Raw genomic sequence first — 53,628 nt, 5'->3', positions numbered from 1 at the left:
CAAACGATGCGCGCCACACGCCCACGCAGGACAATTGGCATTAACTATCAAGCACACTGTTGAGTTCTCAAGCAACCGACACGCACCGACTCCAACCCGTTTCCAGGCCTTCACTCGGGGCAACTTCTCTAACCTACCAGACCGGCCTCTTCGTTTCAAACCCGGCAAACCGGGTCACACGTGGAGGTCGATCCCCGACGTCAGGCCCTGGAGGCGCGAGGCATCCAGTTCAAGATGTCGGATTTCAGTCCGGGGCAACGGCCACTTCGCGGCGGCTCCGAGGAGCTTCGCAGTGGTGTCCGTCTCTCCCTGCCGGGCTGACTTCGAGAACATTACGGGGAGGTGAACGGTCCGGTCAACCCGGTCCCGCGTGACCCCCGTCACCGAGCCCGGTCACCTCCCCGTCACCCCCGCGCCGTCGGTCCCGCGTCACCGCCAGCACCACCGCCAGCACCACCGCCCGCGTCACCGACGGCCCCCCGGTACCGCTCGCCCATCTCGCGGACCGCGGCCCGCAGCTCGGCCGGCCCGACGACCTCGAACGGGACGTCGAACATGCCGACCCACGCGGCCAACCCACGCCACGACCACGACCCGGCGACGAGCCGCGACCGGTCCGGCCCCAGGGCCTCGACGAGTCCCTGGTCCCCCACCCACGGCGCGAGGTCGTCCGCCCGGGCGTGCAGGACGAACTCGCCCTCGGCGGGCCACCGCGGACGGGAGAGCTGGTGCGCGACGTACGCGGCGACGTCGGGCACGGTGCCCTGCCCGCGGGTGCGCCGCGCCCTCCCCGCAGCCCCCTCTCGCCCGGCAGCAGCGCCCCCGGCCGGTTGGGCACCCGGTGCCACGTCCCCACGCGACCGGGCTACGGCCCCCCGGGCAGCCGGGACCTCGGGCAGGTCGCGCGGCGCGAACCGCGGCCCCGTGGGCATCCGCGGTGTCATCCGGTCGACGCGGAACGTGCGCCAGTCCTGACGCTCGAGGTCCCACGCGACGAGGTACCAGCGCCCGCCCCACGTCACGAGGTGGTGCGGCTCGGCGCGGCGCGGCGGCCGGAACGCCGCGTCGCCCGAGCCGAGCAGCGCTGAGGACCCGCCGTCGTAGTCGAAGCGCAGCACCTCGCGCGCCCGCACGGCGCTGCCCACGGCGACCAGCACGGCCGGGTCGACGTCGGGCCGCGCGGCCTGCGCGGACGACCGCACCACGGTCACCTCGAGCGCGTCGATCCGCCCGCGCAGCCGCGCGGGCATGACCTGACGGATCGTCGCGAGCGCCCGCTGCGCCGGTTCCTCCAGTCCGCCCACCGGCGAGGTCTGGAGGGCGACCGCGACCGCGACGGCCTGCTCGTCGTCGAACAGCAGGGGCGGGAGGTCGGCACCGGCGTCGAGGCGGTACCCGCCGTCGGGCCCCTTGGTCGCGCGCACGGGGTAGCCGAGCTCGCGCAGGCGGTCGACGTCGCGACGCACCGTGCGCGGGCTGACGCGCAGGCGCTCCGCGAGCGCCTCCCCCGGCCAGTCGCGGCGGGCCTGGAGCAGGGAGAGCAGGGCGAGGAGCCGGGCCGAGGTCTCGAGCATGCCCCCAGCGTCGCACGAGGTAGCGGACAGAACCTGACCTCTACCTCCGCCAGGGTGGAACCACACCCACTCCTGGAGGACACCGTGATCCACACCCGCTCCCTCACGAAGGACTTCGTCGTGAGCCGCCACGAGACCGTGCACGCCGTGCGCGGCATCTCGCTCGACATCGCGCCGGGCGAGCTCGTCGCCGTCCTGGGCCCCAACGGGGCCGGCAAGACCACGACCCTGCGCATGCTCACGACGCTCATCGCGCCCACCTCGGGCAGCGCGACCGTCGCGGGGTACGACGTCGTCGCGCACCCCGCGCAGGTCCGGCACCACATCGGGTACGTCGGGCAGGGCAACGCCGCGGGCCACAACCAGCGGGCCGTCGACGAGCTCGTGACGCAGGGCGTCGTGTACGGCCTCGACCGCCGGGCCGCGCGCCGTCGGGCCGACGAGCTGTTCGAGGCGCTCGACCTGACCGCGCTGCGCACGCGCAAGGTCGCGGACCTCTCGGGCGGGCAGCGTCGCCGCCTCGACGTCGCGATGGGCCTCGTCCACTCGCCGTCGCTGCTGTTCCTCGACGAGCCCTCGACCGGCCTCGACCCGCACAACCGCGCCAACCTGTGGGAGCACGTCCTGCGCATGCGGGCCGACGCGCTCGCCACCACGTGCGACCCCATGACGATCGTCCTGACCACGCACTACCTCGACGAGGCCGACACCATGGCCGAGCGCGTCGTCGTCGTCGACCACGGCGAGGTCATCGCGGACGACACCGCGGAGGCGCTCAAGACGAACCTCGCCGGGGACCGCGTGGTCCTCGACGCGACGACGCCCGACGACGGCGCCCGCCTCGCGCGGCTCGTCTCCCGCGCCGACGGGGTCCGGGAGGTCGAGACGGCCGGCACCCAGGTCACGGCCCGCGCCGCGGACGGACCCGCGCTCCTCCCGACGCTCCTGCGCGCGGCCGACCACGGGGGCGTCCCCGTCGCTGCGGCCCAGGTCCACCGCCCCACGCTCGACGACGTGTTCCTCGCGCTGACCGGGCGCAGCCTGCGCGAGACCGCGACGCCGGACGACCCCACCACCTCGACCTCCGCACCGACCACCGAGAGCACGACGCTCTCCGGGAAGGACGCAGCATGAGCACCGTCGACACCACGACCACGGGCCACGGCCCTGCTCCCGCCCGCACGCAGCGCGGCTCCAGGCCGACGGCAGGACGCCCCGGCACCCGCCCCCGCGGGCGGCTCGCGCACCTCTCGCGCGACACCTCGATCGTCCTGGTCCGCGAGCTGCGCCCGCTGCTCCACGACCCGTTCTCGGTCGTGTTCGGCCTGGTCCAGCCGCTCGTGTTCCTCGCGCTGTTCGGGCCCCTGCTCGTCGGCACGCTCAGCGGGCAGGACGGCGGCGCGGCCGGGACGCTCGGAGGCAGCGTCTGGCAGTGGTTCGTGCCGTCGATCCTCGTCATGACGACGCTGTTCGGCACCTCGACCACGGGCGCGAACCTTCAGCAGGAGCTCAACACCGGGGCCCACGAACGCATGCTCGTCTCGCCCCTGTCCCGGCCGTCGCTGCTCGTGGGGCGCGCGCTCAAGGAGATGGTGCCGATCGCGGCGCAGTCCGTCGTGGTCGTGCTCGTGATGCTGCCGTTCGGGTTCGACCTCTACCCCGTCGGTGCGGTGCTCGGGCTGCTCATGCTCGCCCTCTTCGGCGTCGGCGTCGGGTCGCTCAGCTACGCCCTGGCCCTCGCGGTCCGCAAGCAGGAATGGATGTTCTGGCTGGTCCAGCAGACGCTGCTCTTCCCGCTCATGATCCTGTCCGGCATGCTCCTGCCCCTCGAGACCGGCCCCGCATGGATGCAGACCGCAGCCCGCCTCAACCCCCTGACCTACCTGGTCGACGCCGAGCGATCCCTCTTCGCGGGCGACCTGACCTCGTCGGCCGCCGCCTGGGGCTGGGTCGCCGCGCTGGTGACCGCCGCCGTCGGGCTGGCCGTGGGGATCCGGACCATGGTGCGCAGCACGGACTGACGCCACGCGCACGACGCGGGGGCGGCACGCCACCCCCGCGTCGTGCGCGCCGGCGACGGTGCGGTCAGGCGTACTGCTCGCGGAACGCGTCCGTGAGCGTCGGCCCGCCGTCGCCCAGGCGCCACACGCTCCACCCGTCGGCCGTCGCCGTGCCCGACGCCGCGATCGCCGCCGCGTCCGGGTGACGGAAGCGCGCGCCGTCGGTCAGCTCGATGAAACCGTCCGGGTACAGGACCGCCTCGAAACGCTGACCGCGACGCGGACGCGACCACACGAGCGACACAGGCGTACCGAACGAGCGGGCGAGCGCGTGCAGGTCCGGGTCGTCGTCGGGATCGTCGTCCAGCACGGAAGCGGGCGGGGCAGGCGGCGCCGGCACGAGGTCCTGCCCCAAGGGGTCGATCGTGCTCAAGGCGTCGACCACCGGGACGTTCACGGGCGGCTGGTACGACAACGGGTCGTACGCGGGCACCTCGGCCTCGTACGACTCACGCGTCAGCACCGACTCGCGCGTTCGGATGGACTCACGGGTCCGGATCGACTCACGCGTCAGGATCGAGGCACGGCTCGGCATGCGCGACGACAGGGCATCCTCCGCCGCCTGCGTCGACGAGGACCGACCGAACTCCGCCGCCCCGTCCGCGGGCGGCGACGCGAGCAGGGGCACGGGCGGCACCGGCGGCCCCTGCGGGACAGGCGGCACCGAGAGCTCGGCGGACAGGCCCCGGTCCGCGCCGAGCAGCGGCTCGTGGACCGGTTCGAGCGGCCCCGTCACGTCCGCCGAACCCGCAGCGCTGCCGTAGACCGTCGCGGCGGCCTCGAGCTCCGAGCCCCGACGACGGTCGGCCCGCGAACGCTGCGTCACGATCGGCAGCTTGCCCGTGAGCGCGCGCCCCACCGCGACGCCCTCGGCGAAGTCCGCGGTGCGCTGCGCCGACCGCGTGGGCTCGACCGCCGCCCGGGGCGGAGCAGCCGGGACCGCCGGACGCGCCGACCGCTCCGGCACCAGGGGCGAGACGTCGACGAACCGGCGACCGTCCGCCCCGTGCATCACACCGAGCTTGAGGACCGACACCGACGAACCGGGCTGGCGCAGGAAGTCGAGCGCGTCGACGATGCCGTCCTCCGCGCTCGAGCAGATGACGATCAGGCGGGCCCCCGTGGCCCGCGACGTCGCCTGCGAACGCGTGAGCGGCACGTTGTCGTAGAAGGTCGTGACGTCCTGCTGGAACCGTGCCGCGCCCCCGGCGTAGCGGCTCGCGAGCTCGGCCCGCGTGAGCTGCCCCGCACGGCCGGCGTGGTTCATGGCCCGCGTCAAGGTCTCCTCGGTCAGCTCCGAGACGACCTCGATCACGACGGGCAACCCCGCGGCGTCGAGCGCCAGCAGGTGCGGCTCGTCCGTCGACGCCCCCTGCCGGACGGGGAAGATCTGCTCGCCGAGCAGGCCGTCCAGGTGGCCGTCGACCACGCGCTGCGCGACCGTGCCGAAGCCCCCACCCGCCGGCTGCGACGGGCGGACGAGAACTGGACGCTCGGCGTCCACCTCGAAGAGGGGCATGGGGTCTCCTGCGGCTCGGGTAGCGACCTCGAACGCCACCCGGGACGGCGGCGTTGCCGCATAGCCTACGACGCCCGTGCGAGCGACTCGAACGAGTCCGTTTCACCCGCTGGGACGAGGCCGCCCCGGCCGGTCTCAGTCCTGGGCCAGGCGCTCCTCGACACGCTCGACCTTGCCGGTCAGCTCCCCCGTCCGACCTGGGCGGATGTCCGCCTTGAGCACGAGAGAGACGCGGTGCCCACCGGCCCCCACCGCCTCGGTCGCGCGCTTGACGACGTCCATGACCTCGTCCCACTCCCCCTCGATCTCGGTGAACATCGACGTGGTCCGGTTCGGCAGCCCCGAGGCGCGGACGATGCGGACGGCCTCGGCGACGGCGTCCGTGACGGACTCGCCGGCACCGAGCGGGGCGACGGAGAATGCGAAGATGGCCATGAGGCCATCATGCCGCCCCCCGTGCCGCCACGTCGGGCTGGCCGTAGCGTGGGCGCATGGTCACCAGGCGCAGCACCCAGACCGTCGGCGACGACGCGGTCGTGGCCGCGACAGGCCAGCCCCGGGCCGCGTGGTTCGAGCTCCTCGACGCCCACGGCGCGACAGGGTGGGACCACACCCGCATCGCGTCGTGGCTCGTCGAGAACCAGGGCGTCGACGGGTGGTGGGCCCAGTCCCTCACCGTGGCGTACGAGCAGGAGCGCGGCCTGCGCCTGCCGGGCCAGCGCGCCGACGGCACGTTCGACGTCTCCGTCACCAAGACCGTCGCGGCGACGCCCGCCGCGGTCTACGCCGTCGTGTCCGACGACGAGGCTCGCTCCGCATGGCTGGGTCCGGCGCTCGCGGAGGTCGGGGTCACGGGCGACCTGGACGTCGTCGGGCAGACGATCGACCGGTCCGTGCGGCTGCGCTGGCCCACCGACGCCGTGGGCGGGGCCGCGGGGCGGGCACGCCGCGTGCTCCTGGCGTTCGACGCCGCGCCGTCGGGCGTGGCCGACGGTCACCGGACCCGGGTCGCGGTGAGCTACTCCGGGGTGCCGACGGCCGAGGAGGTCGCACCGCTCAAGACCTTCTGGAAGGGGCGGCTCGACGCCCTGGCGACGCTGCTCTGACGGTCTCGTTCGCATCCCCCGCCAAGCCGGGCGTCCCCCGCGGCACGTAGCGTGGGCCTCATGCGTATCGGAGCACACGTCGACCAGGCCGACGCCGTCAACCAGGCACGAGCGATCGGTGCCGACCAGGCCCAGGTCTTCCTGGGCGACCCCCAGGGCTGGAAGGGCGCCGAGTTCACGTACCCCGGCGGGGCCGAGGCCCTGCGCGCGGACGCGGCGGCCGCCGACCTCGACCTGTACGTGCACGCGCCGTACGTCATCAACGTCGCGAGCACCAACAACCGCATCCGGATCCCGAGCCGCAAGGCGCTCCAGAAGATCGTCGACGGCGCGGCCGAGATCGGTGCCAAGGGTGTGATCGTGCACGGCGGCCACGTGACCGCGACCGACGACGTCGCGGTCGGCTACGACAACTGGCGCAAGGCGATCGACGCGCTCGACGCCAAGGTCCCCGTGCTGATCGAGAACACCGCGGGCGGCGCGAAGTCGATGGCCCGCACGATCGAGAGCATCGGGCGGCTGTGGGACGCGATCGGGGCCGCGGAGGGCGGCGACCGGGTCGGCTTCACGCTCGACACGTGCCACGCCTGGGCGGGCGGGATCGACCTGAGCACCGCCGCTGACCAGGTCCGCGCCGTGACGGGCCGCATCGACCTGGTGCACGCGAACGACAGCCGGGACACGTTCGGCTCGGGCGCGGACCGGCACGCGCACTTCGGCGACGGGCTCGTCCCGCCCGACGAGCTGGTCGCGGTCATCGCCTCGGCCGGGGCGCCCGTGATCTGCGAGACGCACGGCGACATGGGCCCGGACATCGCCTGGTTGCGCGCACGCCTGGGCTGAGCGGCCCGACGGCGCCGCTCGCCCGGGGTGGGCGGGTGCGGGTCGGTCGGCGCGATCGTCGGGGGGCACGGTGGCCGGACCGGACCGGACCGGACCGGACTGGACCGGACTGGACCGGACTGGACCGGATCCTCGCCGAACATGCGGTTGGCGTGGATCGAACATGCGGTTGGCGTCGCATTCGGAGGAGAAAGGGACGCCAACCGCATGTTCGGCACCGGGCGGATCAGCCCGTGTTCTGCAGGCCCGCCGCGACGCCGTTGACCGTGAGCAGCAGCAGGTGCTGCAGGCCGTCCTTGTACTCGCCCTCGGCGCCAGAGCGCAGACCGCGCAGCGCACGGAGCTGGAGCAGCGACAGCGCGTCGACGTACGGGCTGCGGAGCTGGACCGCACGCCCCAGGACCCGGCGACCGGCGAGCGGCCACTCGTTCCCGGAGATCTTCAGGACCCATTCGCGCGTCAGGCGCAGCTCGTCGAGGATCTTGGCCGCGAGGTCGTCACGGTCGCCGAGCGCGAGGTAGCGCTCCGCGATCCGCTCGTCGGCCTTGGCGAGCGACATCTCGACGTTGTCGATGAGCGTCGCGAACAGCGGCCAGTCACGGTGAGCCTCGCGCAACCGCTCGAGGTCGCCGAACTCCTTGAGCGAGGTGCCCAGGCCGTACCAGCCGGCGAGGTTGATGCGGGCCTGCGACCACGAGAACACCCACGGGATGGCACGCAGGTCCTCGAGCGACTCGACCGACAGGCCGCGGCGGGCCGGGCGTGACCCGATCGGGAGCAGCCCGACCTCCTCGAGAGGCGTGACCTCGGAGAACCACTGCGGGAAGCCCTCGCTGCGGACCAGCGCGTGGAAGTGCTCGCGCGACGTCGAGTCCAGGGCCGCGGCCACGTCGGCGAAGCGAGCGGTCGCCTCGGCGTTGCGACGCTCGACCGACGGCGCGGAGGCCAGCAGCGTCGCCGCGGCCACCTGCTCGATGTGGCGGGCCGCGATCGTCGCGTCACCGTAGCGGGCCGTGATGACCTCGCCCTGCTCGGTCAGCTTGAACCGGCCGTCGACCGAGCCCGGGGGCTGGGCGAGGACCGCGCGGTTCGCAGGGCCACCGCCGCGACCCAGGGCGCCGCCGCGGCCGTGGAACAGCGTCAGGTTGATGTCGTGCCGCTGCGCCCACTGCGCGATCCGGCTCTGCGCCGAGTGCAGCGCGAGGGTCGCGGAGACCGGTCCGACGTCCTTGGACGAGTCCGAGTAGCCGAGCATGACCTCGACCTTGCGGCCGTTCTCCGCGAGGCGGCGCTGGACCTGCGGCAGCTCGAGCGCGGCCTCGAGGATCTCGACGCTCGCCTCCAGGTCCGCGAACGTCTCGAACAGGGGGATCGCGTCGATCACGGGTGCGTCCTCTGCGCCCTCGAACGCGAGCTCGGCGAGCTGGTAGACCGCGGCCAGGTGCTCGGGCTTCTGCGTGAACGACACGATGTAGCGGCGGGCGGCGCGCACGCCGTACCGCTGCTGGATCGAGCCGATCGCGCGGTACGTGTCGAGGACCTCGCGCGTGCGGTCGGACAGCACACCGTGCACGCCGTGCTCCGCGATCTCCGCGAGGGCGGCCTCGTGGACCTGCGAGTGCTGGCGCACCTCGAGCTCTGCCAGGTGGAACCCGAAGGTCTGCACCTGCCACACGAGCTGCTGCAGGTCGCCGTACGCGGCGCGGGGCGCGCCCGCCGCGATGAGCGAGTCCTGGACGACCTTGAGGTCGGCCTCGAGCTGCTCGGGCGCCGTGTACGCGAGGTCCGCGTCGCGCAGCCTGGTCGCGGCGATGCGACGGGCCACGACGAGCATGACCGCGCGGTGCGGCTCGGCCGGGGACTCCGCTGCGGCCTCGGCCGTGATGGCCTCGGAGAGCTGGCGCTGCTTCTGCCACAGCGAGCGCAGCCCGTCGGACGCGGGCGTGCCCTGCTCGTCGAGCGTCAGCGTGCGACCGATGCGCTGCGCCGCCCGCTCGAGGGCCTGGAGCGCGTGGTCGGCCGCGATGGCCGCGGCCTGGCGCGTGGTCTCCGCGGTGACGTTCGGGTTGCCGTCGCGGTCGCCGCCGATCCAGGTGCCGAGGCGCACGAACGGTGCCGCCTGCGGGCGGTCGTGGCCTGCCTTGTCCGCGAGCAGCCAGTCGTCGAGGCGACGGTAGACCGTCGGGAACACCGTGAAGAGGGTCGCGTCGAACACGCTCATCGCGGTACGGACCTCGTCGAGCGGCGAGGGCTTCGCGGCGCGGATCGGGGACGTGCGCCACATCCCGTCGATCTCGGCGAGGAGCTTGCGCTCGTTCTCCGCGAGCGACGCGCCGCCGGCCGGCAGGGCGTCACGCTCGGTGAGCAGCGCGGACAGGCGACGGATCGAGGCCGAGATCGCCCGACGGCGGGCCTCGGTCGGGTGCGCGGTGAGGACCGGGCGGAACTCGAGCCGCTGGAGGCGGGCGAGCGCCTCCTCGTGCCCCACCTCGTCCGCGAGCTGCGTGAACGCCTCGGGCAACGTGTCGTCGACGACCGACGGCGCGAGCTCGGCCTCACGGTCGTGCAGGACGCGCACACGGTGGTGCTCCTCGGCGAGGTTCGCCAGGTGGAAGTACACGGTGAACGCACGTGCCACCTGCTCGGCGCGCTCGTGGCTGAAGCCCTCGACGAGACGCTCCGCCTCCTCGAGCGCGGCGTCCGCGTGCTCGCCGTACGCGCGGATCGAGAGCTCGCGCAGGTGCTCGACGTCGTCGAGCAGCGCGGGATCCCCCGACTCCGTCAGGACCGTGCCGAGCAGGCGGCCGAGGAGCCGGACGTCGTCGCGCAGCGGCGCCGGGACCTCGTGCCGGGCGCCCGTGCGGCCGTTGCCGTCGGTGGATGCGGGGGGAAGGTTGTCTGTCACGGGTCCGTAGCCTAGGCGCTCGGCGGCTCGGCTTGTCGAGTGCGTCTGCCTGGTGGTCGGTCAGTCGGACCGGACGGCGAGCGCCGGGCTGATCCTCGCGGCACGCGATGCCGGGTACATCGACGCGGCGAGCCCGACGCCGGCTCCGACGACCGGCCCGAGGACGACCAGCCACGGGCTCAGCAGCACCGACCACCCGTTGGCCAGGCAGATCAGCACCACGCTGCCGGCGGCGAAAGCGCTCCCGACGAGACCGCCGAGGAGGCCGATCAGGCTGCCTTCGGCGAGGAACACCTGGGCGACGCGTCCACGGGAGAAGCCCAACGCTCGACGGAGCCCGATCTCGGCGGTCCTCGCGGTGACCGCGACCACCATCGAGTTCGCGATGAGGAGGATCGTCAGCGCGGTCAGCACGGTCCCCATCCAGGCCGCGAGGCGGTCGAGCTGGGTCGCGACCCCCGTCCGCAGGGTGTCGACCGATGCGACGCGGGAGATGTCCAGCCGCTCCGGGGCGTCCGGGCGGAGGGTCACGGCGAGCACGTCGGCGACCGGGGCACCGGCCCCTGGCAGCGTACGGACCAGGACCGCCGCCTCGCGGTCGTTGCCGACGAGCTCGAGCCCACGCCGGTACGGGAGGAGGACAGCATCTTCGAGGCCGCCCGTTCCCCCGGACACCAGGCCGACGACGTCCTGCGGTTCGCCGTTGAGCCAGACCTGGACCCCGGTGAGGTTCCCCGTGAGCGGGACGTCGAGGGCCCGGGCGGCACCCCGGCCGAGCAGCACGACGTCCTCGTCGGTGTCGAGCAGCCACTGCATGTCCGTCGACACCTGCGCACGCGCCGCATCGAGATACCCCGCGCTGACGCCCACCACCGGGGTGACGGCGGCTCTCGCACCGGCCGTGGCCGGGTCTGGGCGGACCGCGGTACGCGTCACCTCGGCCGTCGCCGACCCTGACACGTCGAGGCGCCGCCCTGCCGCATCGACGAGGTCGTGGCGGGCGACCCTCTCGTCCGTGTCCTCGGGCAGGATCGTCACGATCCGGCCAGGTCCGGTGTCGTCGGCCACCACGGCGGCCGCTGCTGTCGTCGGGGGAACCACCTGTGCCGTGACGACGTCGAGGGTCGACGCCGCGATGTCCGCCTCGATCTGCTGGCCGGCCGACATGGAGATGCCCACCGAGGCCAGGAGCGAGCCGCTGCTGAGCCCGACCGCTACGACCATCAGCAGTGCCCGTGCCGTTCGCGAGCCGAGCTCGACGACGACGTCGTCGACCAGGTCGAACAACCGGTCACGCCCGAGCGCGGGGTGTCTCCTGCTCACGAAGAACCTGCGGGCGCTGCGCGCCGGAACGTCTCGCCCGCTCGGCAGGCGCCAGGGGTGATGCGTCCGTCGACCAGGTGCAGTACGCGGTCCGCCCACGCCGCGGTCCGAGGGTCGTGCGTGATCACGACGACGGCAACACCGGTTCGCGCCTGCTCGTCGAAGAGCCCCAGGACGATCTCGGCGTTGTCGTCGTCGAGGTTCCCGGTCGGCTCGTCGGCGAGCAGTATCCGGGGCGTGGTCACGACCGCCCGGGCCACGGCCAGCCGCTGCTTCTCACCACCCGAGAGCAGCCGGCCGGGCGCGTCGATCCGGTGCGCCAGCCCGACGCTCGTCAGCACCTCCTCGACGAGCACTGCCCGGTCGGGCCGTCGCACCCCGCTGGCCGCTAGCTTCAACCAGACGTTCTGCCGTGCGCTGCGGTTGCCCAGGACGTGGCTCTCCTGGAAGACGAAGCCGAGCATCTGCGCACGCAGCGCGTCGCGAGCGGAACCGTCGTACCCGGCGGTGTCCTTGCCGAGGAGCCGATACGTGCCGCCGGTGGGTTCGTCGAGGAGTCCCAGGACGTTGAGCAGCGTCGACTTTCCCGACCCGGACCGCCCGAGGATCGCGACCCTCGATCCGGCCTCGACCTCGAGATCGACGCCGCGAAGGGCTTCGACCGGTGGGTCGGTCGGGTAGGTGCGCGTCACGCGGGCGAGCTCGAGGAGCGTCACGAGCGCTGCCCGGCCAGATGATCCGGCTCGCCCGAGACGATCACCCGATCCCCCTCGGCAAGCCCATCAGCTGCGACGACGGCAAGTCCGTCGCCGGTCCCGACGATCTCCACCGCGATCACGGCTCCGTCCTGCGAGGTCACGTACGTCCCGTCCGGTCCTTCCCTGATCGCGAGGATCGGGACGGCCAGTCCCTCGGCGACCGGTGCTGGATCCGACCCGCTGACCACCGTCACGGTCGTCGCGTCGGTGAATGCGAGATCTGCGTCTGCGAACGTCACCGTGACGTCGTACCCCGGAAGGGCCGTGGTGCCGTCGGGCGGACGGAAGTCGCTCACGGCGGTGACGACCGCCTCGGCCGACACCTGCGCATCCGTCACCGACGTCACCATGACCGACGTGCCCGTCGTGAAGGCGGACACCTGCGAGGCGCCGACCCGGGTCAGGACGGTCGGGACTCCTGTCCTGAGTCGGGCCACGACGACGCCCTCGTCTCCCAGGTCGGCCCCGACGGGAGCGGTGGCGACGATCGTCGTCTCGGCCTGCGGGAGCGCGACGACATCCGTCGCGGGCAAGGGGGTCATGGCCGCAGCCTTCGCGTCCGCGAGGGCCTGTGCTGATCTCTTGCGAGCGTCGGGTGCCGCTGGTTCCGGCGAGCCGCTGGTGCCCTCGGCGTTCTCGGTCTCGGGGCGCCCGACGCCCTCGGTGGTTCCTCCGCCCGAGACGGCCTCACGCGCGGCCTCGACGGCCTCGAGCAGCTCGGGGGCCGCCACCGGGGACGGGAAGCCCGCCCCGGCGTACAGCGCCTCGACCGCTGCGGCGGTCGCGGCGCCGTACGTGCCGTCGCTCGCCCCGGTGTACATACCGAGTTCGCGCAGGGCGTCCTGGACGGCCCGGACGTCCGACCCGGTGCTCCCTGGCAGGATGTCCCGGTACAGCTCGAACGGCAGGGTCAGCGCGATGACGGGGCGCCCCGAGACCTCCGCCAACGCCTCGCCGGAGCGCAGGACGTCACCAGCCTGCTTGAGCTGCCTGGTGACGATGCGCTTGTCCTGCTCCGGCAGGGTGACGTCGACGGTCGCCCCCGCGGAGAACGTCCCTTGGGCCGGGGCGGCCTCGGGAAGGAGAATCCGTCGCTCGACCTCGGCCGTGACGACCGGGCGCCGCTGCGAGTTGTCCACCGCCTCCTCCCAGGGAGAGCGGACCAGAGTGCCTGCCGCGAAGGACAGCATGATCACGAGGGCCGAGCCGCCTGCCACGGCCCAGACCCACCGCGTTCCCGCGGGTAGGCGTGACCTGCTCATGCAGGGGGCTCGAACACTTCGGGGTGCTCGGCGAGGTAGGTCGTGGCCTCCGCGACGGCCGAGTCGATCGCGGCGCGCTGGGCGACCAGCTCCGAGGCGTACCTGCGCAGGATCGGCGCCTGCTCCTCGGCCCATGCGTCGGCGAGCTTCTGGGTGCTCCCGAGCTCGTTCTTGCACTGGACGGTCTTGACCGCCAGGGTGATCTGCTGCTCGTCGATCACTCCTGCGTCCGCCCCGGCCGGCCAACCCGGCACCTCGTCGTGAGCCCCCATCCCCGATCGGCGGTAGCAGGTAGCCAGCTCCTCGAGCACCGCTCCGATCTCCTCGTCCTCCAGGATGCTCATCTGGACGGAGTCGATGTCGTCGACCCAGGGCCCTGACGTGGACGGTGAGAACTTCTGGGCCTGTTCACTGCGGGAGCACTCGTCCATGACCCGGAAGTCGGCTTCGGAGAGCTCGGCGTTGCCCGCCTGCTGCGCCGCGTTGAGTTTCGAGGGCTCGCCGTAGCCCTCGGGGACCAGACCGTTGGCGCGAAGGTCGGCGTCCGGCAGCGGCGTGACGAACCCGTACTTCTCCGCCTCCCACAGGGTCCACGGACCGAAGAACGTCTCCGCCAGGTAGATCGGTTGCTCGACGTAGGTCGGGGCGACGAAGGCCACGCCCTTCTCCCGCGCACAGACCGTCGCGGCCACGGACCGTGCCGTCGTCAGCAGGGACTCCTCGACAGGATCGAGCGTGAACTGCTCGTACGGCAGGATCACCGCACCGGTCTTCTCATCGAGGACGGCGTCGACCTTCAGTCCTTCGGCAGCGGGGTCGATCGTCTCCCCACATCCCGAGAGGACGAGGACGGCAACCGTTCCCACTGCCCATGACAGGTTCTTCTTCATCAGCTTCTCATCCCCACGGACGGGTCCGGAACACGCAGGAGGCGCCCCTCGCTGCGACGTCGACGTTGCGAGTCGCCCTAGCCGCACTCGACGAATCGCCAGCCCTCGACGGTGTCGTTCCAGCCGTTACCCCCGGGCCCCGAGGGCCATCCACCGATTCCTGCGCCGTTCTTCAGATCGGGGTCCTGATAGTTGTATCCCAGACGCTGCTGGCTGTAGAGCTGGAAGTACCAAGGGCGGGTGACGTCCTCGCCCGCGTTGACGTCCTCGTAGAAACGAGTCTTCTTGCACCCCGCGCCATTGGCGGCGGCTGATGACGCGGCATTGAGCATGACGGTGTTGTAGTAGCTGCCCCAGTTCGCGGAGACCGAGTACTTAGTGCCGCCGTAGCCACTGTGCTGCCACAAACAGGCGGTTCCTGAGTAGCAGGGCGTCGCTGCCTGCGCGGCAGCGACGCCGCCAAGTCCGAAGACTGCCGCAAGCAGCACTGCAGCGAGGGATCGGAGTTTCATCGTGTTTCCCTCTTCGTCGAGGGGAGCAACAGCCCCCTGGCTCACGCCCGGGAGCATTCATCCACCCCCAGGACGGATGTAGCAAAGCAGAGATAACACGCTCTGACAAATCGCCCGAAATACCTACCACGCAGCCTGGATTCTAGAGCGCGTGACGTCGTCGGGGCGGGGCACGGCGGCCCTGCCGCGACTCCCCTCCCGCCTGCCGGGTCAGTGCGTGAAGGCGCCCTGCCACACCGTGTCGAACGGTGCGTTCGAGCTCACGCGCGCCTCGATGGCCTCGGTGACCATCTGCTTCGCGACACCCACGGCGCGCTCGACGTCGTTGCCCTTGGCGAGCTCGGCCGTGATCGCCGCCGCGAACGTGCAGCCCGCTCCGCTCACGCGCTCCTCGCCGACCTTGGGCACGGAGAAGACCGTGATCTCCTGGCCGTCGAACAGGACGTCGACCGCGTCCGGGCCGGGCAGCTCGACGCCGCCCTTGACGACCACGAAGTCCGGGCCCAGGGCGTGGATGCGCTCGGCGGCCTCGACCAGGTCGTCGACCGACTCGATCCTCTCCATGCCGGACAGGATCTTGGCCTCGAACACGTTGGGGGTGATGACGGTCGCGAACGGCAGGATCTTCTCGCGCAGCGCGGTGTCGGTGTCGAGGGCCGCGCCCGGCTCCTGGCCCTTGCAGATCAGGACCGGGTCGAGGACCACGTGGTGCCAGCGCTTGCTCGCGAGGGACTGGGCGACCACGTCGATCGTCGCGGGCGTGCCCAGCATGCCGATCTTCACGACGTCGAGGTCGTACGTGGCGTTCGCGGCCTCGAACTGGTCCGCGACGACCTGCGGCTCGACCGGGACGAACCGGTGGCCCCAGTCGTTCCTCGGGTCGAACGACACGATGCACGTCAGGGTCCCGACGCCGTAGACGCCCAGCTCCTGGAACGTCTTGAGGTCGGCCTGGATGCCGGCTCCCCCGGTGGCTTCCGATCCGGCGATGACGTACGCGAGGTTGACCATGGTGCTGCCTGTGTCCTTCGAGGAAGAGTGGTGGGACCGGGCCTGGCCCCCGGGAAAGCGTACGCCGCGCCGCCGGTGCGGCGGTGGGCGGTCGCCGTCGCGGCCCCGGTCGGCGGTGGGCGGTGGGCGCGTCACCGTCACCGCCCCGGCCGCACCAGCTCCGCCTCGTACGCGAGGATCACGAGCTGGACGCGGTTCGTGAGCCCCACCTTCGTCAGGAGGGAGCGGACGTGGCTCTTGACGGTCGCCTCCGAGAGGAACAGCTCGTCGCCGATCTCCTTGTTGGACAGGCCGCGCGCGACGGCGAGCAGCACCTCGCGCTCGCGCGGCGTCGCGAGCTCGAGCCCGGCCCCTGCACGAGGGGCGGCCGCGACGCCCGAGCCCGCGTGCCAGTCCGAGAGCTCGACGTACCGCTCGATGATCCGTCGCGTGACGCCGGGGTCGAGCAGGCTGTCGCCCGCCCGGACGCGGTGGACCGCGGTGACGAGGGCCTCGGGGTCGGCGTCCTTGAGCAGGAACCCCGCGGCTCCTGCCCGCAGGGCGCCGTAGACGTACTCGTCGTCGTCGAACGTCGTCAGGACGAGCGTGCGCACGCCTGCGAGCGCCGGGTCCCCGGAGATCTGTGCGGCGGCGTCGATCCCGTTGAGGTGGGGCATGCGCACGTCCATGAGGACGACGTCGGGTCGCAGGGCGTGGGCCATGCGGACGCCCTGGGCGCCGTCGGCGGCCTCACCGACGACCGTGATGTCGGGCTCGTTGTCGAGGATCATGCGCAGGCCCAGGCGGATCGTCGCCTGGTCGTCGACCACGACGACGCGCACGGGCTCGCTGAAGGCTCGGCTCTCGGCGACGACGTGGCCGAGGACGGTCCCGGGCCGGGTACCGGGTTCCGGAGGGGGAGGCGGGACGGGGGCGTGGGTCATGAGGCCTCTCGGGGCAGGACGGCCTGGACGCGCCAGCCGCCGTTCTGGTCGGGTCCGGCGGACAGGGTGCCGCCGCACGACAGGGCGCGTTCGCGCATGTTCAGGAGCCCGTTGCCGCCGTGCAGGTCGGGGTTGTCGGGCAGGGGCGGGCCGGGGTCGCGCACGGCGACACGCACGTACCCGGGCGTCGCGACGACCTCGAGGCTCAGGCGCGGGGCGAGCGAGTGCAGCAGCACGTTGGTCAGGCCTTCCTGGGCGATGCGCACGACGGCGAGGCTCACCTCGGGGCGCAGGTCGCCCAGGTCGTCGGGCAGGTCGAGCTCGACGACCCGCCCGGACTCGGTCAGGCGCGCGGCGGCGGCCCGGACGTCGACGAGCGCGGGGGCGGGCGCGAGCTCGGGCGTGTCCCCGGTCTCGCGACGCAGGACGTGCACGACCGAGCGCATCGAGGTCAGCGCCTTCTTGCCCTCCTCCGCGATCCACGTGACCGCCTCGGCCGGGGCCTGGGGCTGGTTGGGTGCGACGCGGTCCGCGGCCTGCGCCCGGACGACGATCGCGGACATGTGGTGCGCGACGACGTCGTGCAGCTCGCGGGCGATGCGTGTGCGTTCCGCGAGGACCGCCTGCTGCGCCAGCACCCCTTGCAGCGCCGTGAGCTCCTCGTTGCGCGCGCGCAGCTCCTCGCCCGTCACGGCGATGCGCCGGACCATCCACCCGAGCGCGACGGCCGCGAGCGCCAGGGCGACGGTCGTCAGGACGGCCGAGGGCGACGACCACGGGACGACCTCCCAGCGGTCGCCCCATCTGACGAGCCTCATGTGCAGCGCCCACCCGGAGAGCGTGCCGGCGAGCACCGCGAGCGGCGGCGGCACCGCTCCCTCCCGGGTCGCCCCGAAGCCCGCGACGAGGAGCGGTGCGAGGTGGAACTGGCTCGTGTACGCCCCCTGCTGGCACAGGGGGTAGAACAGGACGGCGACCCAGAAGGTCCATGCGGGCGCGACCCGCCGCAGGGCGAGCACCCCCACGAGCCACGCGCCCGTCCACCAGTACGGCTCGATGAAGTGCGGCATCCAGTAGTCGCCCCGGTACATGTACCCGACGAACCCGAACCACACCGCACCGACCGCGAGGGCCACGGGGAGGTCCTGCGCCCAGACGGGCGCGCGGCGGAGGGCGGGGTGCACGGGCCCACCGTAGCGAGGCGGGCTCCGCTGCGGCACCGCCCTGGGGCGGGGGCCCGACGGCGTCGCGTCAGTCCTGGGAGGGAGGTCGCCCGGGCGGGTCGGCCGGGGACGGACGGCTCTGCGCACCGCCGGGCTCGCGCCGCGGCACGACCTGGTCGGTCACCTCGGGTGCCACGAGCATCTCCGGGGCACCCCGCACGAGGAGCCACGCGGGCAGGATCGCGAGGCACAGCACGGGCAGGACCCCGACGTCCCCGACGACCGCGACCGCGACGAACAGCGCGATCCACCCGTCGCGTCCCACGGCCAGGACCACGCCCAGGACTCCGCTCGCGACCGCGAGGCCGAGCGGCGCCCCCGGGAAGGCCGCGTTGACGGTGACCCCGACCGCGACCCCGATGAACGCTGCGGGGAAGATGCGCCCGCCCCGGAACCCTGCCGCGGCGGCGATCACGAGCGCCACGAGCTTGACCGCGACGATGAGGACCAGGTTCCACGTCGAGAGGTCGCCGCGCTGCTGGACGAGCTCGAACGACTGCTGCGATCCCTTGAAGAGCGTGAGCGGTCCCCCGATCGCGCCCAGGACGCCCAGGACCATGCCGCCGAGCGTCACGTACAGGACCGGGTTGTGCATGCGGTGGAAGAACCGGTGCACGTGCGGGAACGCGAGCACGCCCAGCAGGGCGGCACCTGCGGCGAGCGTCGCGACCGCGAGCGAGATCCCGACGTCGCCGATGTCCGGCACCCCGAGGTCGGGCAGGTCCATCGACGCGAACGGCCGACCGAACGCGTCCATCGTCATGGCCCCCGTACCGGCCGCGACGAGCGGGAGGAACAGCCGGTCGAACAGCGGGCCACCGCGGGCGAAGCCCGCGACGACGCCGGTGAACACGAGCGCGGCCGCGACGGGCGTGCCGAACAGCGCGCCGATCGTCGCGGCCGCAGCGAGCATCACGACGAGGTTCGTGGGCACCTGGGGCCACAGCCGGGCGACCAGCGCCACGAGCAGCGCCGTGTTGATCGCGATGATCGGGTTCTCGGGTCCCAGGCTCACTCCCCCGGCGAGGCCCAGGACCGTGACGACCGCGAGGCTCGGCAGCACGCGCAACGGCAGCGGGGGCGCGATGAGCTCGGTCGTCGCGGAGTCACGGCCCCCGTGCCCCGGGACGAGCCGCACCACGAGCCCCACGAGCAGGCCCGCACCGGTCAGCGTCGCGAAGATCCACCAGCGCGAGTCCGGGTCCACGCCCAACGACCCCGGCAGGTCCGTCCACAGGAGGTCCTCGGCCTCCGCGGACAGCCAGTCGAGCGCGCGCAGGACGAGCGCCGAGACGATCCCGACGAGCACCGCCGGGACGCATAGCTTCAGCAGCGTGCGCAGCGCAGGGGCGTCCAGCGGGCCCGACACGGCGGGCACCGGGTCGGGGGTCGCGTCGTCGTCCCGCGCGGGCATGCGCCCAGCGTGGCACGCACGAGGTCCGTGCGCGCCCCGGGACCGGCGCCGGACGCCCGACGGCGCCGCATCAGCCCCAGGGCTGAGCCCACCCCGCGGGGTCCGCACCCTGAGGCGAGGGTGCGTGCCGCCGTCGGGCCGATGTTCCCTGCACGAAGCCTTGGGAGGGTCGACGGGTGACCCCCCGCAACGACGCCCGCACCGAGCGCGGCCGCCGCCCCGCCTGGGCCGCGCCCTGGCCCGACGCCGCCACCCGCGCCGCGCAGACGACACGCCACGACCTGCGCCGAGCCCGCGTCGTGACCTACGGGCTCGTGCTCACGCTGCTGGTGACAGCGGCCGTCGAGGCCGAGGTCTGGCCGCTCACCGCGTACCGGCTCTTCAGCACCGTGCGGACCGGCACGACCGTGAGCCTCGAGCTCGTGGCCGAGACCGACGACGGCGACGTCCTCGTCCGCCCGGCCGACCACGCCGAGCCCCTCGCGACGACGACCCGCCAGTACCCGGACCTCGTCGCGGCCACGCCCGAGCGGCGCCGCGAGATGGTGACCGCGTGGCTCGCCCTGGCCCGGATCGACCCTGCGGCCGTGACCACGGTCCGGCTCGAACGCTCGGTGCGGACGCTGCCCGACGGGACCAGCACCTGGGTCGAGCGGTCGCGCGAGACGGTCCTGGAGGTCGTGCCGTGAGCGGGCCCGCCGGGTCGTCGCTGCGCCGGGCGGCGCGCGCCGTCGACCGTGCCCTCGTGGCCCCCGGGCCCGCCCACCGGCTGCTCGAGGTGCGCACGCTCCTCGCGCTCGTGATCGGGCTACGCCTGGCCACCCGCGACTGGACCGCGATCGCCGACCGGCCACCCGCGCTCACCGACCACGGCAACGTCATGGGCTGGCTGCTCCTCACCCCGCCCACGTGGCTGCTGGTCGCGGTGCAGTGCGCCGGGCTCGTCGGCGTGGTGCTCGCCGTGACGCGCCGCTCCGGCCGCGCGGGGTTCGTGCTCGCCTGGTGCACGTACACCGCGCTCGCCGCCCTGTGGGGCAGCTCGGGCAAGGTCCTGCACCCCGACGTCCTGACCGTCACGGTCGGGTTCGTGCTGCTCCTGGCCGCCGACCCACCGCGAGCGCTGCCCGCCACGGACCGGAGCCCGCGCTGGGGGTGGCCACCGCGCGCCGCGCTCGCTGTGCTCGCCACGGTGTACTTCCTCACCGGCGCGCAGAAGCTGCGGCACAGCGGCACCGGGTGGGTCCTCAGCGACAACATGGCGTGGGTCCTGCGGCAGGGTGCGAGCGGGTCCCCGTTCGGGGACGCCTGGGTCCACGCCGTCGCCGACCAGACGTGGCTCACGCAGGCGCTCGCGGGTGGGGCGCTCGCGCTCGAGCTGACCGCGCCGGTGTGGCTCGCGATCCGGGTCACGCGCATCCCGTTCGTGCTCGCGGTCGCAGCGATGCACGGCAGCATCTGGGCGTTCCTGGGGCTGGACTACTCGGCGTGGGTCCTGACGGCCGTGGCCGTCGCGGTGCCGATGGGGCGGTGGCCCGGTGCGCGCCCCGCTGCGGGAGTCGTCGTCGAGATGCGGCGAAGTGGGGCCACGGTCCGCCCATGACCCCACTTCGCCGCAACTCGCGTCGCGCTCAGGCCGTGCGGCGCAGCCGGGCGCCCAGCGCGTAGGCCCCGACGACGGTCGCCGCAGCGACCAGCACCACGTCCTTGAGGACGTACTGCCCGAGCAGCGTCATGCCCGAGCCGAACAGCTCGTCGAAGAACAGCACGGTCGGGGCGAGGATCCCGACGAACGCACCGGCCATGACCACGAGCCCCGCCCGCAGCCAGTACCCGCTGACGAGTGTGAGGCCGATGAAGCACTCGACGACCGCGGTCACGACCACGGCGACCGTGCCGTGCACCAGCCCCAGGGTCAGGGTGTCGATCGTGCGCTCGGCGACGACCTCGGCCGGGCTGGCGCCGGGGAAGAACTTCAGGACCCCGAACCCGAGGAAGACGAGGCCGAGCGCGACCCGCAGGGCCGGGACGGACCAGCGGGTCAGGAAGCGTGCGAGGGCGTCGACGGCGTCGCTCACGTGGGTCGAGACGGAGCCTCGGCGGGAGATCGCCGGACCGCTGACGGAGAGGGTGGACATGGACGTGCCTTTCGGGAGGTGGTGGGTTGTCGGCGCCGCGTCGTCGGGCGCACATCCAGAAGGAGCCCTCCCGGGCGAGAGGTGATGCGGGTCACCCGACGATTCACCCGTCCGACCGTCCCCGCCGCACAGCCCCCTACGAGCCGAACATCTGCGCGAACGACGGCACACCGTCGAACATGCCCGTCGGCGTGCGCGGCTCGCGCGCCGCGACCGTGGTCGCGAGCTCCTTGGCCGCACGGCGGATGCGGGCCGGGAGCGGGCCCGCGTCGTGCGTGCTGTCGCCCTCGGCCGCCCAGTCGTCGGTGGCCGCGAAGACCGACGTCGTCGCGACGTCGGCGTGCAGGTACGTGAACAGCGGGCGCATCGAGTACTCGACGGCCAACGAGTGGCGCGACGTGCCGCCCGTCGCACCCAGCAGCACGGGCACGCCCTGGAGCGAGTCCTTGTCGAGGATGTCGACGAACGACTTGAAGAGCCCCGAGTACGTGGTCGTGAACAGCGGGGTGACCAGGACGAGCGCGTCGGCGCCCGTGACCTTCTCGATCACCTCGGCGAGGTCGCCGCTCGCGAAGCCCGTGAGCATCGCGTCGGTGATGGCGTGGGCGACGTCGCGCAGCTCGACCGTCGTGACCTCGGCGGCGACGCCCAGGTCGCCGAGCTCGGCCACGGTGGCGGCGGAGAGACGGTCGGCGAGGAGGCGGGTCGAGGACGGCTGGCCGAGGCCGGCGGAGATCGCGACGATCTTGCGAGCGGTCATGAGGTGGTGCTCCTGGTTCGTGAGGGTTCTTCGAGCGTGCTGCGTGGCGGGCGTGCCGTACGGGGGCGCCCGGCGTGGAGGACGCCCCCGGGCGGACGGCCGGTCAGAGACCGAACGCGGAGCCCTTGCGGGCGGTGGTCGCGGCGGCCTCGGCCGCCTCGGCCGCCTCGGCCGCCTGGACGTCGTCTTCTGCGGTCCTGCCCGTCCAGTGGTCGGCGGCCGCGACGACCTGCTCCGCGATCCTGCCCTCGGCGCGGGCCTTGGCGACGCGCTGGGCGTGGCTCGGCGGGTCGGACGGGACGTGGGCGGGACGCTTGGCCTCCATCTCCTTGCGGAGCACGGGGACGACCTCCCCGGCCAGCAGGTCGATCTGCTCGAGGACCGTCTTGAGCGGCAGGCCCGCGTGGTCCATGAGGAAGAGCTGACGCTGGTAGTCGCCGACGTGCTCGCGCATGGCGCCGTAGCGGTCGATGACCTCCTGCGGGCTGCCCACGGTCAGCGGGGTCTGCGCGGAGAAGTCCTCGAGCGACGGGCCGTGCCCGTACACGGGCGCGTTGTCGAAGTAGGGCCGGAACTCGCGCACGGCGTCCTGGGAGTTCTTGCGCATGAAGACCTGGCCGCCGAGCCCGACGATCGCCTGGTCGGCCTGGCCGTGGCCGTAGTGCTCGAAGCGCTGGCGGTAGTACCGGACCATCTGCTGGGTGTGGCTCATGGGCCAGAAGATGTTGTTGTGGAAGAAGCCGTCACCGTAGTACGCGGCCTGCTCGGCGATCTCCGGGGTGCGGATGGAGCCGTGCCAGACGAAGGGCGCGACGCCGTCGAGCGGGCGCGGTGTGGCCGTGAAGCCCTGGAGCGGCGTGCGGTACTTGCCCTGCCAGTCCACGACCTCCTCCTCCCAGAGGCGGCGCAGCAGCGCGTAGTTCTCGATCGCGAGGTTGACGCCCTCGCGGATGTCCTTGCCGAACCACGGGTAGACGGGACCGGTGTTGCCGCGGCCCATCATGAGGTCCATGCGACCGTCCGAGATGACCTGGAGCATCGCGTAGTCCTCGGCGATCTTCACCGGGTCGTTCGTGGTGATGAGCGTCGTGGAGGTCGACAGGATGATGTTCTTCGTCTGTCCGGCGAGGTAGCCGAGCATCGTCGTGGGGGACGACGGGACGAACGGGGGGTTGTGGTGCTCACCCGTGGCGAAGACGTCGAGGCCTGCCTCGTCCGCGTGCTTCGCGATGGTGAGCATGGACCGCACGCGCTCGGTGTCATCGGGCGTGCGACCGGTGACGGGGTCGGTGGTGACGTCGCCGACGGTGAAGATGCCGAACTGCATGGGGGTTGCTCCCTCGTCCTACAAGTTGATGCATTTGCATGTACTTGGAGGAGAACCGGGAGGGCCCCGGGGTTATTCCCCGGACCTGGGGGTGGCGTGGGTCACGCCACACCTCCCCGCACCTCCGACCAGGGGCGCCGCGCGAACGTGTGCATGCCGTCCTCGTCCTCGGGATCCGGCTCGGCCGTGTGCTCCCAGCCCAGGGCCGAGAAGAACGCGAACGCGGCGAGATTCTCCCGGTCGACGAACGCGACCCAGCCGTCGGGGGCCTCGCGCTCGACGTGAGCCACGACCTGGTCCACCGCCGTACGCCCGAGGCCCGACCCGCGGCGCGCCGGGTCGACGGCGATGTCGGTGACGGCGTGCGCCGTGTTCTCCCCGTTCGCCCACACGATCCCGACCACCGCGACGGGCGCACCGTCGGCGAGGACGACGAGCTGCTCCCCCGTCTCGTCCGCGAGGACGTACGCGAGCCACTCGTCGTCGAGCGGGCCGAGCTCCTCGTCGAGGACCGGGTCCTCGTACCAGACCTGCAGCCAGGAGTAGTCCTCGGCCGCGAAGGGGCGGACGGCGAGCGCGCCCGCCTCGCCCCCGTCGGCGCCGGTGGAACCGTCGGCGCTGGTGGACGAAGGACGCGCGGTGCTCGTGGTCATGGCCGACATCCTGTCGAAGGACGACCTGGACGTCGAGGACATTTCGCTCACTGCGGACGCGGGGCGTACATGATGACCGCGACGCCCACGAGGCACAGCAGCGCGCCGAGCACGTCCCAACGGTCCGGCCGGAAGCCGTCGACGGCCATGCCCCACACGAGCGAGCCCGCGACGAACACTCCCCCGTACGCCGCCAGGATCCGCCCGAAGCTCGCGTCGGGCTGGAGCGTCGCGAAGAAGCCGTACAGCCCGAGCGCCACGACCCCCGCCCCGATCCACACCCACCCCTTGTGCTCGCGCACCCCCTGCCAGATCAGCCACGCACCACCGATCTCGAAGAGGGCCGCGGCCCCGAAGAGCAGGATCGAGCGCAGGACGGTCACGGTGGTCTCCTCGGGACGGTGCACGGACCGGCCCATCCTCGCGCACGGCCCCCTCGCCGGCGCACGGGCGAGACCTGGGACCGCAGCCCTGAAGGATCGCCGGCCCGCTGTCGCAAATCCTCCCCAGCGGGCACAGTCGTGGGTATGACGGACGGGACGCGGTTGCTGGTGCTGGGCGGGACGGAGTTCGTGGGTCGGGCGGTCGTCGACGACGCCCTGGCCCGTGGCTGGGACGTCACCATCTTCCACCGGGGCACGCGCGAGGCCCCGCACGGGGTGCGCGTCCGGCACGGCGACCGCACCGCCGTCGGGGGTCTGGACGCCCTCGCGGACGGCGAGTGGGACGTCGCGGTCGACACGTGGTCGGGGGCCCCGAGCGCGGTGCGCGACGCCACGCGCCTGCTCGACGACCGAGTGGGCCGGTACGTGTACGTGTCGAGCCGGTCGGTGTACACCTACCCGACCGAGGCGGGCGCGGGCGCGGGCGCTCCCCTCGTGGAGGCGTCGCCCGACGACGGCGCCGACGTCGACTACGCGCGCGCCAAGCGCGGCGGCGAGCTGGCCGTCGAGGACGCTTTCGGGCACCGCGCGATCCTCGCCCGGGCGGGACTGATCCTGGGGCCGCGGGAGAACGTCGGGCGCCTGCCCTGGTGGTTGCGGCGGATCGCCCGCGGCGGCACCGTCCTCGCCCCGGGGCCGCGCGAGCTGCCCCTGCAGTACGTCGACGCGCGCGACCTCGCCGCGTTCGTGCTCGACGCGACCGAGCAGGGCCTGAGCGGGCCGTTCAACGTCGTCAGCCCGAGCGGCCACGCGACCATGGGCGAGCTGCTCGACGCGTGCGTGGCCGCGACCGGCTCCGACGCCGAGCTGCGCTGGACCGCGCCCGACGTGATCGAGGCCGCGGGCATCGCGCCATGGACCGAGCTGCCCGTGTGGCTCCCCCCGGGCGAGCTGCACGACACCCTGCACCGCGGCGACGTGTCGCGCGCGGTCGAGGCGGGCCTGCGCAACCGGCCCGTCGAGGAGACGGTCGCGGACACGTGGGCCTGGCTGGGCACCCTGCCCGACGGCGCCGCTCCCCAGCGCGACGACCGCCCCCGGGTGGGTCTCGACCCGGCCAAGGAGGCGCGGGCGCTCGCGGGGTGAGTCTCGCTCGGCCCGGGCCGGTTGTCAGAACGAGCGTGACCTGGAGACCACGCTCGTTCTGACAACCCGGTGGGCGGGCTCGCTCACGGCCGCAGGTAGTCGAAGATCAGCGTCGTGCTCGTGCCCGCGACCTCGGGGCGGACGCTGAGCGTGCTCGCGACCAGGTCCCGCAGCACGGTCGAGTCGCGCACCGCGACGTGCACCATGAAGTCCCGGTCGCCCGTCACGAAGTAGATGCCCTCGACGTTGGGCAGCCCCGCGAGGTAGTCGCGGAACGCCGTGAGGCCCGACCGGGCGTGCGAGTGCAGCCGGACCGCGATGAGCGCCTGGAGGCTGCGCCCCATGGCCGCCGGGTCGATCTCGGTGCGGAAGCCTTGGATGACTCCGCGTTCCTGGAGCGAGCGGATGCGCGTGTGGCACGTCGAGGGTGCGATCCCGACGGCGTCCGCGACGGCCTTGTTGGTGGCCCGCGCGTCCGCGTCGAGGACGGCGAGGATGCGGCGGTCGGTCTCGTCGAGCACGGCCACCTGGACCTGCGTCGAACCGGCCCGAAGATCGTTCGGCATGGTCCCCCACTCTCATCACCCGGAAGAAGATCGTTCGGTCAGGCACGCATCCACCGAAGAACCGGCCAGCCTGCTTGAACCCTACCGAAGATCCCTCCACCATTGTGCTGAGGCGCAACCCGTCTCCCACGACCCGGCCTCAGCATCCTCGAGGCCGGGTCGACAACGTCTCAGGGCAAAGGAGCCCCCGATGACCACCCCGTCACGCACCACCCCTGGTTCCCCCGCCCCCCGCACGGCGGTCGTCGTCGGCGCAGGAATGGTGGGTCTCGCGACCGCCTGGCACCTGCAGCGCCGCGGCGTCGAGGTCACGGTCCTCGACCGCGAGGGCGTCGCCGCAGGATCCTCGTGGGGCAACGCCGGCTGGCTCACGCCCGGCATGGCCATGCCCCTCGCCGACCCCACGCTCTGGACCTACGCCCCCAAAGCGCTGCTCGACCCGGCCGCGCCCCTGCACGTCCCCGCGCGGCTCGACCCGCGCCTGTGGTCCTTCCTCGCCCGGTTCGCGACGCACGCGACCCGGCGTGCGTGGGACCGCGCCATGGCGGCGCTCACCCCGATCGACCGGCTCGCGCACGACGCGTTCGACGAGCTCGCCGCGCACGGCGTCGCTGCCCGCTCGACCCCCGGCCCGTTCGTCATCGGCTTCGAGGACGAGAAGCAGGCGGCCCCGTTCCTCCACGAGATCGCCCAGGTCGAGGCCGCGGGGCAGGTGGTCCCGCTGCACCGCATCGACCGGCCCGACGGCGCCGCTCACCCCTCTGCCTCGTCGCACCCGGGCGCGGGCATGGCTCCCGCACCGCGCGACACCGTCGGGCGGCCTCCCCAGCTCACCGACCGCGTGCGCGCCGTCTACGCGCTCGAGGGCCAACGGTTCATCGAGCCGGGACCGTTCGTCGGCGCGCTCGGCGACGCGGTCCGTGCGCGCGGCGGGAGCATCGTGACCGGCGCGACCGTCACGGGCCTGCGCGCACAGGAAGGACGCGGCGTGCAGGTGCTCGTCGCCGGGCAGGCCCCCGTGGTCGCCGACGTCGCGGTCCTCGCGACCGGCGCGTGGCTCCCCGGGCTGGCCAGGCCGCTCGGCGTGCGCACCCTCGTCCAGGCCGGGCGCGGCTACTCGTTCACCGTGAAGACCGACCTGCCCGTCGAGCAGCCGATCTACCTGCCCTCGCGCCGCGTCGCGTGCACGCCCTACCAAGGACGGTTCCGCATCGCGGGGACCATGGAGTTCCGCGGCCCCGACGAGCCGTTCCAGCCGCGGCGCATCGAGGCGATCCTCGCGTCGGTGCGCGACCTGTTCCAGGGCGTCGACCTCGACGACCGGCACGACGAGTGGGTCGGTTCCCGGCCCGTGACCCCCGACGGGCTGCCGCTCGTCGGGGCGACCCGGGCACCCGGCGTCTACGTCGCGGGCGGGCACGGGATGTGGGGCATCGTGCTCGGCCCCGCGACCGGGCGGCTGCTCGCCGAGCAGATCGTGACCGGGACGGTGCCGCCGGAGATCCGGGGGTTCGACCCGCTGCGGTGACCGCCACCGAGCAGCAGCCGCAGAATTCACCCGCTCGTGCGCCGCCGTGCTGCCACGTCCACCACCTGGCCGACCTCTCTCCGTGCAGGGGCAGGTTCAGCAGGTCCGCCGGGCGACGGCGCGGCGCAACCACGACGAGGTGGCCGACATGCGTGCTCGATCAGCTCTCCCGCTCCTCGGCGCCCTTGCCCTGGGCGCCATGCTCCCGCTCGCCGCGAGCGCCCAGGCGACCGTCGACGAGCCACCGCCCTCGTGCGAGGACGTGATCGAGCTCGCTGTCTCCCACCGCCCGAGCGCAGCACTGGTCGCCGCGGCCCAGGTCGAGGCCGCGGGTGAGGCCCCGTGCGACGCCACCGTCCTGGGTGAAGCCGAGGAATCGGTGGCCGAGGCTGCGGTGCACCTGCGTCGGGCGCAGGGCCTGGATGCCGAGGCGGCACGCGTCGGTGCCGGCACCGACGCGGCCTCCGAGCTCCGCGGTGCGGCCGACACCGCCTATGCCCAGGCGCTCGCGCTCGACCTGGGGCTGACCGCAGCGTTCGACGGGTTGTCGTCGGACCCGGGATCCGAGGCCCCGCAGGCCGACGCCGCCGAGGTCGCCGCCCGGCTGGTCGCCCTGGGGTACCGCGCCGCGGCTCAGGAGCTGCTCGTCACGGCGGTCACGGACGGCGAGGTGGACCCGGAGCAGCTCGACCAGGCCCTGCAGGACCTGCTGGCCCCGAGCCCTCCGGAGACCGTCGTGGACTGGTGGGACGAGGAGGGCAAGACGTGGCTCACGGTCGGAGCCTGGTTCGCCGCCGCGGCCGCCGTCGTCTACCTCGTGCTCTGGACCTGGCTCCGGCGCCCGCCCTACCAGCTCGTGCCCCCCGCCCAGGCCGTGACCGCGGGCAAGGCCGACGGAGTCGCCGACGCGTGGGCCGAGCTGCTCCCCCGTCGACTCGACGACCTCGTCGACTCGACACCGGGCATGCGGCTGTCGACGGGGCCGGACACCGATCTCGCGCTGCCGGACATCGACGGGATGCCGTCGGGGTTCACAGCCGTCGTGAAGTTCTGGACGTGGTTCCGCCGTCTGCGGGTGCGGCACGTCTCGACCCTCCTGCACGACGAGGGCGGGAAGGTCGGTGTCACGGTGTCGATCAGGAAGCGGTCCGGCAGGCCCCTGAAGATCCGCACGCTCCGTCCCTTGGACGATGCGGCCCCTGTGGACCGGAAGACCTACCTGGACCTGTTGCCCCAGGCGGCCGCCTGGATCGCCTTCCAGACGACCAAGGAGCGCGACCGCGCGGCCGTCCTCGGCACGGCGTCGGAGGACGCCGTCCTGCGCTTCGCCGACTCCGGGGTGCACCACGCCGCGGGCGACCGGGGCGCAGCTCGTCGGGCGCTGCTCCGGTCCCGTTCGGCCGACCCCGAGATGCTCGCGGCGTGGCTCAACCTCGCGGTCCTCGACCTGTCCCGCCCCGACGACGCGCCCGCCGTCGTGCCGGTGGACTGGAGGCAGCGTCTCTCGACGCTCCGCGCCGTCGAGGAGGCGGCGGTACGACGGCTCACGACGAACGGGACCCTGGAGTCACACGTCCTTCCCGCAGCGCGGGACCGCTGGCGACGCGAGGCCGTCCGGTGCCGCGCCACGATCATGCGGGCCCGCTACAACCGGGTGATCAGTCTGCTCAACTGGGGCGCCGTCGACAGCACGAGCACGCTCGGGGAGCCGGTCGAGGTCAGGAAGCGGTTGCGCAAGGCGTTGAAGTCCACGCGGGCCGCCACCGAGGACCTCCTGAGCACCACCCCGTCGCGCGGGCGATGGACCGCGATCCGCGACACCGCGCACGACGTGCGGCGCCATGTGGACCTCATGGAGCGGGGCCACCTCGACCCGGGTCCGACCGCGTTCCTCGACGAGCTCAAGAAGAACCTCGTCGAGATCGACCAGGAGTGGGCGTCGGCCTTCCCGGACGTCCTGCCGGTGTGGGTCGACTACGGCATCGCCTGCATCGCGTCCACCCGTGCGCCGGACGTCGGCGCACCCTGCCCGGATCCCACGATGCAAGAGGTGGTCGACCAGGTGCAGGAGTGGCTCGACCGTGCGTTCGCCAAGGCACCGAAGGCCTACACCCAGGCCGCACGCCACGACCCGTTCTTCGCCCGGCTGCTCTCCGCGCCGACCGACCCGTCGACGTGTCGGCCGGTCCGCGCCCGCCGAGCAGCGAGCAGGCGCCCCTGGATCGCCCGGATCAGGGGCGCCAGCTCACTTCTCGGCAGGCTCAGCAGGTGCGGCGGCAGGCCGGTGACATCCGTCCGGTGATCTGGGACCCTCGTCCCATGGGGGACACCGCGACGGCGCCGAACGTGCCGCACCACGACTCGTACACCCTGCCGGCTCTCGACGACCCCCCGCTGCTCGGCCCCTACGCGAGCTGGCTACGCCGCGCCGGGGCGTTCGTGCTCGACAACTCGATCCTGGCCGCGCTCATGTTCGTGGTCGTCGGTCCGGGTGTGGCGCCGAGCGCGCTCCCGGGTCTGGACAACAACGGCAGCACGGGCACGGCGTTCGAGGGAGTGACCTGGTCCGAGAGCGCGTGGATGATCGGCGCGGTGCTCACGATGGTCCTGCTCCAGGCGTACACGGGCGCGACGCCCGGCAAGCGGGCTGCGGGGATCGTCGTCGTCAACCGGGACTCGGGCCGACCGGTCGGGTTCCTCACCACGGTCCTGCGCTGGCTCGCGCACTTCCTCGACGCGCTGTGCTTCGTCGGGTACCTGCGACCGCTGTGGGACGAGCAGCACCGCACGTTCGCGGACAGCCTCCTGTCGACGGTCGTCGTGAGGTCCGTCGCGCCCGCGCCCCACGCGTTGCTCGCGCCGTTCGTCCGGCAGGAACGACGCGGTTCGAAGGTCGTCACCGCGGCGGCGACCGTCCTGTGCGTGGCCGGGCTGTTGTACGCCTACGGCCCCACCACGACCACGGGCGGGAACTACGTGTCATCGGTGGCCTGCACGACGTGGGAGCACGAGGACCGCCCCGACCCGGCCCGGCTCAGCGAGGCGTCCTTCGGCACCACGGTGCCGGGCACGATCAGCCGTCTCGGGGTGACCCACCCCTACCCGACCGACGGCGCGGAGCCGTCGGAGATCACGCTCGTCTGGGACGGCGACCTCCCGGCGGGCTCCGAGGTCTCGCTCGAGGCGGTCCTCACGGGCCCGGACGACGCCCGGCTGGAGTACTCGACGCCGCTCGGCACGGCCGGCACGGACGGCACGGACGGCACGGCCGGCGACGGGTTCGGCGCCGCCCCCACGAGCCCGGGCACGATCACGCTCTTCGCGGACGACCTCCGAGACGTCGGGGCCGGGTGGTCCTGGACCGCCCAGCTGCGCGTCGACGGGGTCGCGACCCCGGCCTGCGGCGGCGACGTCCCTCACTGAGCCGGTCCCGTCGAGCCGGATCCCCCGGACCGACCTAGCGTGAGGCGCGTGAGCCCTCGCACGGTCGTCCTCGTCCTGCTGCTCGTCGCGCCCCTGGTCGCGCTCATGGCCTCGCCGTGGAGGAACGACGGGACCCTCGTCTACCTCGGCATGCTCCCGGCAGGTGTGGGCCTGCTCGTGGGGCGGGGCGCCGCGCTCGTCGCAGGGCCGCTCACGGCCCTCTGCATGGCGGTCGGCGTCTCGCTGAGCGACCGGCCCCTCGCGGGGGCCGTCCTCATGGCGGTGCTGGGAGCGTGCGTCGGCTTCTCCGCGGTCCGGGGCTGGCACGGGGTCGGCGGGTTCGTGGGTCCGCAGACGGCGTTCGCGCTCGTCGGTGGTCCGCTCGTCACGCTCCCCACGGGCACCGTGAGCCCTTCGACGTCGCTGGGCGCCTTGGCGGCCATGGCCGGGTGGGTCGCTTTCGGCGGGCTGTGGACGGCGCTGGTCGGCGGGGCGCTCACGCGCGGCATGCGGCTGCCGGGTCCCCGTCCCGTGCCCGAGCGGGCCGCGACCTACTTCGGGCTGGCGCTCGCGGTCCTGGCTGGGGGTGGGACCTACGTCGCGATGGGCTGGGCCGACTCTCCCAACGCGTGGTGGCTGCTGCTCACGCTGTTCGTGGTCGTCCAGCCGTACTTCGCGGCGACGCTCTCGCGGACCGCGGCCAGGGTGGGCGGCACGCTCGCCGGCGCGGTGCTCGCGGGGGCCGTGGCGCACTCCGTGAGCGGGTTCCCTGTCGTGCTGTCGGTCGTGACGCTCGTCCTGACGGGGGCCGCGGGGTGGGCGTATCTCCGGCGGCCGTACTGGGTCTTCACGCTGTTCCTGACCCCGGCGGTGATCCTGCAGACGTCAGGCAGCGAGGAGTTGGTGCTTGCGGCCGACCTCGATCGCGTCGTCTTCACGGTCGGCGCGGCGGCGGTCGCGGTCGCGGTGCTCGCGCTGGGTCACCGCGTCCTCGTGTCGCGCACGCGCGCCCCGGCCTGACCTGCCGCAGGCCCGACGGCGCCGCTCACCTGGGCAGCGCGACGTCCGGTCCGGCGAGCACCAGCAGGACCGCGCACATGGCCGCGACGGCCATGCTGAGCGCGAAGGGCAGCCGGCTCGTGGTGCGCCGCACGGCGACGACACCTGCCGAGACCGCGAGCACCACCGCGACCGTTCCGCCGACCCAGCCCGCGGCGGTCGGCGGTCCGGGCGGCCCGAGCACCACGACACCGACGGCCAGGACGAGCACGGCCGGGGCCAGCACGCTCGCCCGCGTCCGACCGAGCCGGTGCGGCAGCCCCAGGATCCCGGTGGCGCGGTCGTCCTCGAGGTCGGGCAGGGTGTTGGCGACGTGCGCGCCCACGCCGAGGAGCGCGGTCCCGGCCATGGCCCAGGGCGCTGCGACCCGGTCGCCGGGAGCGGCGAGCACCACGAACAGCGGCAGCAGCCCGAACGACACCGCGTAGGGCGCCCAGGACCACACGGTCGACTTGAGCCAGGCGTTGTAGGTCCAGGCGCTCGCGACGGCGACGAGGTGGACCAGACCGGCCACGAGCCCGGTCGCGAGCGACAACACCACGCACAGGGCCGCTGCGACGAGTGCGGCGGCGTGCACCTGCCGGGTCGTCACGAGCCCCGCGACGACGGGCTTGTCCGTGCGCTGCACGACGACGTCGCGGCGGGCGTCGAGCCAGTCGTTGGACCAGCCGACCGAGAGCTGTCCGGTGAGGACCGCGGCGACCACGAGCGCCGTCGTCCCTGGGCCCGAGCCCACGCCCGCGGCGAAGAAGCCGGCCAGGACGGTGACCACGACCGTGGGCCCCGCATGGCTCGCCAGTGCGAGCCCGCGCACCGTCGTCGACGTCGCCGTCGCTCGCGGCGTCATCTCGTCATCCCCCGGCCTCCACCCGCCCGACGCTAGCAACGCGCGGGCCGCGCGTCGCCGTGACACGATGCGGGAATGTCGCGATTGCTCGCGGTCGGTCCGGCTCTGCCGGGCGTCGCGCACCCTCAGAGCGAGATCACGGACACGATCGGGCCCCTGCTGACCCCGTCGCCCGCCAAGCACGCCGTCCTCCGACGGCTGCACGAGGCGAGCGGCGTGCGGACCCGCCACACGGCTCTGGCTCTCGACGAGTACGCGGGGCTCACGTCGTTCGGGGTCGCGAACGACCACTTCATCCGCGTCGGCACGGACCTCGCCGAGGAGGCGTGCCGGACCGCGCTCGACGCTGCGGGGCTCGCGCCGGAGGAGGTCGACTTCCTCCTCTTCACCTCGGTGACCGGGATCGCGGCGCCCTCGATCGACGCGCAGCTCGTGACGCGCCTGGGTCTGCGGACCGACATCAAGCGGCTGCCGTCTTTCGGTCTGGGCTGCGTCGCGGGCGCCGCGGGGATCGCGCGCGTGCACGACTACCTCGTCGGGCACCCGCAGGACGTGGCCCTGCTGGTGTCGGTCGAGCTGTGCTCGCTCACGCTCCAGCACGGCGACGACTCGATGGCGAACCTGGTCTCGACCGGGCTGTTCGGCGACGGCGCGGCGGCCGTGGTCATGGTCGGGGACGCGCACCCGGCGGGCCGCCCGCCCCTGCTGCCCGACGGCGCCACGCGAGATCCGGGGGCGCGTGGCACCCGGGCGGGGCGTGCCGCGGGAGCGGGTGCGACACCGCTGGGCGTCGACGTCGTCGACACGCGCAGCCGCCTGTACCCCGAGACGGCCGACCACCTCGGCTGGACGATCCGTGACAGCGGGTTCGGGATCGTGCTGTCCGCGGGCCTGCCCGAGGTCATCGCGGCGCACCTCGCGGGGGACGTGAAGTCGCTGCTCGCCGAGCACGACCTCGCGGCCGAGGACGTCGGGACGTGGGTCGTGCACGCGGGCGGGCCGCGCATCCTCGACGTGGTGCGCGACTCGCTGGGGCTCGACGAGGCTGACCTGCGGTTCAGCCGGGAGTCGCTCGCCGCCGTCGGGAACCTGTCGTCGTCGTCGGTGCTGCACGTGCTCGCCGCGACGCTCGCGGCACGCGAGACGCCCCCCGCGCGACGCCTCGCGACGCCGCGCACGACCCGCGGCCGGCACGGCGTCCTCATGGCCTTCGGCCCCGGGGTGAGCGCCGAGCTCGTGCTGCTCCGCCTGCCCGCGTCGCCGCTGGAGGGCTGATGCTCGTCTTCTTCTACGTCGTGGTCGGGGCGACCGCGCTCGAACGGCTCGCCGAGCTCGTGGTCTCGGCACGCAACGCGCGGTGGTCGTTCGCGCGCGGCGGCGTCGAGACCGGGCGCGGGCACTTCCCCGCGATGGTCGCCCTGCACACGGGCCTGCTCGTCGCGTGCGTGGTCGAGGTCAACGTCGCCGACCGACCGTTCGTCCCCTGGGTCGGGTGGCCCGCGTTCGTGCTCGTGGTCGCGAGCCAGGCGCTGCGCTGGTGGTGCATCACCTCGCTCGGGCCGCGGTGGAACACGCGCGTGATCGTCGTCCCCGGGCTGCCGTGGGTCGACCGTGGCCCGTACCGCTGGATCGCGCAGCATCCCGGGCAGCGCTGGTTCCGGCATCCCAACTACGTCGCGGTGGTCGTCGAGGGCTTCGCGCTGCCGCTCGTGCACTCGTGCTGGACGACCGCGCTCGTCTTCACGGTGCTCAACGCGGTGCTGCTGCTGCGGTTCCGCCTCCCGGCCGAGGAGCGCGCGCTCGACGCGCTCCCGCGCACGTGACCGACACCGACGTCCTGGTCGTGGGCGGCGGGCCGGTCGGGCTCGCTGCCGCGATCGAGGCGCGGCTCGCGGGCTACGACGTCGTCGTGGTCGAACCGCGCACAGGGCCTGTGGACAAGGCGTGCGGCGAGGGCCTCATGCCGGGCGCGCTGCGGGCGCTCCACGCCCTCGACGTCGACCCCGACGGTCACGTCCTGCGCGGCATCAGCTACCGCGACGCGCACCGGCACGCCGACCACCTCTTCACGGCCGGGCAGGGCCGGGGCGTGCGGCGGACCACGCTGCACGCCGCGCTCGCCGACCGCGCCGCAGCGCTCGGGGCCGTGACGGTGACCGGCCGGGTCGAGAGCGTCGACCAGACCGACCACGACGTCTCGGCCGCCGGCGTCAGTGCTCGCTGGCTGCTCGGCTGCGACGGGCTGCACTCGACCGTGCGACGCCTCGCGGGCCTGGACGTCGGGGCGGACGCGCCCGCGCACGAGTCGCTCCTGGCGCGGAGCCGCCGCGGCGGCGAGCACCCCGACGGAGCGGTGCGCTCGGACGACGAAGCGGTGCCGCACGCCGCGCGCATCCCCACCGAGCTGGGCGGCACCGCGCCGCCCGTCCGTCCCGGCCCGGACCCACGGCGCCGTTTCGGCCTGCGCCGCCACTTCCGCGTGCCCGCGTGGACGGACCTGGTCGAGGTCCACTGGGGCGACCGCGTCGAGGCGTACGTGACGCCCGTGGCGCGCGACGTCGTCGGGATCGCGATGCTCGGCCCCACCGGGACGCACTTCGACGAGGCTCTCGCGGGCTTCGCCGAGCTGGCCGAACGCCTCCAGGACGCCGAGCCGTCGGGCCCGGTCCGCGGCGCGGGCCCCCTGCGTCAACGCTCCCGACGGCGCAGCACCGGTCGGGTGCGCCTCGTCGGGGACGCGTCGGGGTACGTGGACGCCCTGACGGGCGAAGGGCTGCGCGTGGGTCTCGCGCAGGCGAGCGCCGCCGTCGGGCACCTGGACGACCCGGACGCGTACGAGCGCGACTGGTCGCGCGTGACGCGCGACTACCGCGTGCTGACCTCGGGGCTCGTCGCGTGGGCGACCTCACCCGGGCGGCGGGCGATCGTGCCGCTCGCGGCGCACGCGCCCTGGCTCTACGGGAAGGTCGTGGAACGGCTCGCGCGCTGACCGTGATCACGCCCCTCGCAGACGTCGTGCGCCCCCGTACCCACGGACCGTCGCCAGGGGCTACGATCAGCGACGGCGACGCGAGCCCCTGCCCGCGTCGCCGCTCAGCGAGACAGCGCCCCCGACCGGCCGGCGGCCGGTCGGGGGCGTTTGCGACGTCCGTGCTCTACCGCAAGAACCGAGGATCGCGATGCCGCACCGCCGATGGAAAGAACAGCGCCTGTGTCCGCTGTGCCAGGACGTCGTCCTGGTCGAGATGCGCTTCGTCGCGCTACCCTCCGCCCCGGGCGAGGACGCCACGATGGAAGCAGTCGGCACAGACGACGCGGGTCACGAGTTCCACTGACCCCGCCGGGGCGACGGGTCGAGAAGAGGCCCTGAGCTCGCCCGCCCCACGCTCGTCCCTGGGCGTGGGAGGAGAGCGGCTTCCTCGGGCGCGACGAAGGTCGCGGACGCCGTCAGACGGCGAACCCGGTGCCGGGCCTAGGAGATCCCGCGGTCCCGCGCCCAGCGCAGGATGTCGGCCCGGTTCGAGACGCCGACCTTACGGTAGATGCTGCGCAGCTGGGACTTGACCGTGTTCCGCGTGACGAACAGGATCGCCGCGAGCTGCTCCAGGGTCATGTCCTCGGTGAGGTGCGTGAGCACCACGAGCTCACGGCGGGACAGCACGACCTCCTCCTGCACCTCGTCAGGAGGTGGGGACTGGGATGTTCGCTCCGTGATGGACATGGTTCCTCCGTCAGTGGCCGCCGCACGTCGCCCACGTTTGTGATCCGGTCTCTTCTGACTCCTGTAGATGAGACCGGGTGGAAACGGATCCATGACGCGAGTTCGCGGGTGGCCTGCGCCGGGTCGAACGGGTCGTCCGTGGCACGACCGGGTGGATGCGTCGCCTCAGCGGCAGCGGCGGTGCGTCACGACGTCGCCCGCAGCCCTCGGGCGACCGCCACCAGGCAGCACGCGCAGGCCGCCGCGACCACGGCGAGGAGCACGGTGTAGCCCGCGAGCGCCGTCGCCCCGGCGAGGGCCACGGGCAGCAGGAAGCCCACGTAGGACAGGCTGTAGTAGACGCCCGTGAGTCCTGCGAGGTCGGTGGGCGTCGCGATGGCCTGCACCTCGATCAGGCCTGCGACCACGCAGATCCCGTACGCGGCGCCCAGCGTGAGCGCGGCGAGCCCGCCGAGCACGGGCGACAGGACGGTCGCGTTGGTCGCGGCGAGTCCCGTGCCGAGCAGCATCAGCCCCATCCCGACGACGAGCGCCCGTCCGCCCGTGACCCGGTCGATCGCCGCGACGAACGACTGGACCACCGCGCCCGTGCCGAGCGTGAGGACCGTGAGCAGCGTCGCGTAGGCCAGCGACAGGTCGCCGGTCCGCTCGGTCACGAGCTGCGGCATGACGGCGTAGGCGATCCCGGCGGCCCCGAAGATCCAGGGGGCGGCGGGCACGACGACGCGCACGAACCGGCGGTGCGAGGCGGCAGGGACCCGCAGGTCGGCGAGGAGCGACGTCGTCGACCGGTGTCCGTCGATGGTCTCGGTCGCGGTCACGAGCAGGACGAGCGCGACCACGCTGAGGGCGACGTGGACCGCGTAGGGCGTCACCGTCGGCCACGGGCCCCACTGGGCGAGCACGCCCGAGATCCCGGCACCGACACCGAACCCGAGGGTCAGGGACAGCGACGGGCGGCGCGCACCCGCGGTCTGGTCGGTCCCCAGGTCGAACGGCGCGCCCGACAGCTCCTTGACCCAGCTGGTGCCCACCGACATCGCGACGCCCACGCTCAGCCCGGCGAGCAGCCGCCCCAGGCAGATGACGACCTCGCTGCCGAACCCCAGCGCGATCAGCACGCTGGCTCCGATCCCGCCCAGGACCCCGACGACGGCGAGCGGCTTGCGCCCGTACCTGTCGGACAGCGGACCGGCCACGAGCAGGCCGGGCACGAGGCCCAGGACGTACATCCCGAGGAACAGGTCGACCATGACGACGGAGTAGTGCCCGAGGTCCTGGTACATGTGCAGGAGCGGCGTGAAGTGGTTCCCGCCCCAGGCCATGACGACGAGGGCCGGGGCGACGCGCAGCCAGCCGGGGAAGGGGCGTTGGCGGTTCATGGTCTTTCTCGGTGGCGGGGGCGGTCGCGGCGGGTGGGGCGCCCGTCAGCCGTAGTTGCCTCGCTGGACGTGCGCGCGCAGCGCGGCCTCGTAGGCCTGTGCGTCCCCGGCGCGGGCCAGCGTGGCGAGCACGCGGTGGTCGGCGAGAAGGCGGGCGGGCGAGGTCGCGTCGCGCCGGACGGCGCGGTGGGTCAGGAGCTCGAGGCGCGGGCCGAGGTGCGTGAAGAGGTCTTCGATCACGTCGTTGTCCCCGGCGCGGATGACCCGGGAGTGGAACGCGAAGTCGGCCCGCGAGAAGGCGAGCAGGTCGCCGTCGTGCTCGGCGACCACCTGCTGGGCGACGAGGTCGTCGAGGTCGTGCGCGACGTCGTCGGGCAGGGGGTTTCCGTCGAGGGCGCGGATCGCGGACGACTCGAGCATGATCCTGACCGCGAGGAGGTCCGCGACCTCCTTGTCCGCGACCGTCGCGACGATCGCTCCCCGCTTGGGGAACAGCGTGAGCAGGCGGCACGTCTGGAGCTGGAGGAACGCCTCACGGACGGGGGTGCGGCTGATGCCGAGCTCGTCGGCGACCTCTCCCTCGGTGATGAGCGCCCCGGGAGCCGTCTCGCCCGTGATGATCGCGGCGGACACCGCGGCGAAAGCGCGCTCGACCGCGCTGGGTGCCTGGTCGTCGGACTTCCTGCGAGGCGACATCTTGCGACCATAGCACCTTAGATGCAAGGGGGCACCCGGGTGCTCCGGCTACGTTCCGGTCACGGTCTGGCGCGCCCGGTCGCCTGCCCACGGGCAGCACGCATAGCCTCGTTCGACCAGCCGACCCGACCGGATGGAGCGTTTCGTGCAGAAGACCGACACCGACCCCGACGAGTACCTGACGACCGTTCCCGAACGGTTCCGCGACGACGCCCTGCGCCTCGACGCCGCGATCTCGGAGGTGATGTCGGGCCGCTCCCGGGTCCTGTGGGAAGGCGTCTTCTGGGGAGGGACCGACCAGCGGATCGTCGGGTACGGCGACCTGCTCCAGCCGCGCCCCCGCGGCGGGAGCGTCGAGTGGTTCGTCGTCGGCCTCGCCGTCCAGCAGAACTACCTCAGCGTGTACGTCAACGCCGCCGAGGACGACCAGTACGTCGCGCAGAAGTACGCGCACACGCTGGGGCGCGCCAAGATCGGCAGCTCGAGCGTGAGCTTCAAGTCGCTCGCCGACATCGACCTCGACGCGCTGCTGCACCTCGTGCGGATCGCCCGGGAGCAGACGGCGTAGCGCGCCGGGCCGCTACGCGTCGCGCGGGACCCACTCTGCCGCCTGGTCGCGCGCGGTGCGCAGCATCGCGACGGCCTCGTCCTGGTTGACGCGCGCGAGCGCGAGCGCGCCGAGCTGGAGCGAGAGCAGCAGGCGTGCACGCTGCTCGACCGCGTCGTCCGCGAGCGCCGGGTCCGCGGCGTGCAGCGCCCCGGCGAGCGCGTCGGTCAGCTCGGCCCGGTAGGCGTCGACCGCGGCGCGCAGCGCCTCGTCGTGCCCGGCGGCGCCGGTCGCGCACCCCACGAGGAGGCACCCGAGCCGCGGGGAGCCGGCGGGAAGCTGCCCGACGGCGGAGGCCAACCGGTCGAAGTACGTGACCACCGCGCGTCCGGCCTCGGGCGGGGTGGTGCCGCCCTGGCCTGCGGCGACGAGCGGGCGCAGGCGGGGCCGGATCACGGCGTCGAGGTAGTCGTCGACGGCGGCGTCGAACAGCCCGCGCTTGGAGCCGAACGCGTGGTAGAGGCTCGACCGGTTGAGCCCGGTGGCGCGCTCGAGGTCCGGGAGGGATGCTCCGTCCAGACCCTGGTCCCAGAACACGTCCCGGGCCGCCTGGACCACCGTGGTGGTGTCGAACGACTGCGACCTGCCCATGGGGACCGCCTCACCTTCCGCTCCTCGAATTGCACCGACCGGTACACAACTGTACCGTCGATTAGTAGACCGATCAGTTCAGAACGCCGTTCCCGTCGGCAGCGGCCGGCACCAGAGCCCGCCCCTCACCTGGAGGACACCACCATGACCGCGACAGCACTGGTCCTCGCCGGCCTCGCCGCACTGATCCACGTCTACATCTTCGTGCTCGAGTCCGTGTCCTGGACCTCCCCGCGGACCCGTGCCACGTTCGGGACCACCGAGCAGGAGGCCCGCGCGACCAAGGAGCTCGCCTTCAACCAGGGCTTCTACAACCTGTTCCTGGCGGCCGTCACCGCGATCGGCATCGTGCTCGTCACGAGCGGTCACACCGACGTCGGCGCGGCGCTCGTCCTGAGCGCGACCGGCTCGATGGTCCTCGCCGGGCTCGTGCTGATCGTCTCCTCACCCGCCAAGGCCCGCGCCGCGCTCGTCCAGGCCGTCCCACCCGCGATCGCGATCGTGCTGCTCGTGATCGCCCTGGTGTCCTGACCACCAGGCCCTGCACACCGACCACCCGCCGCCCGAGCCACCGCCCCCGCCGCACCGGCCCACCTGGCCGAGGCTGCGGCGTCGGGCACGCACCCGCAGAACCGCAACCGAAGGAATCCCCGACGCATGACCTCCTCCACGCAGATCCAGCTCGTCGCCCGCCCCACCGGCTGGCCCACGCACGACGACTTCCGCACCGTCCACGTCGACCTCCCCGACCTCGCACCCGGCCAGGTGCGCGTCCGGAACGAGTTCGTGTCCGTCGACCCGTACATGCGCGGGCGCATGAACGACGTGAAGTCCTACACGCCGCCGTTCGCGCTCGGCGAGACCATGACGGGCGGCGCCGTCGGACGCGTCGAGGCCTCGACCGCCCAAGGCATCGCGATCGGCGACGTCGTGCTCCACCAGCTCGGGTGGCGCGACGTCGCCCAGGGCGACGCCGCCGCGTTCCGCGTGGTCCCCGAGATCCCCGGCGTGCCGCTGTCCGCCTACCTGGGGATCCTGGGCATGACCGGGCTCACCGCGTACGTCGGGCTGCTCGAGATCGCAGGGCTGCGCGACGGTGACACCGTGTTCGTCTCCGGCGCGGCCGGGGCCGTGGGCACCGCCGCGGGCCAGATCGCCCGCCTCAAGGGCGCGGGACGCGTCGTCGGCTCGGCCGGAACACCCGAGAAGGTCGCGCTCCTCACCGAGCGCTACGGCTACGACGCGGCCTTCAGCTACAAGGACGGGCCCGTCACCGACCAGCTCGCCGTGGCCGCCCCCGACGGGATCGACCTGTACTTCGACAACGTCGGCGGCGACCACCTCGAAGCAGCGCTCGGCGCGTTCAACGACTTCGGCCGCGCGGCGCTGTGCGGCGCGATCTCGCAGTACAACGCGACCGAGCCCGCGCCCGGCCCCCGCAACATGAGCAACATGGTGACGCGCAGCCTCACGCTCCGCGGCTTCACGATCGGCCACCACCTCGAGCACTTCCCCGCGTTCTCGCGCGACATGAGCGCCTGGCTCCAGGCCGGAGACGTCGTGTTCGACGAGACCGTGGTCGACGGGGTCGAGAACTCGGTCGACGCGTTCCTCGACCTCATGCGCGGCGCGAACACCGGCAAGATGGTCGTGCGCGTCTGACGTTCGGCCGAGCGCGGCTGAACGTGGCCGAGAAGTGAGTAGATGCCCCTGGATCGCCGGATCCAGGGGCATCTACTCACTTCTCGGCGTCGAAGGGGTCGTTCGCGCGGGCTCGCGCGGGCTGGGACGGGGCACGCGCTCGCCCAGGAACGCGAAGGCCACGATCGCGAGGCCCACGTAGAGCGGCACGAGCAGCAGGACGTCAGGGCTCGCCAGGTCGACCTCGACCCCCGTCCCGGTCGCCGACAGCACGACCCGGTTGACCGTGAGGAAGGCCAGGTGCGCGCCGACGCACGTCCACACGCTCGCCGTCGGGTCCGCCTCGCGCGCGTAGGCGAGCATGAGCCCGAACGCCGCGAGCAGCATGAAGTACGAGACCGGGTCCTCCCCCGCAGGCGCGACGCCCCACGGGAACGGCTCGACGCCCAGCAGCCTCGTGAGCCCTGCACCCACGACCACCGACGTCGACGCCGCCGCCAGGAACAGGGCCGTCGTGACGGCGATCGCGACCCAGCGCGCATACCGGGACCGGAGCGTCGTGAGCACGTAGCCTCGCAGCGAGACCTCCTCGGGAACTGCCTCGTAGAGCAGGGCGATCAGCGTGTTGGTCAGAAGGAAGAGGAGCAGGTCGCCCGGCTCGACCGCTCCCCAGGACAGCCACCCCACGGCGGTCGCTCCGCCCAGGACGACCACGGCCGCAGCCAGGACGACGCCGAACCCCAGCACCGCCGTCCGGACCGCGGTGAGCGGCCCGACCAACCCGATGCCGCGCAGCGGACGGCCGTCGACCCGGCGGCGGAGGAACAGGATCGTCGGGACGACCAGCAACGTCACGAGCAGCGCGGGGACGAGGCGGGCGAGGAACCCGTCGAGTCCCCAGGCCTCAGCCGCCGCGACACCGAGCGCGACCGAGGCACCGAGCCCCACCCCCATGACCGCAGCGCCGAGCGCGGCGCGGACGAGCGCGTACGGGAGGGGAGGTTCTGCACGAGCGGTCGAGACTGTGCGCGAAGCGGACGCCTCGGAGGGCCTCGGGCTGGGCAGTGCGGGAACCGCGTCGTCGGGGACCATCGGCCCATCCTGCCGTCGGGCCGGTGCGCCACGCCAGGCCCGAGCCGCACTCCCAGCGTTGCGCGCCCTCTCCCCCGCAGGAGGGAGAAGGGGTCCGTCGCGCGCAGGTGCCGTGCCGGGCACCGGACCCGCGAGAATCGTCGGCATGGTCACCGCCGCCCCTTCCCCCGGGCCTATCGCCTCGCCGCCGCCACCCACGCCCGACGGCTCACCCGACCGGTCGCGAACGACCGGAGCCGCCGCGATCGAGCGCGAGGCGTGGCGCACCTGGGTGTTCCCCGGCGTGCTCGCGCTGCTCGTCGGGCTGTTCACCCTCGTGACCCCGATCCAGCTGCCCCCTGACGGCGGGCTCTGGACCACCATGATCGCTGAACCCACGCTCGTCCTGCCCGTGATCGCACTCGGCAGCTTCAGTGCCGTGGCGGCGGTGCTCGTCACGCGTCGGTCCACCCTGCTGGCCTGCGTGCTCGCCGGCTGGCCCTTCCTCCTCCTCCCCCTGATCGGCACCTTTGTCTGGGCCTGGTGGCTCGCACTTCTGGCCGTTGCGGTCGTCGCGGCGTACGACAGGTGGCACCGCGCGCTGCTCCCGTTCGCACTGGCCACCGGTGTCGTCGCGATCTACTGCACCTCGGGCGTCCCCGCCATGCTGCCGATCGGCCCCGTGACGTCCGGCAGTGAGAGCGACGTGACGTTCGTCCTCTACGTCGTCATGTCGTTCGCCGTGGTGGCCACCAGTGCCGCTGTCGGGGCGGGGCAGCGCGCCCGTCTGCGCACGGCCGCCGCCGCCCTCGCCGCCGACCAGGCCTTCGCGGTCGAGACCATCGCCGTCGAGAGGGCCAGGATCGCGCACGACCTGCACGACGTCGTCGCGCACCACATCTCGCTCGTCGCCGTCCGCGCGGAGTCGGCACCGTACGTGCACCCCTCGATGGATGCCGGGGCCAAGGTCGTGCTCGCAGACATCGCCGACGACGCCCGGCACGCGCTGGGCGAGCTGCGTCAGGTGCTCGCGGTGCTGCAGCGCACCGAGGGCGCCGACCGGGCACCGCAACCCGGGGCCGGTGACGTCCTGGCGCTCGTGGACGCGGCCCGCTCGGCCGGGCAGCACGTGACCGTCGTCGAGGACGTGCCCGACCTCCCGTCGGCCCAGGGGCTCGTGCTCTACCGCGCGGTCCAGGAGTCGCTCACGAACGCGCGTCGCCATGCCCCGGGGCAGCCGGTGACGATCACCCTCGGGACGGGCGCGACGCCGTCGGGCACGGTCGTGACCGCCCGCGTCTCCAACCCGCTGGTCCCGCGCACGTCCCCCGCCGCCCCCGGGCGCGGGCTGCTCGGGATGCGCGAGCGGGTCGAGTCGATCGGCGGCTCGCTCACGGCGGGCGAGGAGGACGGCTCGTTCGTCGTCGCGCTCACGCTCCCCCTCACCGGGCCGGAGCCCGCGCCGGCAACGGCCCCGGAGCGCGCGGAGACCCACCTGCTCTACTCCGCAGGCGATCCCCTGGACGTCCACCTCCTCGACGTCCCGGACGGGACCGACGCGTGACCCGCGTCGTGGTCGCGGACGACCAGCCCGTGGTCCGGTACGGCTTCGCCGCGATCCTCGACGCGGCCGAGGACCTCGAGGTGGTCGGCTCGGCAGGCGACGGGGCCGAGCTGCTCGACGTCGTCGCGACCCACCGACCCGACGTCGCCGTCGTCGACGTGCGCATGCCCGTCATGGACGGGATCGCCGCGACCGCCGCGATCTGCGCGCACCACCCCGGCACGAGCGTCCTCATCCTCACGACGTTCGACCTCGACGAGTACGTGTTCGACGCGCTCCAGGCCGGGGCGTCGGGCTTCCTGCTGAAGGACACGCCGGCCCCTCGCCTGGTCGAGGGTGTGCGGCTCGTCGCGGACGGCTCGATGCTGCTGGGGCCCACCGTGACGCGCCGCCTGGTCGGCGACTTCGCGCAGCGCACGACCCGGGCCGCGCCCGGGATCGAGAACCTCACGGGCCGCGAGCGCGAGGTGCTGCTCACGGTCGCCCGCGGGCTGTCGAACGCCGAGATCGGGGCCGAGCTGTTCATCACCGAGCAGACCGTGAAGTCCCACGTGTCGGAAGTGCTCCGCAAGCTCGGGTGCCGCGACCGCGTGCAGCTCGTGATCGCGGCGTACGAGTCGGGGCTCGTCGGGCTGCCGGAGCGCGGGTGAACCCGGTCGCCAAGTGTGCAGTTCAGGTCGTCCGCACCCCTACCCGGACCACCCGAACTGCACGCTCGGTGCGGCCAGGACGCTCGACGGGCCCAGTGTGCACTGCACACGATGCACGGCGCACTGCCGAAACCTCCTATCATGAGTCGTGAGTTCCGACTGGTTCGACCTGGCCACCCAGGGCACCGAGAGCGGTGAGCTGGCACGGTCGATCGACTGGTCCGCCACCTCGATCGGCTCCCCCGACACCTGGCCCAAGACGCTGCGCGCCGCCGTGCGCCTGTGCTTCAGCACCCGCTTCCCCATCTTCATCGCCTGGGGACCGGACCTCGTGATGCTCTACAACGACGGCTACCGACCCATGCTCGGCGCCGACAAGCACCCCGGCGCGATGGGTGCCCCTGCGGGCGAGGTGTGGGCCGAGATCTGGCCGGACATCGAACCGCTGTTCGACTCGGTCCTGAAGACCGGCGAACCCACATGGTCGCAGGACCAGACCCTGATCATGAACCGGTCGGGCTTCGACGAGGAGACCGCCTTCACGTTCTCCTACAGCCCCCTGCGTGACGACGAGGGCGTCATCCGCGGCGTCCTCGACGTCGCGACCGAGACCACCGACCACGTCGTCGACGCGCGCCGCCTCCAGACCCTCGGCACCCTCACGGCGACGCTCCAGCGACTCCAGGGCGACGTCGACGAGCTCGCGGCAGCGACCGTCGGGGTGCTCGGGCGCAGCGTCGACGTCACCCGCGCGGACCTCTACCTCGACACGTCGGCCGGGCTGGTGCCGTTCGCCTCGACCCACGAGCGCCACGACGAGTCCGTCCCGTCGCAGGTCCTGCGCGAGGTCGCGGACGAGCGTCGGCTCGAGCAGGTCGGCCCCGCGCTCGTCGCCCCCCTCGCCACGAGCCGCGACCGCTCCGTCGCGGGCGTGATCGTGCTCGAAGGAAACCCGCGCCGCCCCGACGACGACGAGCAGCGCTCGTTCCTCCAGCTCGTGGCCTCAGCGGTCGGCACCGCGCTGAGCAGCACGCTCGCCCAGATCCGGCAGGTCGGCGAGCTGCGCGACGTCGCGAACGCCCTCCAGGACGCGATGCTGCCCGACGACCCGACGGCCCCGGGGTGGCACACCCGCTACCGCCCGGCCGACGACAGCCTCCTCATCGGTGGCGACTGGTACGACGTCGTCGACCTGTCCGATGGACGCTTCGGCCTGGTCGTGGGCGACTGCGTGGGCAAGGGCCTGCGCGCCGCGGCCGTCATGGGACAGCTCCGCAGCGCGAGCCGGGCCCTGCTCCTGGAGAACCTGGGGCCCGCGGCCACGCTCGAAGGCCTCGACCGCTTCGCGCGGACGCTGCCCGGCGCCGAGCTCGCGACGGTCCTGTGCGCGATCGTCGACGAGGACGCCCGCACCCTCACCTACTCGGCCGCAGGCCACCTGCCGCCGCTCGTGGTCAACAAGGCCGAGACGCGCTGGCTCAACGAGGGGCGCGGCACACCCCTGGCCCTCAGCACCGCGCCGCGCCCCGAGGCGACCGCACCGCTCGAGAGCGGAGACGCCGTCGTGCTGTACACCGACGGGCTCGTCGAACGCCGCGGCGAGCACCTCTCCGAGGGCCTGCGCCGGCTCGCCGACGCAGCCCTCACGATCCGCGAGGAACGCCCCGCCTCCGACCTGCCCGACGCGCTGCTCGCCGAGCTCCTCGCCGACGGCGCCCGGGACGACGTCGCGCTGCTGCTCTACGAGGTGCCCTGACCCGCTACGCGAGCCCCGCGTCGTGCACGCAGATCGCGACCTGCACGCGGTTGTCGGCCCCGAGCTTGTCGAGCACCCGCCCCACGTGGGTCTTGACCGTCGCGATGCTCAGGAACAGGCTCGCCGCGATGTCCGCGTTGGACAGCCCCGTCCCGATCGCTACCGCGACCTCGAGCTCACGCTCGGTCAGCCGCGCGAGACGTGCCTTCGCAGCGGCCTCGCGGTCGTCGACGGGCTGACGCGCGACCGCCGTGATGAGCTGCTGCGTGACCGACGGCGACAGCATCGACCGCCCCTGCGCGACGAGCCGGACCGCCGCCACGAGCTCGGCGGGCGGCGTGTCCTTGAGCAGGAAGCCCGCCGCACCCAGCCGCAGCGCGGTCAGCACCATGTCGTCGGCGTCGAACGTGGTCAGGACGATGACCTTGAGCGCCGGGTCGGCAGCCCGCGCGATCTCCAGAGCCGCGAGCCCGTCACGGCGCGGCATGCGGATGTCCATGAGGACGACGTCGGGCCGGGTCCGGACGATCTCCGAGACCGCGGCGATCCCGTCGGAGGCCTCGCCCACGATCTCGATCGCCCGGTCGCCGCCCAGGATGAGGCGCAGCCCCGCACGGACGAGCGTGTCGTCGTCGACCAGGACGACACGCAGGGGCGCGGCCTCGGGGGCGGCCTCGGGCGCGGCGGGGGTCAGAGGGGTCAGGTCCACGGGAGCCACGCTCTCACGACGAAGCGGCCTGCCCCGTCCGGCCCGGCGGTCAGCTCGCCGCCCGTGAGCCGCGCACGCTCCGCGAGCCCCGTCAGCCCCAGGCCCGACGGCGGCGCACCGGACGGGCGCGGACCGCCGCCGTCGTCGGGCACGAGGACCGCGACGAGCGGGTTGGCGACCCGCACCGTGAGCCCCTCCCCCGGGGCGCCGTCGATCTCGACCCGGACGGGCTCGCCCGGCGCGTGCTTGCGGGCGTTCGTGAGCGACTCCTGCAGGATGCGGTACGCGCTCCGGCTCACCTGGTCACCCAGCCCGGCGAGGTGCTCGGCGGTGCCCGGGGAGACCTCGCACGTGACCGGGTCGGCACCGTCCGGACCCTGCACCTCGGCCAGCAGGTCGGGCAGGGCGGCGAGCGTCGGCTGCGGGCGCTCGGGGGCCGCGCCCGGGACGTCGGTCTCGCGCAGGACGCCGAGGACCTCGCGCAGCTCGGTCATCGCGAGGTGCGCGTTGTCGCGGATCACGCCCGCTGCCGCCGCGGTCTCCTCGGGCGTGAGGTCCGTGCGGTACGCGAGCGCCCCCGAGTGCATCGCGACGAGCGAGATGCGGTGCGCCAGGACGTCGTGCATCTCACGTGCGATCCGGGTGCGCTCGGTCGACCGTGCCTGGTCGACGCGCGCGGCCTGCTCACGCTCGGCGGTCACGGCCCGCACGCGCCAGGACTCCGCGAGGTCGCGGCGGTGCCCGATCGAGACGCCGATCGCGACGACCAGGCCGTACATGAGCGCCCCGACGACGAGCCACACCCACCACGGCGTGTGCGCCCACTCGGGGATCATCGACCGGAAGAGTGCCTCGTTCCCCAGGCTGGACGCCATGTAGACGACCCCGACGCCCGCGATCTCCCGCCACCGCCGACGGGTCGCGAGCGAGATCAGCGCGATCACGACGGCCCCGGCACCGAAGCTCGTGAAGCCCCCGATCACCGCCATGAGGAGCGCCACGGTGAGCGGTGCCGCACGCACCGCGGGGAGGAGGACCAGCGCCACGACGCCGAGCAGGAGGTCGAGCAGGAAGACAACCCCCCACTGCTCGAAGGTCGCCCCCTGAGGGTCCTCCGCCGTCAGGACCGCGGAGACGAGGAAGAGCAGGGCCCCGGACCCGAACGCGGCCCCCAGCCGCCAGGACAGGTCGAAGGCCGAGTAGGGCACGTAGCGGATCGGCGGAGCAGGAGGCATGCGGTGAGACTAAGCGCGCGGGCGGGCGGCGCACATCGCCAGTCGGGACGACCTGGGGTCACCCCAAAGGATCAGGCCACCTTCGCCATCAGGGTGTCCTTCCCGGGCACGACGACGGCGGCGCCCCCGGAGCCAGGTCCGGGAACGCCGCCGTCGCACGCCGGTCGATGGACCGGCGGGTGATCCTGGGCTCAGTCCGCTGCCGGGGCCTCACCGTTCGCCGCACGGTAGGCGGTGAGGACGGCCTTGGGCAGGCGGCCCTTGGGGCTCACGGTGTGACCGTTCGCGAGCGCCCAGGTGCGGATCTCGGCGGTCGTCTCGCCCGGCAGGAGGTAGCCGGTGCTCTTCGGCGCCGCGGGGGCCTCGGGGGTGGCGGACGTCTTCGCCGCGGGGGCGGCTGCGGCGGGGGCTGCGGTGGGGGCGACGGGCTCGGGCTCGGCCGCTGCCTCGGGGGCCTCCTCGACGACGACCGACTCGACGACCTCGACCGTGACGGCCCCGGTCTCGACGACCTCGACCTCGACCTCGACCTCCTCAGGAGCCTGCGTGCTCCCGGTGACGGGCTCGGGCACCACGGGCTCGGCGACGGGCTCGGGCTCCGACGTCGTCTCGGCGACCTCGGCGACCTCGACGACCTCGACGACCTCGCTGGCCTCGGCGACGTCGGTCGCCGCGACCGGCTGCCGCTCGACGACCGGCGCCTCGACCTTCGGCGCGGTCTCCGGCTCCAGGACGGCGATCGCGACGGGCGCCGTCGCACGCTCAGCCGCTGCGGCGGGAGCCGCCGGCGCCGTCGTGCGGCCCGGTGCCTGCACAGGGGTGGTGTCGGCAGCGGTCTTCTGGGTGACGTCGAACAGGGACGCGACGCTCACCACCGGTGCGGCCTCCGCCTTCTTCCGACGACCCTTGAACCAGCTCAGCAAACCCATGACGACCTCTCGGCGAACGATGTGCACGCCGATCGACGTGCGCGGCGCAACTCTTTCACATCTCGGACAATCGTCGGTAGGACGACCACGGCTCCGGGTGCCTCCCGCCCGTGGAGCACCTCCGACGGACCTCTACCAAACGGAGCTGCGGGACAGGCGGGTGCCCGGGAGGTCGGCAAGCATCCGTAGTACGCGCGGGCGCTCGGTCGCGTCGAGCTGGGCGATGACCATTTCGTCGGCGTCGAGGTCACGCAGGGAGCCGTAACCCTTGACGAGGTCTGCGGCGAGCTCGTCCAGCTTGGGTGCGGGAACAGACAGTTGGCCGATGTCTTCGCTGTCGAACTCTTCCTCTGGTCGGGAGCGGAGCCAGTGCTCGGGGTCGAACGGATACGACTCGTGGCCGGGCTTCCAGTGCAGAGGGCTTGGCCCAGTGAGGCCGTACGCGTCGACCCAGATCTTCAGCACCGCTAGGCGCCGGATGAGCGCGAAGTCCATCCCGCCGCCGTCGCGGTAGTTCTTCCAGAGCCAGACGAGATCGTAGACATCGCGGGCAGTCGTCGTGCGGTTCAGGCGGGCGATCTTCTCCGCGACGTTCTCTTCGAGGCGTACGACCGTCAAGGGTGGCAGCGGCCCGCCGTACTGGCTGTGGACGGGCATTGGCACCCAAGGCCGGTGGATCGGCTCAAGCCACGATGGCGGGTTGACGTCGAGTTTGGAGGAAAGCTCGTTTGTGGTGGTCAGGTCAGTGGAGATCAGCAAGAGAGTCTTGCCGCGGCGTTCCTTCGTGCCGTAGCGGAACGGGCCGAGCTCGAGTTCTGCGACGCTCTCAGTGAGCAGTTCGAAGGTGGCGTCTGCGTCGCCGTCGAGGTCGCGGACTGAGAAGTCCAGGTCGAGCGAGAATCGACCGGCTGAGCCTGCGTAGAGCTTGCGCAGCGCGGTACCACCCTTGAAGGCGAGTTGTTCAAGGAGGCCGATGTCGTGCAGGTGCCGCAGGAGGAGATCCTGTGCGATGTCGACTGCCGCAGCTTCGGCTCCCTGCCTGGCGGAGGGGGCGTGGCGGAGCAGGTGGGCTCTGGTGAGGGCGACGGTGTAGCCGGTCACAGGACTGATTCCCACGTTGCTGGGTCGCTCGGTAGGAGATGGTCGACGACGCCCCACGATCCGACGAATCGACGGGCGGCGTTGGTCCGAGGTCCGAAGCGCACCACTTCGGGGGCGGTCGGGCGTAGGGGCGCCGCGAGGTCGGGCCGCATGCCGATCAGGAGGTAGCCCGCACGCGTGATGACGGAGCGGGGGCGACCGCGAAGTTCGGCGAGGAGAGTGTCTGCGTCGAGATCGGCTGCGATCTCGGGGAGCCACTCGAGAACTGCAGGCCACGAGCGAGGTGCGCTTGGCGTGGTGGCGAGGTGCGTGAGGATGGACTCCGGCCGGTGACAGGGCACGCCCTTGGCTGTTCGATAGGCGATGTTGCTGGTGAAGGTCGAGAATGAGGCGTCCTTGCGCATCGAGGCCGTGACGCGGGAACCCACGGGTACCGCGATGTCGATGGTGTTCGGAACCCGGTTGGCGTGCCCGAGCGCCCACGCGGCGCTAGACAGCGACAGGGCTGGCGTGAGTTCCGGGTGCGTCGCCAGGAGCCCTCTCAGAGGCAGGGTCGGGTCGCCGTGGCCGATGGGGCCGGCGTGCGCACCAGGGGCGAACTCCCAGACGCCACGCCGTCCGGTCGGCAGGAGCCAACCCGCTTGCCGTAGGCGCGCCGCGATGACGGGGGGTGAGGTGCCCAGTCCCCGTCGCTCTGCGATGGCGCGGATCGTGGGACTGGTGACGACCGTGGGCTGCTCCAACTCGAGCTCCTCGACGACAGCTGCGAGGGTGGGGCTCAGTCTGCGCGCTGCCACGATGCCCTCCGGAGTATCCAAATCAGATATATGCACTGTGTGAACGACAGAGAACGACTGCCCTCGATCACTCTAGAGTATCTGTTCTAGGTATTCCAGTGTCGGCAGTGACATCGGCGCTACCCGACGTGAGACGTGGATCCGCGACGATGCTTGATCCATGCGTCGAGGAACGCGGCCTGCACGACGAGGTACGCCGGGCAATGGCTACGGCGAGCGCGTCTGGTGAGGCGCTGATCGCCCGGAACTTGCTCGACTCCCGGGCGGCAGCGCGGTGTACTGGGGACGAGCCGCCCCCGCCCTGCCAGGAGTCCCATGTCGTCGTCCCCGAGCCCCACCCCCGAACGTGACCGCCTCGGCCTGCACGCCGACTGCGCGAGCTGCTTCGGACTGTGCTGCGTGGCGCTGGCCTTCACACGCTCCGCCGACTTCCCGATCGACAAGGACGCGGGCGAGCCCTGCCGCAACCTGCGGCCCGATCACCGGTGCGGCATCCACACCGAGCTCCGCGATCGCGGGTTCGTGGGCTGCACCGTCTACGACTGCTTCGGCGCGGGGCAGAAGATCTCCCGCGTCACGTTCGCCGGGCAGGACTGGCGCGAGCACCCCGAGGTGCGGTCGTCGATGTTCGCGCTGCTGCCCGTGCTGCGGCACGTCCACGAGCTGCTCTGGTACCTCACCGAGGCACTGGCGCTGGCAGCGGGCCAGGACAGCACCGCCCTCGACCGCTCCGCGGGCCACGACCCGGCGCTGACCGCCGACCTGCGCGCCGCCGTGGACCGGGTCGAGCACCTCTCGCTCGGCACCCCGCAGGACCTGCTCGCACAGGATCTCGGCGCCCTGCGCAGCAGCGTCAACCCGCTCCTGCTCCGGGCGAGCGACGGCGCGCGTGCACGCTCGCCGCACCAGCCCCGGGGCCGACGCGCCGACCACCGCGGCGCCGACCTGGTCGGGAGGCAGCTGGCCCGCGCAGACCTGCGGGGAGCGAGCCTGCGCGGCGCCCTGCTCGTCGGGGCCGACCTGCGCGGTGCGGACCTGCGCAGCGCAGACCTCGTCGGGGCCGACCTGCGGGGAGCCGACCTGCGCGGCACCGACCTCACCGACGCGCTGTTCCTCACCCAGGCCCAGGTCGACGCGGCCCGGGGCGACACGACCACCCGCCTGCCCGACGGGCTCGAGCACCCCGTGCACTGGACCACCCCGACGGACGCGGCCCCGGAGCACGCCCGCGCGGCCCGCGCCCCCGCGGCGACCACCCGCGCAGAGCCACCCGACCGCGGCGGTGAGCGGCGCCGTCGGGCAGGCTGAGCACCCGGACCCGCCCGTGACGCACGAAGGGGCGGCCCCGGCGGGACCGCCCCCTGATGACGCTCGGCTCAGCCGTTGAGCTTCTTGGCCTGCTCAGCGACCGTGTCGACGTGCTGGTCGACCGAGTCCGACGTGCGGCCCTTGACCAGCTCCGCGACCTGGTCGATGCGCTCGTCCGTCAGGGCCTCCTTGGCCTTCTCGACGAACCCGCCCAGGCCGCCCAGGGCGCCACCCTTCGACTCGCTCATGTCCTCGTCCTCTCCGTCGGGCTCCCGGCACCGGTCGGTACCGGGTCACTGCGTATCCTGCCCCGATCCGGCCCTCCACGGCGCACACGAGGCTCACGAGCTCGATGCCGAGCAGGACGGACCGGTGCGCCGCCGTCGGGCACCGTCAGTCCGTGGGGCGGCGGCGCATCTGCTTGGTCGTGGTCCGCTGCTTCTTCGCCGCGAGGCGACGTTCCTGCGAGCCGCGCGTCGGGCGCGTCGCACGCCGTTGCCGCGCGGGCGGGGTGAGGCCCTCGGCGACGAGCGCCGCGAGCCGCGTCCGCGCGGCGGCCCGGTTGCGGAGCTGCTCGCGGAGCTCCGAGGCCGTCACGGTGAGCACTCCCCCGACCATCCGCTTGGTGAGGCGCTCCACGAGGCGAGCCCGCTGCGCATCGGTCAGGACGGCCGACGCCTCGACGTCCCACGACAGCTCGACACGCGAGTCCGTCGTGTT

General features: G+C 73.1%; 53 protein-coding genes (1 of these 53 only partly in view). 21 read left to right on the top strand and 32 right to left on the bottom strand.

Annotated elements, in window-relative coordinates; all coding sequences use genetic code 11:
- Window positions 1-404 precede the first annotated feature (404 nt).
- Window positions 405-1,574, bottom strand: a complete 1,170-nt coding sequence (locus IE95_RS0116595) for a helix-turn-helix transcriptional regulator (RefSeq protein WP_051703228.1) — start codon at window positions 1,572-1,574, stop codon at window positions 405-407.
- Between the two features lie 84 nt (window positions 1,575-1,658).
- Here IE95_RS0116595 and IE95_RS0116590 point away from each other — a divergent pair, with 84 nt between their 5' ends.
- Window positions 1,659-2,708 (top strand): ATP-binding cassette domain-containing protein, encoded by a 1,050-nt coding sequence (locus tag IE95_RS0116590; protein ID WP_030152880.1) that lies wholly within the window; start codon window positions 1,659-1,661, stop codon window positions 2,706-2,708.
- Window positions 2,705-3,595, top strand: a complete 891-nt coding sequence (locus IE95_RS0116585; protein WP_030152879.1) for an ABC transporter permease — start codon at window positions 2,705-2,707, stop codon at window positions 3,593-3,595. Before IE95_RS0116590 ends, IE95_RS0116585 begins: the two co-directional genes overlap by 4 nt.
- A 64-nt stretch (window positions 3,596-3,659) precedes the next feature.
- On the opposite strand, the gene IE95_RS19815 is transcribed toward IE95_RS0116585, so the two are convergent.
- Window positions 3,660-5,153 carry a restriction system modified-DNA reader domain-containing protein gene (locus tag IE95_RS19815; protein ID WP_051703227.1) on the bottom strand — a complete coding sequence of 498 codons (1,494 nt, stop codon included), beginning with the start codon at window positions 5,151-5,153 and terminating at the stop codon, window positions 3,660-3,662.
- A gap of 135 nt (window positions 5,154-5,288) precedes the next feature.
- Entirely contained in the window at window positions 5,289-5,588 is a 300-nt protein-coding gene (locus IE95_RS0116575; RefSeq protein WP_030152873.1) for an MTH1187 family thiamine-binding protein, read from the bottom strand.
- 56 nt (window positions 5,589-5,644) lie between these two features.
- Between IE95_RS0116575 and IE95_RS19810 the strand changes: the two genes are divergently transcribed.
- Window positions 5,645-6,259, top strand: coding sequence for an SRPBCC family protein (locus tag IE95_RS19810; protein WP_051703226.1), 615 nt, complete (start codon window positions 5,645-5,647; stop codon window positions 6,257-6,259).
- A gap of 60 nt (window positions 6,260-6,319) precedes the next feature.
- Window positions 6,320-7,102, top strand: coding sequence for a deoxyribonuclease IV (locus IE95_RS0116565; protein WP_030152868.1), 783 nt, complete (start codon window positions 6,320-6,322; stop codon window positions 7,100-7,102).
- A 226-nt stretch (window positions 7,103-7,328) separates the two neighbouring features.
- On the opposite strand, the gene IE95_RS0116560 is transcribed toward IE95_RS0116565, so the two are convergent.
- The 10 genes from IE95_RS0116560 to IE95_RS0116515 form a co-directional block, all read right to left on the bottom strand.
- On the bottom strand, window positions 7,329-10,007 hold the full coding sequence (locus IE95_RS0116560; protein WP_030152866.1) for a phosphoenolpyruvate carboxylase: 2,679 nt from the start codon (window positions 10,005-10,007) through the stop codon (window positions 7,329-7,331).
- A gap of 60 nt (window positions 10,008-10,067) precedes the next feature.
- Window positions 10,068-11,330, bottom strand: a complete 1,263-nt coding sequence (locus IE95_RS0116555; RefSeq protein WP_030152863.1) for an ABC transporter permease — start codon at window positions 11,328-11,330, stop codon at window positions 10,068-10,070.
- The gene (locus IE95_RS0116550) at window positions 11,327-12,046 is read right to left on the bottom strand and encodes an ABC transporter ATP-binding protein (RefSeq protein WP_051703224.1); all 720 of its coding nucleotides are present in this window, start codon (window positions 12,044-12,046) and stop codon (window positions 11,327-11,329) included. The genes IE95_RS0116555 and IE95_RS0116550 overlap by 4 nt, the downstream gene beginning before the upstream one ends.
- Window positions 12,043-13,350: a peptidoglycan-binding protein gene (locus tag IE95_RS0116545; RefSeq protein WP_164984154.1), complete on the bottom strand. Its 1,308-nt coding sequence runs from the start codon at window positions 13,348-13,350 to the stop codon at window positions 12,043-12,045. Before IE95_RS0116545 ends, IE95_RS0116550 begins: the two co-directional genes overlap by 4 nt.
- The gene (locus tag IE95_RS20710) at window positions 13,347-14,240 is read right to left on the bottom strand and encodes a hypothetical protein (protein ID WP_164984153.1); all 894 of its coding nucleotides are present in this window, start codon (window positions 14,238-14,240) and stop codon (window positions 13,347-13,349) included. Before IE95_RS20710 ends, IE95_RS0116545 begins: the two co-directional genes overlap by 4 nt.
- Before the next feature lie 77 nt (window positions 14,241-14,317).
- A complete protein-coding gene (locus IE95_RS0116535) occupies window positions 14,318-14,797 on the bottom strand; it encodes a peptidase inhibitor family I36 protein (RefSeq protein WP_164984152.1) in 480 nt (159 codons plus the stop codon).
- Window positions 14,798-14,962: 165 nt separating this feature from the next.
- The gene (gene thiD / locus IE95_RS0116530; protein WP_030152852.1) at window positions 14,963-15,763 is read right to left on the bottom strand and encodes a bifunctional hydroxymethylpyrimidine kinase/phosphomethylpyrimidine kinase; all 801 of its coding nucleotides are present in this window, start codon (window positions 15,761-15,763) and stop codon (window positions 14,963-14,965) included.
- Window positions 15,764-15,900: 137 nt separating this feature from the next.
- The gene (locus IE95_RS0116525) at window positions 15,901-16,686 is read right to left on the bottom strand and encodes a response regulator (RefSeq protein ID WP_084690368.1); all 786 of its coding nucleotides are present in this window, start codon (window positions 16,684-16,686) and stop codon (window positions 15,901-15,903) included.
- On the bottom strand, window positions 16,683-17,870 hold the full coding sequence (locus tag IE95_RS19805) for a sensor histidine kinase (protein WP_051703222.1): 1,188 nt from the start codon (window positions 17,868-17,870) through the stop codon (window positions 16,683-16,685). Before IE95_RS19805 ends, IE95_RS0116525 begins: the two co-directional genes overlap by 4 nt.
- Before the next feature lie 67 nt (window positions 17,871-17,937).
- Window positions 17,938-19,323, bottom strand: a complete 1,386-nt coding sequence (locus IE95_RS0116515; protein ID WP_084690367.1) for an ion channel protein — start codon at window positions 19,321-19,323, stop codon at window positions 17,938-17,940.
- A 176-nt stretch (window positions 19,324-19,499) separates the two neighbouring features.
- On the opposite strand from IE95_RS0116515, the gene IE95_RS0116510 reads away from it, so the two are divergent.
- Window positions 19,500-20,012, top strand: a complete 513-nt coding sequence (locus tag IE95_RS0116510) for a hypothetical protein (protein WP_030152842.1) — start codon at window positions 19,500-19,502, stop codon at window positions 20,010-20,012.
- Window positions 20,009-20,923, top strand: coding sequence for a hypothetical protein (locus IE95_RS0116505; protein WP_051703221.1), 915 nt, complete (start codon window positions 20,009-20,011; stop codon window positions 20,921-20,923). Before IE95_RS0116510 ends, IE95_RS0116505 begins: the two co-directional genes overlap by 4 nt.
- A 28-nt stretch (window positions 20,924-20,951) precedes the next feature.
- On the opposite strand, the gene IE95_RS0116500 is transcribed toward IE95_RS0116505, so the two are convergent.
- The 5 genes from IE95_RS0116500 to IE95_RS0116475 form a co-directional block, all read right to left on the bottom strand.
- Window positions 20,952-21,458, bottom strand: a complete 507-nt coding sequence (locus IE95_RS0116500) for a DoxX family membrane protein (RefSeq protein ID WP_030152838.1) — start codon at window positions 21,456-21,458, stop codon at window positions 20,952-20,954.
- A 136-nt stretch (window positions 21,459-21,594) separates the two neighbouring features.
- Window positions 21,595-22,218 carry an FMN reductase gene (locus IE95_RS0116495; RefSeq protein WP_030152835.1) on the bottom strand — a complete coding sequence of 208 codons (624 nt, stop codon included), beginning with the start codon at window positions 22,216-22,218 and terminating at the stop codon, window positions 21,595-21,597.
- 103 nt (window positions 22,219-22,321) lie between these two features.
- Entirely contained in the window at window positions 22,322-23,545 is a 1,224-nt protein-coding gene (locus tag IE95_RS0116490; RefSeq protein WP_051703220.1) for an LLM class flavin-dependent oxidoreductase, read from the bottom strand.
- 101 nt (window positions 23,546-23,646) lie between these two features.
- Complete coding sequence (locus IE95_RS0116485) at window positions 23,647-24,198, bottom strand: GNAT family N-acetyltransferase (RefSeq protein ID WP_084690366.1); 552 nt, start codon at window positions 24,196-24,198, stop codon at window positions 23,647-23,649.
- A gap of 47 nt (window positions 24,199-24,245) precedes the next feature.
- Window positions 24,246-24,581: a YnfA family protein gene (locus tag IE95_RS0116475; protein ID WP_030152828.1), complete on the bottom strand. Its 336-nt coding sequence runs from the start codon at window positions 24,579-24,581 to the stop codon at window positions 24,246-24,248.
- A gap of 144 nt (window positions 24,582-24,725) precedes the next feature.
- Here IE95_RS0116475 and IE95_RS0116470 point away from each other — a divergent pair, with 144 nt between their 5' ends.
- Window positions 24,726-25,727, top strand: a complete 1,002-nt coding sequence (locus IE95_RS0116470; protein WP_030152825.1) for an NAD-dependent epimerase/dehydratase family protein — start codon at window positions 24,726-24,728, stop codon at window positions 25,725-25,727.
- A gap of 83 nt (window positions 25,728-25,810) precedes the next feature.
- Here IE95_RS0116470 and IE95_RS0116465 read toward each other — a convergent pair whose 3' ends face one another.
- Entirely contained in the window at window positions 25,811-26,293 is a 483-nt protein-coding gene (locus IE95_RS0116465) for an Lrp/AsnC family transcriptional regulator (RefSeq protein ID WP_030152822.1), read from the bottom strand.
- 190 nt (window positions 26,294-26,483) lie between these two features.
- On the opposite strand from IE95_RS0116465, the gene IE95_RS0116460 reads away from it, so the two are divergent.
- The 4 genes from IE95_RS0116460 (at window position 26,484) to IE95_RS0116445 (ending at window position 32,264) form a co-directional block, all read left to right on the top strand.
- Window positions 26,484-27,821 (top strand): NAD(P)/FAD-dependent oxidoreductase, encoded by a 1,338-nt coding sequence (locus IE95_RS0116460; RefSeq protein WP_051703219.1) that lies wholly within the window; start codon window positions 26,484-26,486, stop codon window positions 27,819-27,821.
- Between the two features lie 148 nt (window positions 27,822-27,969).
- Window positions 27,970-30,123: a hypothetical protein gene (locus IE95_RS20705; protein ID WP_164984151.1), complete on the top strand. Its 2,154-nt coding sequence runs from the start codon at window positions 27,970-27,972 to the stop codon at window positions 30,121-30,123.
- A gap of 17 nt (window positions 30,124-30,140) precedes the next feature.
- Window positions 30,141-31,244, top strand: a complete 1,104-nt coding sequence (locus IE95_RS19800; protein WP_051703218.1) for an RDD family protein — start codon at window positions 30,141-30,143, stop codon at window positions 31,242-31,244.
- Between the two features lie 48 nt (window positions 31,245-31,292).
- Window positions 31,293-32,264, top strand: coding sequence for an FUSC family protein (locus IE95_RS0116445; protein WP_030152815.1), 972 nt, complete (start codon window positions 31,293-31,295; stop codon window positions 32,262-32,264).
- A 25-nt stretch (window positions 32,265-32,289) separates the two neighbouring features.
- Here the strand turns inward: IE95_RS0116445 and IE95_RS0116440 are convergent, their stop codons facing one another.
- On the bottom strand, window positions 32,290-33,150 hold the full coding sequence (locus tag IE95_RS0116440; RefSeq protein WP_030152813.1) for a UbiA family prenyltransferase: 861 nt from the start codon (window positions 33,148-33,150) through the stop codon (window positions 32,290-32,292).
- A gap of 75 nt (window positions 33,151-33,225) precedes the next feature.
- Between IE95_RS0116440 and IE95_RS0116435 the strand changes: the two genes are divergently transcribed.
- The 3 genes from IE95_RS0116435 to IE95_RS0116425 are packed head-to-tail and all read left to right on the top strand — an operon-like array spanning window position 33,226 to window position 36,139.
- Window positions 33,226-34,425, top strand: coding sequence for a type III polyketide synthase (locus tag IE95_RS0116435; protein WP_030152811.1), 1,200 nt, complete (start codon window positions 33,226-33,228; stop codon window positions 34,423-34,425).
- Window positions 34,425-34,973, top strand: coding sequence for an isoprenylcysteine carboxyl methyltransferase family protein (locus IE95_RS0116430; RefSeq protein WP_030152809.1), 549 nt, complete (start codon window positions 34,425-34,427; stop codon window positions 34,971-34,973). The genes IE95_RS0116435 and IE95_RS0116430 overlap by 1 nt, the downstream gene beginning before the upstream one ends.
- Complete coding sequence (locus IE95_RS0116425; protein WP_030152807.1) at window positions 34,970-36,139, top strand: NAD(P)/FAD-dependent oxidoreductase; 1,170 nt, start codon at window positions 34,970-34,972, stop codon at window positions 36,137-36,139. Before IE95_RS0116430 ends, IE95_RS0116425 begins: the two co-directional genes overlap by 4 nt.
- A 483-nt stretch (window positions 36,140-36,622) precedes the next feature.
- Here the strand turns inward: IE95_RS0116425 and IE95_RS0116415 are convergent, their stop codons facing one another.
- The 3 genes from IE95_RS0116415 to IE95_RS0116405 all read right to left on the bottom strand — a co-directional run bounded on the left by IE95_RS0116415 (window position 36,623) and on the right by IE95_RS0116405 (window position 38,949).
- Window positions 36,623-36,871, bottom strand: a complete 249-nt coding sequence (locus IE95_RS0116415) for a helix-turn-helix domain-containing protein (RefSeq protein WP_030152805.1) — start codon at window positions 36,869-36,871, stop codon at window positions 36,623-36,625.
- 185 nt (window positions 36,872-37,056) lie between these two features.
- Complete coding sequence (locus tag IE95_RS0116410; protein WP_036572379.1) at window positions 37,057-38,253, bottom strand: MFS transporter; 1,197 nt, start codon at window positions 38,251-38,253, stop codon at window positions 37,057-37,059.
- Between the two features lie 45 nt (window positions 38,254-38,298).
- The gene (locus tag IE95_RS0116405; protein WP_030152800.1) at window positions 38,299-38,949 is read right to left on the bottom strand and encodes a GntR family transcriptional regulator; all 651 of its coding nucleotides are present in this window, start codon (window positions 38,947-38,949) and stop codon (window positions 38,299-38,301) included.
- A gap of 145 nt (window positions 38,950-39,094) precedes the next feature.
- On the opposite strand from IE95_RS0116405, the gene IE95_RS19795 reads away from it, so the two are divergent.
- Window positions 39,095-39,517 carry a DUF1801 domain-containing protein gene (locus IE95_RS19795; RefSeq protein ID WP_164984150.1) on the top strand — a complete coding sequence of 141 codons (423 nt, stop codon included), beginning with the start codon at window positions 39,095-39,097 and terminating at the stop codon, window positions 39,515-39,517.
- 12 nt (window positions 39,518-39,529) lie between these two features.
- Here IE95_RS19795 and IE95_RS0116395 read toward each other — a convergent pair whose 3' ends face one another.
- A complete protein-coding gene (locus IE95_RS0116395; RefSeq protein ID WP_030152795.1) occupies window positions 39,530-40,147 on the bottom strand; it encodes a TetR/AcrR family transcriptional regulator in 618 nt (205 codons plus the stop codon).
- 144 nt (window positions 40,148-40,291) lie between these two features.
- On the opposite strand from IE95_RS0116395, the gene IE95_RS0116390 reads away from it, so the two are divergent.
- Entirely contained in the window at window positions 40,292-40,678 is a 387-nt protein-coding gene (locus IE95_RS0116390; protein WP_030152793.1) for a DUF1304 domain-containing protein, read from the top strand.
- Window positions 40,679-40,804: 126 nt separating this feature from the next.
- Window positions 40,805-41,809: an NADP-dependent oxidoreductase gene (locus tag IE95_RS0116385; protein ID WP_030152791.1), complete on the top strand. Its 1,005-nt coding sequence runs from the start codon at window positions 40,805-40,807 to the stop codon at window positions 41,807-41,809.
- 72 nt (window positions 41,810-41,881) lie between these two features.
- On the opposite strand, the gene IE95_RS0116380 is transcribed toward IE95_RS0116385, so the two are convergent.
- On the bottom strand, window positions 41,882-42,880 hold the full coding sequence (locus IE95_RS0116380; protein ID WP_051703216.1) for a CPBP family intramembrane glutamic endopeptidase: 999 nt from the start codon (window positions 42,878-42,880) through the stop codon (window positions 41,882-41,884).
- Between the two features lie 145 nt (window positions 42,881-43,025).
- Between IE95_RS0116380 and IE95_RS19790 the strand changes: the two genes are divergently transcribed.
- From IE95_RS19790 to IE95_RS19785, 3 genes are all read left to right on the top strand, one after another.
- Window positions 43,026-44,423, top strand: coding sequence for a sensor histidine kinase (locus IE95_RS19790; RefSeq protein WP_051703215.1), 1,398 nt, complete (start codon window positions 43,026-43,028; stop codon window positions 44,421-44,423).
- A complete protein-coding gene (locus tag IE95_RS0116370) occupies window positions 44,420-45,073 on the top strand; it encodes a response regulator transcription factor (RefSeq protein ID WP_030152784.1) in 654 nt (217 codons plus the stop codon). The genes IE95_RS19790 and IE95_RS0116370 overlap by 4 nt, the downstream gene beginning before the upstream one ends.
- 148 nt (window positions 45,074-45,221) lie before the next feature.
- Complete coding sequence (locus tag IE95_RS19785; RefSeq protein ID WP_030152782.1) at window positions 45,222-46,829, top strand: SpoIIE family protein phosphatase; 1,608 nt, start codon at window positions 45,222-45,224, stop codon at window positions 46,827-46,829.
- A 4-nt stretch (window positions 46,830-46,833) separates the two neighbouring features.
- Here the strand turns inward: IE95_RS19785 and IE95_RS0116360 are convergent, their stop codons facing one another.
- The 5 genes from IE95_RS0116360 to IE95_RS0116340 all read right to left on the bottom strand — a co-directional run bounded on the left by IE95_RS0116360 (window position 46,834) and on the right by IE95_RS0116340 (window position 51,546).
- Window positions 46,834-47,538: a response regulator gene (locus tag IE95_RS0116360; protein ID WP_420819395.1), complete on the bottom strand. Its 705-nt coding sequence runs from the start codon at window positions 47,536-47,538 to the stop codon at window positions 46,834-46,836.
- Entirely contained in the window at window positions 47,529-48,773 is a 1,245-nt protein-coding gene (locus IE95_RS0116355) for a sensor histidine kinase (protein ID WP_051703214.1), read from the bottom strand. Before IE95_RS0116355 ends, IE95_RS0116360 begins: the two co-directional genes overlap by 10 nt.
- Before the next feature lie 191 nt (window positions 48,774-48,964).
- Window positions 48,965-49,702, bottom strand: a complete 738-nt coding sequence (locus IE95_RS0116350; RefSeq protein ID WP_129429638.1) for an Lsr2 family DNA-binding protein — start codon at window positions 49,700-49,702, stop codon at window positions 48,965-48,967.
- A 132-nt stretch (window positions 49,703-49,834) separates the two neighbouring features.
- On the bottom strand, window positions 49,835-50,803 hold the full coding sequence (locus IE95_RS0116345) for a nucleotidyl transferase AbiEii/AbiGii toxin family protein (RefSeq protein ID WP_030152773.1): 969 nt from the start codon (window positions 50,801-50,803) through the stop codon (window positions 49,835-49,837).
- On the bottom strand, window positions 50,800-51,546 hold the full coding sequence (locus IE95_RS0116340) for a type IV toxin-antitoxin system AbiEi family antitoxin (RefSeq protein ID WP_164984149.1): 747 nt from the start codon (window positions 51,544-51,546) through the stop codon (window positions 50,800-50,802). Before IE95_RS0116340 ends, IE95_RS0116345 begins: the two co-directional genes overlap by 4 nt.
- 369 nt (window positions 51,547-51,915) lie before the next feature.
- Between IE95_RS0116340 and IE95_RS0116335 the strand changes: the two genes are divergently transcribed.
- Window positions 51,916-52,908: a pentapeptide repeat-containing protein gene (locus IE95_RS0116335; RefSeq protein WP_084690363.1), complete on the top strand. Its 993-nt coding sequence runs from the start codon at window positions 51,916-51,918 to the stop codon at window positions 52,906-52,908.
- 68 nt (window positions 52,909-52,976) lie between these two features.
- On the opposite strand, the gene IE95_RS0116330 is transcribed toward IE95_RS0116335, so the two are convergent.
- Entirely contained in the window at window positions 52,977-53,156 is a 180-nt protein-coding gene (locus IE95_RS0116330; RefSeq protein WP_030152766.1) for a hypothetical protein, read from the bottom strand.
- 145 nt (window positions 53,157-53,301) lie between these two features.
- A protein-coding gene (arfB, locus tag IE95_RS0116325) for an alternative ribosome rescue aminoacyl-tRNA hydrolase ArfB (protein WP_030152764.1) crosses the window boundary here: on the bottom strand, window positions 53,302-53,628 show its 3' portion. 111 nt of this gene lie beyond the right edge of the window; the window shows 327 of its 438 coding nt (coding positions 112-438); its start codon lies beyond the right edge, outside the window; its stop codon occupies window positions 53,302-53,304.

Origin of the sequence: Oerskovia turbata, assembly GCF_000718325.1 — a bacterium.
GTDB lineage: Bacteria > Actinomycetota > Actinomycetes > Actinomycetales > Cellulomonadaceae > Oerskovia > Oerskovia turbata.
This window is presented reverse-complemented; position numbering and strand designations above follow the sequence as displayed.

What these genes read in the sequence shown, in the direction of transcription:
- IE95_RS0116595 (WP_051703228.1), bottom strand. Translation starts at nt 1,574, where the DNA reads ATGCTCGAGACCTCGGCCCGGCTCCTCGCCCTGCTCTCCCTGCTCCAG.
- IE95_RS0116585 (WP_030152879.1), top strand. Translation starts at nt 2,705, where the DNA reads ATGAGCACCGTCGACACCACGACCACGGGCCACGGCCCTGCTCCCGCC.
- IE95_RS19815 (WP_051703227.1), bottom strand. Translation starts at nt 5,153, where the DNA reads ATGCCCCTCTTCGAGGTGGACGCCGAGCGTCCAGTTCTCGTCCGCCCG.
- IE95_RS0116575 (WP_030152873.1), bottom strand. Translation starts at nt 5,588, where the DNA reads ATGGCCATCTTCGCATTCTCCGTCGCCCCGCTCGGTGCCGGCGAGTCC.
- IE95_RS19810 (WP_051703226.1), top strand. Translation starts at nt 5,645, where the DNA reads ATGGTCACCAGGCGCAGCACCCAGACCGTCGGCGACGACGCGGTCGTG.
- IE95_RS0116565 (WP_030152868.1), top strand. Translation starts at nt 6,320, where the DNA reads ATGCGTATCGGAGCACACGTCGACCAGGCCGACGCCGTCAACCAGGCA.
- IE95_RS0116545 (WP_164984154.1), bottom strand. Translation starts at nt 13,350, where the DNA reads ATGAGCAGGTCACGCCTACCCGCGGGAACGCGGTGGGTCTGGGCCGTG.
- IE95_RS20710 (WP_164984153.1), bottom strand. Translation starts at nt 14,240, where the DNA reads ATGAAGAAGAACCTGTCATGGGCAGTGGGAACGGTTGCCGTCCTCGTC.
- thiD (WP_030152852.1), bottom strand. Translation starts at nt 15,763, where the DNA reads ATGGTCAACCTCGCGTACGTCATCGCCGGATCGGAAGCCACCGGGGGA.
- IE95_RS0116525 (WP_084690368.1), bottom strand. Translation starts at nt 16,686, where the DNA reads ATGACCCACGCCCCCGTCCCGCCTCCCCCTCCGGAACCCGGTACCCGG.
- IE95_RS0116515 (WP_084690367.1), bottom strand. Translation starts at nt 19,323, where the DNA reads ATGCCCGCGCGGGACGACGACGCGACCCCCGACCCGGTGCCCGCCGTG.
- IE95_RS0116500 (WP_030152838.1), bottom strand. Translation starts at nt 21,458, where the DNA reads ATGTCCACCCTCTCCGTCAGCGGTCCGGCGATCTCCCGCCGAGGCTCC.
- IE95_RS0116495 (WP_030152835.1), bottom strand. Translation starts at nt 22,218, where the DNA reads ATGACCGCTCGCAAGATCGTCGCGATCTCCGCCGGCCTCGGCCAGCCG.
- IE95_RS0116490 (WP_051703220.1), bottom strand. Translation starts at nt 23,545, where the DNA reads ATGCAGTTCGGCATCTTCACCGTCGGCGACGTCACCACCGACCCCGTC.
- IE95_RS0116485 (WP_084690366.1), bottom strand. Translation starts at nt 24,198, where the DNA reads ATGACCACGAGCACCGCGCGTCCTTCGTCCACCAGCGCCGACGGTTCC.
- IE95_RS0116470 (WP_030152825.1), top strand. Translation starts at nt 24,726, where the DNA reads ATGACGGACGGGACGCGGTTGCTGGTGCTGGGCGGGACGGAGTTCGTG.
- IE95_RS0116465 (WP_030152822.1), bottom strand. Translation starts at nt 26,293, where the DNA reads ATGCCGAACGATCTTCGGGCCGGTTCGACGCAGGTCCAGGTGGCCGTG.
- IE95_RS0116460 (WP_051703219.1), top strand. Translation starts at nt 26,484, where the DNA reads ATGACCACCCCGTCACGCACCACCCCTGGTTCCCCCGCCCCCCGCACG.
- IE95_RS20705 (WP_164984151.1), top strand. Translation starts at nt 27,970, where the DNA reads ATGCGTGCTCGATCAGCTCTCCCGCTCCTCGGCGCCCTTGCCCTGGGC.
- IE95_RS19800 (WP_051703218.1), top strand. Translation starts at nt 30,141, where the DNA reads ATGGGGGACACCGCGACGGCGCCGAACGTGCCGCACCACGACTCGTAC.
- IE95_RS0116440 (WP_030152813.1), bottom strand. Translation starts at nt 33,150, where the DNA reads ATGACGCCGCGAGCGACGGCGACGTCGACGACGGTGCGCGGGCTCGCA.
- IE95_RS0116435 (WP_030152811.1), top strand. Translation starts at nt 33,226, where the DNA reads ATGTCGCGATTGCTCGCGGTCGGTCCGGCTCTGCCGGGCGTCGCGCAC.
- IE95_RS0116430 (WP_030152809.1), top strand. Translation starts at nt 34,425, where the DNA reads ATGCTCGTCTTCTTCTACGTCGTGGTCGGGGCGACCGCGCTCGAACGG.
- IE95_RS0116415 (WP_030152805.1), bottom strand. Translation starts at nt 36,871, where the DNA reads ATGTCCATCACGGAGCGAACATCCCAGTCCCCACCTCCTGACGAGGTG.
- IE95_RS0116410 (WP_036572379.1), bottom strand. Translation starts at nt 38,253, where the DNA reads ATGAACCGCCAACGCCCCTTCCCCGGCTGGCTGCGCGTCGCCCCGGCC.
- IE95_RS0116405 (WP_030152800.1), bottom strand. Translation starts at nt 38,949, where the DNA reads ATGTCGCCTCGCAGGAAGTCCGACGACCAGGCACCCAGCGCGGTCGAG.
- IE95_RS0116395 (WP_030152795.1), bottom strand. Translation starts at nt 40,147, where the DNA reads ATGGGCAGGTCGCAGTCGTTCGACACCACCACGGTGGTCCAGGCGGCC.
- IE95_RS0116390 (WP_030152793.1), top strand. Translation starts at nt 40,292, where the DNA reads ATGACCGCGACAGCACTGGTCCTCGCCGGCCTCGCCGCACTGATCCAC.
- IE95_RS0116385 (WP_030152791.1), top strand. Translation starts at nt 40,805, where the DNA reads ATGACCTCCTCCACGCAGATCCAGCTCGTCGCCCGCCCCACCGGCTGG.
- IE95_RS0116380 (WP_051703216.1), bottom strand. Translation starts at nt 42,880, where the DNA reads ATGGTCCCCGACGACGCGGTTCCCGCACTGCCCAGCCCGAGGCCCTCC.
- IE95_RS19790 (WP_051703215.1), top strand. Translation starts at nt 43,026, where the DNA reads ATGGTCACCGCCGCCCCTTCCCCCGGGCCTATCGCCTCGCCGCCGCCA.
- IE95_RS0116355 (WP_051703214.1), bottom strand. Translation starts at nt 48,773, where the DNA reads ATGCCTCCTGCTCCGCCGATCCGCTACGTGCCCTACTCGGCCTTCGAC.
- IE95_RS0116350 (WP_129429638.1), bottom strand. Translation starts at nt 49,702, where the DNA reads ATGGGTTTGCTGAGCTGGTTCAAGGGTCGTCGGAAGAAGGCGGAGGCC.
- IE95_RS0116335 (WP_084690363.1), top strand. Translation starts at nt 51,916, where the DNA reads ATGTCGTCGTCCCCGAGCCCCACCCCCGAACGTGACCGCCTCGGCCTG.
- IE95_RS0116330 (WP_030152766.1), bottom strand. Translation starts at nt 53,156, where the DNA reads ATGAGCGAGTCGAAGGGTGGCGCCCTGGGCGGCCTGGGCGGGTTCGTC.